The sequence below is a fragment of the Erwinia sp. 2186 genome (assembly GCF_057812255.1).
This window is the reverse complement of record NZ_CM173824.1, coordinates 746,412-803,366: the sequence shown is the minus strand read 5'-3', so window position 1 is coordinate 803,366 and position 56,955 is coordinate 746,412. Positions and strand designations below refer to the sequence as shown.

Below are 56,955 nucleotides of genomic sequence, written 5' to 3'. Positions count from 1 at the left end.
CGGCTATGTGGTGAGCTGCCGTTTTCATCAGTCTGCTGGCGTGGCCGGCATGCTGTTTGCCCTGCAATCTCCAACCTTAAACCAGCCACAGCTTTCACAACATATCGTCGATTTTATTGCCGATATGGCCGAGGTTATCGACACAATCACTGACGATCAGCTACGGGAGAAATCCACCATGATGAGTGATGCCCTGCCCGCCAGCGCGCCGCAATCGCATACCCAGGTGCTCGATAGCTGGCAGCAACAGCAACTGCATTTACCGCCGCTGACGGCAGATATTTTCTCCGCCCTGTCAGTGGAAAAAATTCAACAGTATTACCGCGTGTTCGCCACCGAAAATCACCGCTGGTTCTGGCTCAATAACAGTCCCTTCCCGTCAGCCCCTGAATCCGCATCAGGGGCTGCTTAAAGTTAACTCACTTTGTACCGATAACCCTTTTACCAGGCTTATCTTCCCTACAGAGTGCGCGCTATGCTTAAAAATATTAAAGTCGTCACCAGCATCATCATTATGTTGATTGTATTCAGTGCGTTACTGCTGCTCTCCAGCGGGCTCTCCTTTAACGCCATTCATCAGGACAAAGATAACTTCGTCCGCGCCAGCGTGCTGACCGAGCAACAGGGGCAGCTGAGCGATGCCTGGCAGACGCTGATTAAAACGCGCGTCACCATTAACCGTGCCGCCATCCGCATCCTGAAAAAACAGACCGATCCGGCCGCACTGGCGGGGATCACCAAGCTGCTGGCGACCGCCGGTACCACGCTGGACGATGCGGCGTTTCATTTTGCCAACTATCAGAAAGCGCCACAGCAAAGCGGCCAGAATGCTCAGTTAGCCACCACAATGGCCAATAATTACCAGCAGATGTACGACACGATGAAAATGTCGATTCAGTATCTGGGTGCCAATAATTATGAAGCCTACGGCAATCTGGATGCGCAGAAAGCCCAGGACGATTTGGAAAACAGTTACGAGAGCTGGCGTACGCAGAACCGCCAGCTGCTGGCGGTGGGCATGACCGAAAACCAGCAGGGCTTCAGCCATATGATGTGGACGCTGGCGACCGTGGTGGTGGTGTTGCTGCTGCTGGTTGTGGCGGTCTGGGTGGTAATTAAACGCGTACTGCTGTCGCCGCTGAAGCAGGTGCTGGCGCATATCCAGCGCATCGCGGCGGGCGATCTGTCTGAAACCCTGGTGGTAGAAGGCCGCAGCGAAATGGGGATGCTGGCGAGTAATCTGACGGCGATGCAGCAGTCACTGATTGTCACCGTCGGTCATGTGCGCGACAGCTCCAACGCCATCTTCACCGGGGCCAGCGAAATCTCGCTCGGCAACAACGACCTCTCTTCCCGTACCGAGCAGCAGGCGGCGTCACTGGAAGAAACCGCGGCCAGCATGGAGCAGTTAACCGCCACGGTGAAACAGAATGCCGAAAACGCCCGCCAGGCGTCGCAGCTGGCGAAAAGCGCCTCTGAAACCGCCGGAAAAGGCGGCAAGGTGGTCGATGGCGTGGTGAAAACCATGAGCGAAATTGCCGGAAGCTCGAAGAAGATTGCCGATATCACCAGCGTGATCGACGGTATCGCCTTCCAGACCAATATTCTGGCGCTGAACGCCGCGGTGGAAGCGGCCCGTGCAGGTGAACAGGGTCGCGGTTTTGCGGTGGTGGCCGGCGAAGTGCGTAACCTTGCCCAGCGCAGCGCCCAGGCGGCGAAAGAGATCAAAACGTTGATCGAAGATTCGGTTAACCGCGTCAATGCCGGCTCTTTGCAGGTCGAAACGGCCGGCGAAACCATGCACGATATCGTCAACGCGGTGGTTCGCGTCACCGATATTATGGGTGAAATTGCCTCGGCGTCCGATGAACAGAGTCGCGGTATCGATCAGATTGGTCTGGCGGTCACCGAGATGGATCGGGTAACCCAGCAGAACGCCTCGCTGGTGCAGGAATCCGCGGCGGCATCTGCCTCGCTGGAAGAACAGGCCAGCCGTCTGTCTCAGGCGGTTGCGGTGTTCAAAATTGGTCAGCAAACGCTGTTGCCCGCCGTCAGCCAGCCGGTGAAAGCGATAGCGACCCTGCCCCGTAAGGCGCTGACCGTCAGCACCGATCAGGGTAACTGGGAAACCTTTTAAGCTGTGACAGTCCGGCCTCACTCCGGGGCCGGTTATTTTGCCGGGCGTTGCGTGCCGCCGATAACCGGCAGCACCTCGCGCATCAGCGCCAGAAACTGCCGCAGCTTGGCGGGATAAAAGCGCGCATACGGGTAAACCAGATACACCGGTAACGGCACCGCGTGCCAGTCCGGACAGAGATGGCGCAGGCGGCCTTGTTCAATATCCTCTTTCACCGCCCAGGATGAGGCAATCCCCACCCCCATTCCCGCCAGCACCGAATTGCGCAAGGCATATAAACTGTCGGTCAGCAGCTGCGGACGGATATCTATGCGCTGCGTATTGCCCTGTTCATTATTCAGCACCACTTCCTGACGGTAAAAGGTACTTAACGCCACCCAGGGTAATTCGGCCAGCGCCGCCGGCTGGTCAATATCGCTGGCATTGTCGAGGAGCGCCGGTGCGGCCACCACAATGCGTGGCACCTCCGCCACTAACAGCGCCACCACCGACGGATCGGTCAGCGCGCCAACGTGTACCGCGCAGTCGATTCCTTCGGCGATAAAGTCCGGGCGACGATCGCTGAGCATCCATTCGATGGTCATTTTCGGATAGCGCTGCAGATAGTCCTGCAGCGGCGCAATCATCTGGTCCTGACCAAAGGCATGCGGCACCAGCACCCGCAGCACGCCTTTCGGCTCTTCCGCCGCGCCGCGCAGATCGTCCTCTATCGCCTGCCAGCGCTCGACCAGTTCCTGCGCATGAGCAAAACAGCGTTCGCCGTCATCGGTCAGCTTCATCACATGGGTGGTGCGCTGCAACAGCTTGACGCCGAGCAGGCGTTCAAGAGATTGCAGACGACGGCTGATGGTCGGCTGGGTGGTGCTCAGACGCAGCGCAGCCGCAGACAAACTGCCTGATTCAACGATGCGCACAAAGGTGTGCATTAACTCTATACGGTCAATGCCTGACAGATGGGATTCTTTCATACGTTAAACGTATAACAGTTTTACCGATCGGGCGACTACCCTTTGATCACCGATCCGGTAAAAATGTGATCATCATCGCACAACAGAGCTAACACCATGTCCATGACACAGACTGCCGACACCCACGAAAAAGGCATCACCGGCCGCACGGTCCTGATGCTCGCCACCGGCGCGGGCTTTTCCGTCGCCTCTATTTATTACAGCCAGCCGATGCTTGGCATCCTGGTTAACGAACTGCATGCGGGCGTCAGTACCGTCGGGCTGGTGCCGACGCTGACCCAGATTGGCTATGCGTTGGGCATTTTGCTGCTGGCACCGCTGGGCGATCGCCACGATCGCCGTCAGATCATTATTCTGAAAGGCGTGCTGCTCACGGCGGCGTTGCTGCTTAGCGCCTTCAGTGGCGGTATCAGCATGTTGCTGGTTGCCAGCCTGGCGGTGGGCATCGCGGCGACGATGGCGCAGGATATCGTTCCGGCCGCCGCCACGCTTTCGCCTGCGGCACAGCGTGGCAAAACGGTCGGCACGGTGATGACCGGCCTGCTGCTGGGCATTTTGCTATCCAGGGTGTTGAGCGGTTTCGTCGCGGAGTACTTCGGCTGGCGCAGCATGTTTGGCGCGGCGGCGGTGATGGTGGTGGCAATTACGCTGGTGATCTGGCGCAGCCTGCCTGCCATTCCGGCCAGCACTACCATGAGCTATCCGGCGCTGTTGGCCTCAATGCGTCATCTGTGGACCGAATACAAACCGCTGCGCAGAGCCACGCTGGCACAGGCGCTGTTGTCCGTCGGCTTCAGCGCCTTCTGGTCGACGCTGGCGGTGATGTTGCATGACGTCTATCAGCTGGGCAGTGCCACTGCCGGCATGTTCGGTCTGGCCGGTGCCGCCGGTGCACTGGCCGCGCCGTTAGCCGGTTCACTGGCCGATCGCCGTGGCCCGGAGCTGGTCACCCGCATCGGCACCGGGCTCGCCACCGTCTCGTTCGCGCTGATGTTTTTGCTGCCGCTGTTGCCTGCGCCTTATCAGCTGGCGCTGATCGTGATCTCGGCCATCGGCTTCGACTTTGGCGTGCAGTCCACGCTGGTGTCTCACCAGTCGATTATCTTCAGTCTTGAACCGGCAGCACGCAGCCGACTGAATGCGCTGATGTTTACCGGGGTGTTTATCGGCATGGCGGCAGGTTCGGCATTAGGCAGTGTGATTCTGGAACATGCGGGCTGGCAGGGCGTGGTCGCGCTGTTAACCCTGGCCGGATTTGGCAGCATGGTGGTGCGCTGGATGAGTAAAGGCTTACATCAAAAGGCGGACTGAGGGCAAATTCAGGACGAGTCTTTCTCGCAGGCATCGTCTGCGGGTAGACATGAAGCGGTCAGTCAGAAAACGCTGGCCGTTATTTCTTTCGGTAACGCGTGGGCCAGATTTGCTCAGGCCGGGCATCAAGAGCGGCGGCAATCAGCAGCTCGCCTTTGGGCCAGGGACGGCGCAAGGCATTGGAGAGGGTTGAAGAGGCCAGTCCGGATTCCCGGGATAAAGCCGACAAATTCGTGCCTCTTTTCTTTAACGCCGCAATAATGTCTGCGGGATGCCAATCATCTTTGTTCATTGCCTTCCCCAACCTGCAGATAAAAGTCTCACTTGTAGACGATGAGTCACAATCATATCACGTTATTTTCCTAATGTGACTAATAGTCCGTGGACTAATAGACTGCAAAGCGCAATGCTGAGCGCATGGAAAAGCTAAACACCACCAAAGTTCTTTTTGGAAAAAGAGTTAAACAACTCAGACTGCAGGCAGGCTTGTCGCAAGAAGCATTCGCACATAAATGCGGGCTGGATCGCACCTATGTGTCTGGAATTGAGCGAGGTTTACGCAACCCGACGCTGGAAGTGATTGCCATTCTGGCCAAAGGTTTGGGAATTGAACTTAAAAATCTGATTGAGTTTTAATCGCAGAAGCTAAATATTTTTATTTTTTTATACTGAGCTATTTCATCCGGTTGCAAGTGAGCGCCAAAATAAAACCTTTCTGACACGTTAAAAAAAACCTTTTTCAGTTTTTACTCACGAAAATAATTAATTTTTTCGGATTTTACCCGTCACCTTTTTTTAAAAAAACTGAGCGGCACGCTGGCCGCTCGTTCTGTCAGCACTAAAATCCGTAACGAATGGCATCCTTACTTTGCTGCATTAATCCGTCTATCTTCAATGAATACAACTCCACACCTGCCCCGTCTCCCGCCTGTGAACATTCCCGACGTTTCGCGTTGTAGGCTTTCATCAGCTGTGCCTGAGCAAAACCGGGTTTACCGTAACAGGTCACGCTTTGCTCCCAGCAGGCAATCGCGCGGTCGCTGTCCTGCTGTTCCTGGAAACGTTTCCCCAGCTCGTTAAGCGCAGTGGCGCACTCTTTGGCCGGAAGCCCTTGTTGCATGATGTCATCTATTGCCTGGTCCATAACGCCTCCGTTAATGGAAGAAGTTGAGAATGTGGCCGAAGATCAGCCCGACGCTGATCACGTCTGAGTCACTGAAGGTGACGTTGGCCATACCGTATTGCCCCAGCAGCGGCAGCAGCAGCGCCGGCAGTAAGGTGATAAACAGCCCGTGGAAAACGCCACCGATGATCGCCCCGCGACGTCCGCCCACCGCATTAGCAAAGATCCCGGCAGTCCCGCCGGCAAAGAAGTTGGTTAACATGCCCGGCAGGATCATCGCCAGACCGACCCACGGGAACAGCAGCATGCCGATCACCGAGCCGATGGTGGTGGAGATAAAGCCGATAATTACCGCGTTTGGCGCATACGGGAACAGTACCGGACAGTCGAGAGCCGGAACGGCATTCGGTACGATGCGCAGCGCGATGCCGCGAAACGCCGGAACAATTTCGGCCAGCAGTAAACGCACCCCGGACAGCAGCACATACACCCCAACCACAAACTGAATCGCCTGCAGGAAGGAATAGACCAGATAGTTAACGCCATTGGATGAGGCGGCGACCACTTCCGGACCGGCAACGATCGCCGGGATCAGGTAGATCGGGATCATCACCACCATCATCGACAGGTAGGTATCCTGCAGGAACGAGAGTGCCTGCGGCAGCTCCAGATCCTCGGTACTTTTGCTGACGTCGCCGGTCACTTTGGCCACGCCAGCCTGCACGATATAGCCGACAGTACAGAAATGGCCGAGCGCGAAATCATCGCCGCCGGTGATCTTGCGGACAATCGGCTGAGCCAGCGCCGGCATAAACACCGCCATCATTCCGGCAATCACCCCGCCCAACACGATCAGCTCGACGCCACGCAGTCCACCCATATAACCAATTACCGAACAGACGGTCGCCATCCACAGCGACGCCTGCCCGGTCAGAAAGATATATTTGTAGCGGGTGAAACGGGCAATGGCGATATTGACGATAAAGGCGATCACCATAATCAATGCGGTCTCACTGCCCAGCGTTTGCTGAGCGATACCGGCAATCGAACCGACGTCGGTGACCACACCGCGCATATGGAAGCCTTTCTGGAATATCTCACCTAGGAAGGTTAAGGTGCCGACAATAATATTGGCACCCGCCAGAATGACCAAAAAGCCTAAGAGGGTTTTTAAGGTGCCAGTAATCACCTGGCCCGGACTTTTCTTCAACGAGATCAGACCGATCATGGCGATCAATGAGATCAGTATTGACGCTTGTCCCAGCACATCATGGACAATAAAGTTAAGGAAAGACATGGTAGTCCCCTGTTTCTGTCACAGTAAACGGATAAGTTTAAAAATGGATCAGAGCATGTAGCCTTTTTCTTTTAGTATCGGCTCAAGCTTGGTTTTAATTTCATTCTTATCGACCAGACGCTTCAGATAAATAACGGTCGCGTTAATGGTGTAATGCTGAAACTGTGAACGGAAGTTCTCACCGGTCATAATAATGTCGGCGCGGGAGGAGGTGGCGCTGGAGATATCGCAATGCGAGAGATCGGCTTCAATGCCCAGATCCTTTAAGGCCGCTTCAATACTCATTTCGCACGCAAAGCTGCTGCCCAGCCCTGCGCCACACACTGCAAGAATAGATAACTTTTTCATCAGGTATTCCTTAGTTGATCATCTGTAAGTTTCTTGCCGCTACCACTAAATGCGGATCGGGTTGTCTTTTACCTGCTGCGATCGCCTGCAGCCTGATACATGTTGTTTGTCCCCGTGCCATGCCAATCACCAGCCCGCTTTCACCTTGCTGGATAAGCTGCAAGGCCTGCTGACCGGAAGCGGAGGCCAGTAACCGGTCGGCGGTCACAGGCGTCGCCGCGCGCTGACAATATCCCGGCAGGGTGTAACGCACCGGCACGTCGAGCGTCGCTTCAAGCTGCTGCCCTAACGCCACCGCACCGCCCTGGCTTCCTGCCATTACCCTTCCGCTGCCTGCCACGCCTTCGGCACACACCACGATGCCGTAGCCAAAAGGCGCGCTGAGACAGTGCCGTAAGCGCTGCTGCAACCAGTGCATATCCGGCGGGATCTCCGGGATTAACACCGCATGTGCCGCGCCGGCCAATGCGCCGCTGAGCGCCAGATGCCCACAGCCTGCACCGAACGCTTCCAGCAGATAAATCCGCCCCGGCATGTTGTGCGCCGTACCGTGCAGCTGGTCCAGCGCCTGCGCCATCACCCCCACCGCGCTGCTAAAGCCCAGCGTGTCATCCAGACCGGGGATGTCATTGTCTACCGTCATCGGGATCAGCAGGACTGGCTGCCCCTCTTCCTGCAAACACCTTGCCGCCTGCAGCGAGCCGCCGCCGCCGAACACCAGCAGCAGATCGACGTCAAGTTCCCGTAACCGCCTGCGGATGCTGGCCCTTCCCGCCGGCTGCCAGGCAAGCTGACTGCGGGCGCTGCGTAAAACGTTACGGTTGCTGGCGACCGCCAGCCTGACCTCGGTTTCATTCAGCATAAAAGGCGCGTGATGAAGAATGCCGTCATAGCCACCATGAAACGCCAGCACAGATTCAGCGTGCTGAACCAGCGGCAAAATAGCCGAATTAATCCCTACGGCATCTCCGCCGCTGGCAATCAGTGCAATTTTTCGCTTCATGATCGGGCTCTTTTAAAACTGGCTGAGAATATCCAGTACGGCGTGTTTACTTCGGGCATTCTTTAATTTATCCAGCACGTCGTCCTCGCAAAAAAGCCGGGACAGGCTGGCAATCATTTCAATATGTGAATGACTGTCGATGGCCGCCAGGGCAAATACCACATAAACAGGATCGTTATCAGGGCTATTAAAACTGACGCCTTCGGAAATAATGATTAGCGACAGTGCTGTTTTAATCACGCCCTCTTCCGGTCTGGCATGGGGCATTGCGATGCCTTCTCCTAACACATAATAGGGCCCTATTTCCCGATGCATATCATAGATGGCGTTCAGGTAGCGCGGCTCGACGGAGCCGTTGTCGACCATCGGCTGCACGGCCAGCTTCACCGCGTGTTGCCAATCATTAACATGGGTGAACAGTGAAAGATTACTTTCGTTAATCCAGTCAGTCAGCATAGTGTTCCTTATTTAGAAAATAAGCGTTAATTCAATATACTTTCCAGCCAGGGGTTAAAACGTGATCCAGTCACCTATTTTAAAATTAAATAAAAATAATTTAGCCTAAAAAGAGATTGAAAAATAAAGCAATAAGATCACGCTGGTAATTTAATAAAAACCAGTGACGTTTCATTTAAAATAAATGATATTGAGATCGTTCCTGCCATTAATTCCGGCGGAAAGTTATCAGATATAATTAACTGTGGTTAAAACCTCTCTGGTCCAGGCAATAATATTTTCATTGTTGATAACCTTGGTCTGGTCGGCAATATAAACCGGACTTAACTGCATCGGCCCGGCGCGTTCAGCCAGCGCAATCAGTTCAGGAATATATTCGGCACCGGGATGACCGGGTAAACGATCGCCCAACCGGGCCGCATAACGCTGCGCCGCCAGTTCGCCGGGAAGCTGACACCAGATTTCGGCCAGGGATCTGACGTTCGCCTGCTGTAAGTAATTCACCAGACTCTCTTTGGGTTGGAAGCCAAACCACGCATCAACAATAAAGGTGCAGCCTTGTGGCGCTGCGGCAATCACAGACCAAATGGCCTGATAGCTGGCAATGCCCAGCCGACGATTAAGCGGACGATCCAGCTGGTCGAACTGCTGCATAAACGGTTCTTTAATGCCGTCCACCGACAATACGGGCCAGCCGGTTGCCTGCGATAAAGCCCGCGCGATGCTGCTTTTTCCCGAAGCGGGGATGCCGTTAACCATCACGACGCGTTTACCGGCGTTGACCGGGTCGGCGTGGCTGGCGGTTGCCCTTCCATCAGACATGATTGACCTGCTCCTCGCTTTTCACTTCCGCCGTGGTGGCGGTAAAATATTTCCCGATAACCGCCTGAATCTCCCGCAGTCTTGGCACCGCTAAGGTTTCCAGCTTTTCACGGGTGACCGTGCGGTCCAGCGAGATGCAATCTTTCCATAATGCACGGCCTGCAATCACACCGGAAGCCCCATTACTCATGGCATCGGCCACCTGCCCGAGGAAGGTTGCGTGGTCAACACCGGCGGAGAGCACGGCCCACGGCACATCGCCGGAAATTTCAGTGATGGCGGCACAGGCGGCAGGCGATCCCGGATAGGGAATTTTCAGCACTTTCGCACCGCAATCCAGCGACAGTTTGGTGCCTTCATAGATAAGCGCAGGAACCTTGCTTTTATAGTCCGCATCGCTCTCGCCTTCTAACTGATAGGTAAGGAACTCGACCACCAGCAGCAGATCTTCTTTGCTGAAGTCTTCGATACAGTGGCGGAGAATAGTGAGGTTATGGTCGTTGGCCTCCGGACGATCGGCACGCAGGTAGACCATGATTTTGCCACCGTTGCCGCCCAGCTCACGCACGCGGCGGGCGTTGATGCCTTCCACCAGACGTGAATTGCGGTAGCCTTCGGCGGTGGTATCCCAGCCTGAGGCATCCAGCCCAATCAGCAGCGCGGTGTCGCGGGCAATGATGCCGTCATCCACCAAATCGGGGACCGCACAGACCGGATCCACCAGCACACAGGAGGCCTGGCTGGCCAGATACTGGGTGATATCCGCCTTGATGCGACCGAGCTGCTGTTCGGAAATGGCTTTCTGCTGATCCGGGTCGGATGAGAGCAGGCTGCGCATTGCGCCACGTTGATCGCAGGCAATGACCAGCATTGCGCCGTTGCTGCCGCAAATCTGTTGATAACCACGCAGTTCTGACGTTGACATATGTGACATTATTTTTGTCTCCTGGACAGTTTTTCAGTTTTAGAACACGGTTACAGCCTCATTTTTCAGTGTGCGACTTCATACCCGATCCCCCTGGAGCATCAGTGCTGATGCGGCGTCCTGTCAGGGTTTTTGCCGGGTATACGCATTGCAATTTGTGGGGTGTTGCGCAATAATCCTTCAATCGATGAACTGAGTGTAATACATTGCAGAAAGGAATTTCAAGCTGAAAGAACCTCTTTTACAAGACGCCGCGACAACGCGGGCGATGATGCATATGGTGGCAAAGTTGCACTATCAGTCAGACATGGCTCAGGTGGACATTGCTAAAAAACTGGGCGTATCGACCGCCACCATCTCGCGGCTGCTGAACAAAGCCCGCGCGGCGGGGATCGTGCGGATCGAGGTGGTGGAACTGACGTCGCCTGAAGAGATCACCGCCGATCTTATCCAGCGGCTGGGGCTGAAAAGCGCCGCTGTGGTGGAGCCACCGCCGACCAATATCCTCGGCTCGCTGGCCACGCCGCTGGCGGGCTTGCTGCAGCAGGCCGATCTGGCGGCCGGTTCGGTGATCGGCATTGGCTGGGGTCGTGCGGTGCGGGAAGTGACCATGGGCGGCCTGCCGAAAATTCCTGGCGTGATGACGGTAGCGATGAACGGCGGGATGCAGCAGGCGGCGGCGCATTTTCAGATCAATGAATTTGTCCGTCAGGCGGCGGAACAGATGGGCGGCGTGCCGCATTTCCTGCATGCGCCCTACCTGACCTCGCCGATGTTGCGTGAGGCATTTCTGGCTGATGCCGGCGTGCAGCAAATTATTTCACTGTGGGATAACCTCGACGTGGCGATTGTCGGCGTCGGCTTAACCCATCATCTGCCGGCCCCGTCAGAAACCACCACCGCCACCGCCAACGAGCAGGCGCTCAGCCAGGCGGCGGGCGACGTGCTGCGGCATTACGTGACCGAAAGCGGTGAGATCCTGCACTGGGAAGGCGAAGAGCGGATGATCGCCGCCTCCACCGCCCAGCTGCGCAATACCACGCTGAGTATTGGCGTGGCGGCCACGCCGGAAAAAGCGGCTGGCATCATTGGCGCGGTGCGCTCCGGGATGATCAACGCGCTGGTGACCGATGTCACCACCGCCCAGGCAATCCTCGACCGCTTAATGGTGGAGTGATAATAATTCCCCCTGATTTATTCGGGGGCGTTATTTTTAGCAGCACGTTATGCGTTTTTCAGAATTATCTTTCCGCGCAAATAACAATAAGAATGGTTATCAAAACCATTTGGAAAATTGAATAATTGGTATTAATGCGCGAATAGTTATCACTTAACTATCATAATGTTACGAACACCAAATAATAAGATAAAATCCGCAACTAACGGTTTTTATTTAGGCAACATGCGTGCATAATTGCGCCCAATGACACTTCTAATAATATCCCATCATCGCTAATGGAGCCTTTATGCTGACTGCCGACATGACCGCCAAACTGAACGATCAATTAAACCTGGAGTTCTACTCTGCCAATCTGTACCTGCAGATGAGCGCCTGGTGTGCTGACAAAGGGTTTGAAGGGGCTGCGGCCTTTATGCGTGAACACTCCGTTGAAGAGATGCAGCATATGCAGCGTCTGTTTAACTACCTGAGCGACACCGGCGCGATGCCGGTACTGGGCAGCATTGCGGCTCCGCCGGTGACCTTTAACTCGCTGAACGAAGTGCTGGAGCAGGCTTACGAGCACGAGAAGCTGATCACCGGCAAAATCAACGAGCTGGCGCACGCGTCAATGACCACTCAGGACTACTCGACCTTTAACTTCCTGCAGTGGTACGTTTCCGAGCAGCACGAAGAAGAGAAGCTGTTCAAATCCGTACTGGATAAACTGGCGCTGGTTGGCACCGGTGGACAGGGCATGTTCTTCGTTGATAAAGATCTGATGAAAATGAGCACCACCAGCAACCCACAGGCTTAAGCCGGGTCAGTCCGGGCGCGATAGCCCAAGTTAAAAAAAACGCCTGACAGCATTTGTCAGGCGTTTTGCTTTTCAGCGGCAGGTTATTGCTGCGGCTGCTGCTGCTTGTCCGGATCCTTGCGCTCCACGGTCGACACCGTTTTACGCAGCGCCTTCACCTGCTCGGGTTTCACCGCCGGCGCATTATTCCCCCAACTGCTGCGAACAAAGGTCGACAGATCCGCCACCTGGCGATCGTCCAGACGCCAGCCGAAGTCCGGCATGGTTAATCCGGTCACCGCCTGGTGCGTTACCGCCGCTTTGCCCCCGCGCAGGACAATGCTTATCAGTGACGACGGATCGTCGCTTAAGATCGCCGGGTTGTGTGCCAGCGCCGGGAAGGTTTTACTGTAGCCTTTACCGTCGGTGCGGTGACAGGCGGCGCAGTTATCCATATACACCTGCGCTCCCGGTTTGCTCATATCCCCTGTTACCAGCGCTGCCTGGGTACGGCTGTCGGGTTCGGGTGCCACGGCTTTTGGATTCGACGATTTCAGGCTTTTCAGGTACACCGCCATCGCATTCAGATCCCGATCGCTCAAGTGCTGCGTGCTGTGCTCAATCACGTCGGTCATCGATCCGAACGCGGCGCTGTTTGCCGTCCAGCCGGTTTGCAGGAAGCTGACGATATCCTGCTGCGACCAGCTGCCAATGCCGGCGTGCACGTTGCCGGTCAGGTCCGGCGCGTGCCAGCCTTCCAGCGTGCCGCCGGTCAGGTAAGCCGAATCCTTCTGGTCCAATGCTTTTTCCTGGAAACCGATGCCGCGCGGCGTATGGCAGGTGCCGCAGTGCTCCAGCCCCTGAACCAGATAAGCGCCGCGGTTCCATTCTGCAGTCTGACTGCTGTCCGGCTGATAACGACTGTCGTCCTGGAACGCCCAGTTCCACACCGTTAACGGCCAGCGCATGCTTAACGGCCAGGGAATATCGCTGTCGCGGTCGGCCTGATGCACGGCCGGCACTTCGTTCATAAAGTAGTCGTACAGCGCGTGCATATCCTCATCAGTGATCTTCGCGAATGCGGTGTAAGGCATCGCCGGATACAACCGGTGTCCGTCTTTCGCCACGCCGCCACGCACCGCGTTGGCAAAGTCGTCATAACTGTAATCGCCGATGCCGGTTTGCTTATCCGGGGTGATGTTGGTGGAATAAATTGCGCCTACCGGGGTGACCATCTTCAGCCCACCGGCAAAATTCGCGCCGCCCGCCGAGGTGTGGCACGCCGCGCAGTCACCGGCCTGTGCCAGATAATGCCCTTTGCTCACCGGCGCGTCTGTCGCCGATGCTGACGCGGAAGCCAGACCGGCAAACAGCAAAGACGCTAACCATCCAGAATGCTTGATCATCTTTTTTCTTCCCTGTTAAGCCTGAACCAGCGGTCCGGGATTGGCCAGATACTGCGTACGAATGGCATTGGCCGCAAACAGCGCGGTTGCCCCCACGATCCCGGTCGGGTTATAGGCCAGGTTCTGCGGGAAGCAGCAGGCGCCCAGCACAAACACGTTCGGCACATCCCAGCTTTGCAGGTACTTATTCACCACGCTGTTTCTCGGGTTATCGCCCATGATCGCGCCACCGGTGGTGTGCGTGGACTGGTACGGACGCACGTCGTAATGTGCGTTCATGCCCATAAAACTGACCTCGTAATGATCGGGTGCCATCGCCTTAACGATGCCTTCGGCTTTGTCCTTGATAAAGTTGGTCATCTTCAGTTCGTTCTGTTGCCAGTCGAAGGTCATCCGCAGCAGCGGCTGGCCATGAACATCGCGATAGGTCGGGTCAAGGTCGAGATAACACTGCTTGTACGGCATCACCGAACCGGACGATCCGACGCCCATCGCGTGCAGATAGTTATCCTTAATCGACTGCTTCCAGCCCGATCCCCAACGCGGCGCGTTTTTCGGCGTGCTCATTTGCTGAATAGGACGGCCGCCGGTGGTGGTGGCCGAGATGGTCGCGCCGCCAATGAATCCCAGGCTGCTGTGGTCGAAATTCTCGGCGTTGAAGTCGTCCATAAACACGCTGGTTGCGCCGGTTGCGGCAAACGGATTGAAGATTTTTTCTTTGTTGTAGAACAGCTTGATGCCGCCGTTCATCTGGTAGGCGTAGTTCTTGCCGACCACCCCTTCGCCGGTGATCGGGTCGTAAGGCTTGCCGATTTTCGACAGCAGCAGCAGACGCACGTTATTCAGCTGGAAAGTGCTCAGCACCACAATCGATGCAGGCTGCTCCACTTCCTGGCCCTGCGCATCGATATAGGTCACGCCGGTGGCTTTTTTGCCGCTGGAGTCGGTGTTCACCCGGATCACCTGCGCCTGAGTGCGCAGCTCAAAGTTCTTGTGCTGATAGAGCGCCGGCAGCACGGTGGTTTGTGGCGAGGCTTTGGAGTAGTTAAAGCAGCCGAAACGTTCACAGAAACCGCAGTAATTACAGACGCCCAGCTGCACGCCGTACGGGTTGGTATAGGATTCAGTGCAGATAGCGGCAGGCAGCGTAAACGGGTGATAGCCCAGTCCCTCCGCGGCCTGCGAAAACAGCTGGCCGCCGTACTGACGCTTTTGCGCTTTGGTCGGATACGGATTCTGACGCGGCGCTTCAAAAGGATTGCCGGTTTCCTGCTTCTGGCCGTTGAGGTTGCCCGCATCGCCAGACGCGCCGCAAATCTTCTCAAACTTGTCGAAATAGGGCTCCATTTCCGCGTAGGTAAACGGGTAATCCTGCACCGTCATATCCTGCGGAATAAACGAGGCGCCGTAACGTTCAATCACCGTGCTGCGCATTTTCAGGTCGGCTTCCAGCGGACGCCATAACATCCCGTTCCAGTGCACGCCTGCCCCGCCGACGCCATCGCCCGGCAGGAAAGAACCGAAGCGGCGATACGGCATGGCGGTATCCGCCGTGGCATGACGCACCGTCACCGTTTCGCGCGCGGCATTCTGGAACAGCTTCAGGCGAATGCCGTAGGTCAGCTCATCGGTATTGCGCGGGTAAGCAAAATCAGGGTAGGTATCGCGTTGTTCGCCACGTTCAAGAGCGAGAATATTCAGCCCGCTGTTGGCCAGTTCCATCGCCATCAGGGATCCGGTCCAGCCGAAGCCGACGATCACCATATCCACGGGATCTTTTTTGATTGCTGCCATGTGTTAAACGCTCCGTTTGCCTGAAATACTCACCGGTCCCAGCGGGTAAGGCTGGTTGGGATGATCCATTTGATCCTGGTAATCGGCGCGCGCACCGGGGAAACCAATCATTTTCCAGGAGGCCAGCGTTTGATTGCCGCCGTGCATCGGATCGGCAAGATAACCTTCCTTGGTGTTTTCCAGCAGTTGCTCAAAGAACAGCTTGCCCGGCACGTTCTCAAAGGTCAGCTTGCCGCCGTCCAAATCGTGCAGCACCGCTTCCTGCTGCAGGTTATCGAGGTCGGCAAACGCCTTTTGAAACTGCTGCTGACAGTGCTGATTAATGGCCTTGATCCCCTGGCGATAGGTTTCGCGCGGGACCAGGCTGGACTGGTAACCGAGTTCTGGCACAGCGTTGGCAAACGGCGGATGCATGTACCACAGGTGACCGTGACCGTAAGGCAGTTCCATCTGTTTATCGATATAGACGGGAACCCCTTCGCTGACGGCACCGGGGCCGTTGCTGTCGGTCGGGATAAGGCGATCGCAGGCGGCCAGAATAAAGCGCCATTCATCGTTGTTGAAATAGTTGGGAACGTAATGGGCGGAGACGCCCTCAGATTTGGCTTCAGCGGCGGGCGCGGCGAGGGCAACGACACTGCTTCCTCCGGCCGCTGCCAGTGGGATCAGCGACAGGGTTCTCTGCAGGAAACGCCTTCGGGAAGGCACCTGCGCTTCTGTTTTTTTTTCCATGACGACATTTCCAATGCAAGCGCGCCGGGGTGCTACCCGACACAATAGTTACTTGTGTAATAGTTTTAGTGCTAATTGTTTAGCGTTTATAAAATAGCCGTTAAAGATATTGTGTAAAAGTGAACAGGAAGTTAAATATGTTAATAAGTGTTTCTGGTATGGTAGATTTAAGACCATCTGAAAGCTGAATAACCGTGTCAACAAAATGAAAAATAAGGATATTTACAAAAAGTGCGGTTTATGCGTTTAGAGCATAACAGTGGCACTGAGTTTGGCTTAAGTTCAGTGCCTGTTTAGCAGAATGGCAGGTGTGGAGGAAATATCGCGGGGCTTACTGCTCTTCAAGCGGGAATTTGACGCCCTGGCAGTGCATCCTGAACAGCCTGGCGAGGTGCGCGCCCATCGGGGTGAGCGTGGTGTCCTTGCGTTGGATTAGATAGAAGGTCGCTTTGGGCAGCGGCTCCTTAATCTTTAATGCCACCAGATGATTGCCGAGGATCGGATCGGAAATCACATCCAGCGAGAGGATGCTGACAAAGTCACTTTGCGCCACCAGGCTGGTGCAGGCCATAAAGGTTTCGCAGGTGACGCTGATCGCCGGGGCCATGCCCATATCGGTAAACAGCTCGTGCAGCAAGCGGTAGTAACTGCCCTTCGGCGTCGGCATCGTCCAGTCGCAATGTTGCAACTCCGCCAGCGAGGTGGCGTGTTCAAGCGGATGCCCTTTGCGTACCACCACCCGATATTCCCGCTCCATCAGACGCTCATAGCTCAGCTCGTTATCCAGATGGCTCTGATAATAGGTATTGATGGTGAAATCCAGCTCGCCCTGACGCAGTTCGGGGATCATCGACACCAGCTGACCTTCCACGATCCTGACCTTCACCTTCGGGTACTGGCGATGAAACTGAGTTATCACCTGCGGCATAATGGTGCGGGCAATACTTCCGCCCACGCCAATATTGACCGAGCCGCCGGCATGGCCCAGCCGCTGTTGGATATCCTCCTGCGCCACCCGTAACTCTTCGAGGATCAGGCTGGCATGCTGAAAGAAATTATCGCCGACATCGGTCAACTCAACCCCTTGCCTGCGGCGAATAAACAGCCGTGCACCAAGGACTTCCTCCAGCTCCTGAATCGATTTTGTTAACGCCGGCTGGGACAAATTTGATGCACGGGCGGCGGCACGGATACTGCCCGCCCGGGTGACATCGACAAAGGCACGGAGCTGATGAAGCTTAATGGAAGCAGGCATAAAACCTCGTCAAGGGTGATAACCGGTGTTTATCAGTGCAAAGATATTGGCATCTTCTTCCCCCTGCTGCCAATGTGTACAGTCAAAAAAAAGACACATTCTCCACCCGGCCCTTCTGTTGGCCATTTGGTACCCCCGGCAACATCGTTTTTGACTGACCCGGCGCGGCTTTTTTGCGCCAGTATCCAGATACCTGTTTACCCGTCCCTGATAAATTTCGGGCCCGTTTTGCTGCCTGCAAAATTTATCCTGTCATTCTGAGGAAGAGAAAATGGAACAAGCTGTTGCTGATTTCGTCCGTGAAATCGCCCCCACCCTGCAAACCCGACGACGCGACCTGCACAAATATGCCGAATCCGGCTGGTTAGAATTCCGTACCGCCACCCTGGTGGCCGAAGAGCTGCACCGGCTGGGATACCCGCTCAAGCTGGGCAGAGAGGTGATCGATGCTGACGCCCGCATGGGCCTGCCGTCCGCCGAGGTGCTGGCGCAGCAGGAACAGCGGGCGCTAAGCCAGGGCGCACTGCCGCAATGGCTGTCACATTTTTCCGGCGGCTTTTGTGGCATCGTCGCCACCTTAGAAACCGGCCGCCCAGGTCCGGTGATGGCTTTTCGGGTGGATATGGATGCGCTGGACGTGATTGAGCTGCAGGCGGAAGAACACCGCCCGTTCGCCGACGGGTTTGCCTCCTGCAACGAGGGCATGATGCATGCCTGCGGCCACGATGGTCACACCTCGATAGGCCTGGGGCTGGCTCAGGTGCTGAAGCAGTTTGAGTCCCAGCTGTGCGGCACCATCAAGCTGATTTTCCAGCCGGCCGAAGAAGGCACGCGCGGCGCGAAATCGATGGTTGCGGCCGGCGTGGTGGATGACGTCGATTTCTTTACCGCCATCCATATCGGCACCGGCGTCCCGGCCGGTGAGCTGGTCTGCGGCAGTGATAATTTTATGGCCACCACCAAGCTGGATGTCACCTTCCGTGGCGTCGCCTCCCACGCGGGTGCGCGGCCGGAAGAAGGGAACAATGCCCTGCTGGCGGCGGCTCAGGCCACGCTGGCGCTGCATACCTTGCCGCAGCACAGCGGCGGCAGTTCGCGCATCAACGTCGGCGTGCTGCAGGGCGGCACCGGGCGCAACGTGGTGGCTGATCGCGCCTTCATGAAGGTGGAAACCCGTGGCGCAACCAACGAGATTAACGACTTTATCTACCAGAAAACCCTGCAGGCACTGGCGGGCGCGGCAGCGATGTATGGCGTGCAGCACGAGGTGACGCTGATGGGTGCGGCCCGCAGCAGCAAGCCGACCCAGCCGTGGGTCAACTATATTCGCCAGCAGGCCAGCCGTATTCCTGAACTGACCTCGCTGGTCGATCAGCGCGGGCAGGCCGCCGGATCCGAAGACGCGACCTATATGATGGAGCGCGTGAAGGAATTGGGCGGACAGGCCTCCTACATCATCTTCGGTACCGAACTGAGCGCCGGGCACCATAACGAGAAGTTTGATTTTAACGAGCAGGTGATGGCCACGGCGGTGAAAACCCTCGCCGCGCTGGCGCTCAATATTCAGGACTTCAGGGAGGAGGCGTAATGTCTGACGAATTCAGCGCCTTTGTCGCGCACTATATCGACAGCAACCAGTCCCGCTTCACCGCCCTGAGCGATGCCATCTGGGATCATCCCGAAACCCGCTTCACCGAAACCTTCTCCGCGGATCTGCTGGCGACGGCGCTGGAAGAGGAAGGCTTTGCCGTCGAGCGCGGCGTGGGCAATATCGACACCGCGTTTATCGCCAGCTTTGGCAGCGGCAAGCCGGTGATTGCGCTGCTGGGCGAGTACGATGCGCTGGCCGGATTAAGCCAGCAGTCAGGCTGCGCTACGCCCGATCCGCTGGTCGAAAATGGCAACGGCCACGGCTGCGGTCACAACCTGCTGGGCACCGCCGCGCTGGCCGGTGCCTTTGCGGTCAAAGCCTGGATGATCCAGCAAGGCTTACCGGGCACCGTGCGCTTCTACGGTTGTCCGGGTGAAGAAGGCGGTTCCGGCAAAACCTTTATGGTGCGCGAAGGCCTGTTTGATGACGTCGATGCCGCGCTGACCTGGCACCCGGAAGGCTTCAGCGGCATGTTCAATACCAGCACGCTGGCCAATATCCAGGCCGCCTTCCACTTCAAAGGGGTCGCCGCCCACGCAGCTAACTCCCCTCACCTCGGTCGCAGCGCGCTGGATGCGGTGACGCTGATGAACACCGGCGCGAACTTCCTGCGCGAGCACATCATTCAGGAAGCCCGACTGCACTATGCGGTGACCAATACCGGCGGCAGTTCCCCCAATGTGGTGCAGGCCGATGCCGAAGTGCTCTATTTGATCCGCGCGCCCGAGCTCGATCAGGCCGAAAACATCTATCAGCGGGTGATCAATATCGCCAGGGGCGCGGCGCTGATGACCGACACCACCCTGACCCTGCGCTTTGATAAAGCCTGCTCGAACTATGTGCCCAACCGGGCGCTGGAAAGGGTGATGTACGGTTACCTGTGCGAGTACGGCATTCCTGATTACAGCGCCAGCGAGCGGCAGTTCGCGCACGAGATCCGCCAGACGCTGAGCAAAGAGGATTTGCAGAACGCTAAGCTGAACATCGCCCGTACCGGCGGCGCGGCAGGCAAGGCCTGGGTGGCGGCGCTGGGTGACAAGCAGCTGATGGACGAGGTGGCGCCCTACTGTGAATCCGACGAGGTGATGTACGGCTCAACCGATGTCGGTGACGTCAGCTGGATTGCGCCAACCGCGCAGTGCTTCACCCCCTGTTTTGCGCTGGGTACGCCGCTGCACACCTGGCAGCTGGTGGCGCAAGGCCGCACGCCGATTGCCCATAAAGGCATGTGTCTTGCAGGTAAAACCCTGGCCGCCACCGCGATTGCGTTGCTCAGCGATAGCGCGCTGCTGGAAAACGCACAACAGGAGTTCCGCCAGGCGCGCGAACAACAGCCTTATCACTGTCCGATCCCGGCGGGTGTGAAACCCTCACCCCTGGCTTAGTTCCACCGTCCGACCCTGAGGCTGGGCTCGATCCCAGCCCAAAAATTATAAGCATAAGCAAACACAACCAAGACCGAGGGTAAAGCATGAGTGAAGCAACCAGCCCGGGGAAAAGCCCAGGCAAGATTTTTTACTGGATTGAGCGGGTCGGCAATAAGATCCCGAATCCCTTCCTGCTGTTCGTTTACCTGATCGTGGTGCTGATGGTGTCGACCGCAGCGATCTCCTGGCTGGGCGTGTCGGTGAAGAACCCGGCCAACGGCGAGATCATCCACGTTAAGAACCTGCTGAGCGTTGCGGGGATCCAGTGGATCCTGCCGAACATCATCAAAAACTTCAGCGGCTTTGCACCACTGGGATCGATTCTGGCGCTGATGATCGGTGCCGGGCTGGCGGAAAAAGTCGGCCTGTTGCAGGCGCTGATGCATAAGATGGCGTCGTTTGTCAGCGCCCGGTATGCCAGCTATATGGTGCTGTTTATCGCCTTCTTCAGCCATATCTCTTCCGATGCCGCGCTGGTGGTAATGCCGCCGCTGGGCGCACTGATGTTTATCGCGGTGGGTCGTCATCCGGTGGCTGGCCTGCTGGCCGCCATTGCCGGTGTGGCCTCCGGCTTTACCGCCAATCTGCTGATTGTCACCACCGACGTGTTGCTCTCCGGCATCAGTACCGAAGCGGCCAAAGCCGTCAGTGATACGGTGCACGTCAGCGTGGTCGATAACTGGTTCTTTATGGCCTCATCGGTGGTGGTGCTGACCTTTGCCGGCGGTCTGCTGACCGATAAGTTTGTTGAACCGCGCCTGCCGGCATGGAAAGGCAACAGCAATGAGCAGTTGGCCACGCTGACGCCGAGTCAGAATCGCGGGCTGATGATGAGCGGCATCGCCGGGCTGATTTTTGTTGCGCTGGTGGCGCTGCTGGTGGTGCCGGAAGGCTCGCCGCTGCGTCAGCCGGGCACCGGCTCAATCATCCCGTCGCCGTTTATTCAGGGTATCGTGCCGCTGATCATTCTGTTCTTTTTTGTGGTGGCAATTACCTACGGTGTGGTGACCAAACAGATCCAGCGCCCGGACGATATTCCGCAGCAGCTGATTGAACCGATGAAGAGCATGGCGGGCTTTATCGTGATGGTGTTCCCGCTGTCGCAGTTCGTGGCGTTCTTTAACTGGAGCAACATGGGCAAATTTATGGCGGTGGGGCTGACCGATATTCTGGAGTCCGCCGGGATGACCGGTGCGCCGGCCTTTATCGGGCTGATGTTCCTTTCGGCGTTCCTGTGCATGTTTATCGCCAGCGGTTCGGCGATCTGGTCAATTCTGGCGCCGATCTTTGTGCCGATGTTTATGCTGCTGGGCTTCCATCCGGCGTTCGCCCAGATGATTTTCCGCATTGCCGACTCGTCGGTGCTGCCGCTGGCCCCGATGTCGCCGTTCCTGCCGCTGTTCCTCGGCTTCCTGCAGCGCTACCGCAAAGACGCGCAGCTGGGCACTTACTACATGCTGATCATGCCCTATGCGCTGGTGTTCTTTAGCGTGTGGTTCCTGCTGCTGCTGGCGTGGTACGCGCTGGGCCTGCCGATCGGGCCGGGCGTCTGGCCGGGCATGCCGACCCAGGGCTAGTTTCCTGGCGGCGTAAGGTAAAAAGGGGCAACCACGGTTGCCCCTTCTGCTTTCTGGCTGACGGCTAGCGGTGCGCGGCAGCCACCGCATCCTGCAGGTTCAGGCGCTGCCAGAAGTTCTGCTCTGGCGTGTTGCCGGAAAGCGGATAGCCGCCGGCAAGCGCGGTAGACACCATCAGCTGACGACGCTGGGCATCGGTCAGATCGGGCAAGGGCCCTTTCAGCAGCACTTCCGCCCCTTCTGGCACCACCACCGGCGAGGCCTTCACTTTCTGCTGTGGCAGGTTGTAGGTCATGGTGAAGCGGTAGAAGGTTTTCATCTCAGGCGCGATATAGGGATCGGCTTCGCCAGCCGGTTTAGCACAGACCTCCAGTGAGGTGCCGCACTCCTTCTCCAGCGCGTGACGCAGCTGATCGCGTGCCTCAATAAACAGGCCGCGATACTTCGCATCATTGAGATAATGGGCCACGTTACGCTGCGCCACCATCCGCGATCCGATCAGGTCGATCGGGTAATGCACGCCCAGCACCATGCGCGAATAGCCGTAGCGGGCCGCACGATCCACCAGCGGCACAAACCGCTCTGGCAGCATTTCGCCCAGCAATAAGGCATCGGTATAGGCGGTATTGGTGTGGCCGCTCGGATAGGATCCTTCGGTGGCGCTGTAAGGTTTGTTGTCCTTCACCACCGCCGTGTCCGGCACAAAGTGAATGCTGTTGCCGTCGATCAGGAACGGACGCGGATTGTTGAACTGTTTTTTAGCGCTGCCGGTGCCCACTTCAGTGGCTTTGATCAACGCGGCGGCTTTGCCGATCTCGCCTTTGTTGTAAGCGTTCAGGAAAGCCTGACCCAGTTTCGGTCCCAGCGCATCCGCCAGGAAGAACAGATGATCCTGGCCTTCGGCGTCGATCAATGCCTGCGTGCGCTGGCCCTGGCTGGCATTCAGGTTAACGTTCTCCACGGTTTTCAGACTGGCGGCAATGGTGCTTTTCGGCAATGCCGGGAACGCGGTTAGCAGCTGGATACCCGCCTGCTGATTGGCTTTCTTCTGGAAGTCGTAGCCACTCTCTTTCAGCCACTTTTTATCCGCCAGCTGTTTGCTCTGTTTGGTGTCGTCCAGCTGGTCACGCGTCAAGGTAGCAGCATCCCCTTTCAGCGCGGCGATCAGCGACTGCTGGATTGCCGCATCAAAGGCGACAAACTGCGGGCTGTCGCTGGCGGGTGTGGTGGTGTCGGCGATGGCGCGGATGTGTTCGAAGGTCAGTGTTGCCGGTTTCGCCTGGGCCAACTGGCTGAGCACCAGTGCGCCTGCCAGCAGAGAGTAACGATAGCGCATTGCCGTTCCTTATGAAATTGAAGGTGTTAACTGCCTGGAGAGCAGACTAGAAGACAATTATGACAGAAATGTTGCAAGGCATATTCTGTTACCATTTGCGCCCGTTGCGGGGGGGAAACGCGGGCGAAACCGGACGCCGCCCGCTGCGGTGATGACTAGCTTACGATCGGTTTTTTGGTTTTATCCAGCGCCTGCATAAAGCGGTCATCCAGATGCAAATGCTGTTTCACCAGTTCCGGCGGCGTTGAGGCCAGCCACTGATTGAGGGAAATATCGGCGTAGTAGCTGCTTTTAAACAGCTCAAGGAAACGCAGCGGCTTATCGCCGGTGTTTTCGATGTAATGCCCCATGGCAAAAGGCACGTAGCCGACGTCGCCCGCGCGGAAGTCAAAGGTGCGCGCCTGGCCGGACGAGGCAAATACCCCCATCCGGCCTTCGCCTTCCAGATAGTATTGCCACTCGTCATTGTTCGGATGCCAGTGCAGCTCACGCATCGCGCCGGGTTGCAGCTCCACCAGCGCAGCGGCGATGGTTTTCGACACTTTAAAGGTGGAGGAGTCGGTGATGCGCACCGTGCCGCCTTTCAATGTAATCGGATCCTGCGCCAGCATCCTGTGACTGAAAGCAATGCTGGAGCGGGTTGCGCCGCCGATCGCATCGGCATTCAGTGCGCCGGGCACCTTGCCGGCAAAGATATATTCATCGGAGGGCGAAGGCAGCTTGCTAAAGGTTTCCGCCGGGACGCCAAAGTTCTTCGCCAGGATCTCCGGCGGAACATGCTTAAACCAGTCGCTCAGCAGGAAGGTACTGTCTTCATCAAAACCGCCGTTGTCGAACGCCAGCAGAAACTCGCAGCCGTCCGGCCCGAGCCCCTGGATCGAGTGCGGCACGCCAGGCGGGAAGTACCACAGATCGCCGACGTTCACGTCATCAACAAACCAGTTGCCGTCGGTATCCAGCGCGGTGATGCGCGCTGAACCATATAGCATATAGGACCACTCCCCCTCTTTATGCCAGTGCAGCTCGCGAATGCCGCCGCTGTTCAGGCGCATATCCACGCCGGCAATGGTGGTGGAAATCCCCAGTTCACGCTGCGTGACCTGGCGGGTCCAGCCGCCGGTGCCCTTGCGGACGTGCGAGTCGCTAAAGGAGAAGCGCAGGTTGGGCAGGGTTCCGCTGTCGGTCGGCGGAGGATTAACGATATCGGGATTTTCACCCATGCGGATCGGATCGTTCGGGCCAGGATCGCTCCCGCCGGTTTTACCGGTGAAGGGTTGCGCCACCGGTTGATCGTGAGCGTGCACCTTTCCAGCCGCTAACGCGACGGTGCCACCAGCAGCAAATGCCATAAAACTGCGACGAGTAATGGGGTTCATGATGAGCTTCCTTGTGTAGGGTCTTATTAGCCGATGACCTTTTTAGCCCCAGCGAAAGATAAGACTAACCACAGTAATGCCCTGCGCCACTCACCCACGGCGGAATACCCTTACCAAATGTAAGCCACCGTTATGCAGAATTTTTTATCGTTAGTTCAACCGCACTTAAACCAAATTAGCCCTTCTATCGCCAGGCAATATTCCCTGCTTTGGAATGACGTTTTCGCAGAAGCATGCGTTTGATTCGCGCGCTATCCATGCAAAATATTTATCAATAAGTTAATGGAATGTGAAATAAATGTTTACAGTGAACCGCGCCGTTCGGCCTCGCGATTCAGGACTGATGCACGGCGATATAGCGATCGAAGCGGGTGGATTTCAGTTGCATCAAGTCCACCACCACCAGGCCATCAATGCAGTTGTTGAAGTCCGGGTCGCTGCCAAAATCGATAAACTGCACGCCGCCCGGTTCGCACAGCTCGGAGTACTGCTTATACAACGGCGGAATGCTGGTGCCGAGGTTGTTCAGCATCCGCTTCAGGGTTTTCAGATCCTGCTGATAATCCTCGCCGCTGAACTGCGCCAGCACGTCGGGCAGCGAAGCCGGATAGGGTCGGCGTGACGTGGCCAGCGGCAGCGCGGGCGCAAAATAGAGGCGATAGAAGGCGACCAAAAGATCGCGCGCGGGCAGCGGCAGCCCGCCAGAGATGGACACCGGACCAAACAGGTAGCGATATTGCGGGTATTTCGCCAGGTAAGCGCCGATGCCCAGCCAGAGATAATCCAGCCCGCGTTTACCCCAGTACGCCGGTTGGATAAAGCTGCGGCCCAGCTCGATGCCCTGCATCAGCACGTCGTTCATCCGGTGATCGTAATGGAACAGGCTGTGGCTGTAGATCCCTTCCAGCCCTTTCTGCGTCAGCTGTTCGGCGGTGGGCAGAAAACGGTAGGCGCCAACAATATCCAGCGCCTCGTCGTCCCACAAAATCAGATGGTAATAGTCGTCATCGTAGTCATCGAGATCGCGTCGTTTGCCGCTGCCTTCACCCACCGCACGGAAGGCGATTTCCCGCAGCCTGCCCAGCTCGCGCAGGATCGGCACATAGTCTTCGCCGTTACGCCGCCACAGATAAATCATTTTGCCATCCGCCGTCTGGCCCAGCACTTCACAGCCTGACAGCGCGCGCTTCAGCACCGCACGATCTTCTGCGCGGGCAATGGCCGGTTCGGTCTGGAACAGACCGGATTTCCCCTGCGCGGTGCGGTACAGATGACGACGGAAGCGCTTTGCCAGCTCTTTGGCCGGCGTGTGGCCGTCATGCCAGTGGGCATAAGGAATGCGCGCGCCGATGGTCAGCTTGAGCCGTGCGCCGCGGTTTTTGAACATCTCGCGCACCAGCAACAGCATCGACAGCGGCTGGTAGATCATCGAGGTGAGATAGAACAGCGAGGTATTGCGCCCGCTGACGTGGATCGGCACGACTGGCGCGCGGAAACGGGCGGCCAGCCGGACAAAGCCGTGGTTCCATTTGCCGTCCTTTACTCCTTTGCTGCCAAAACGCGAGACTTCGCCTGCCGGGAAGAAGATCAGCACGCCCTGATTTTCCAGCTGCTCCTGCATCTGCGCCAGCTGCTGGCGGTTGGTGCGGTTGCCCATATTGTCGACCGGCAGCATCAGGCTGCTCAGCGACTCCAGGCAGTTCAGCAGCCGGTTGGTGACAATTTTTACATCGCGGCGCACCTGCGAAACCGCGTGTAACAGGGCCAGGCCATCCAGCGTGCCCAGCGGATGGTTGGCGACAATCACTACCGGCCCCTGACTCGGGATCTGCTCCAAATCGCGCTCGCTCAGTTCGCAGCGGATATCGAAGTAATCGAGTACCTGTTCCGCCATATCCAGCCCTTTAAGGTGGCGGTATTTCTGATTGAACTGCTGAAACTCTTTTTCACGCAGCAGGATCCTGAGCAGGGATTTTTGCCAGCCGGGGGTATTTCGCTGTGGGCAGAGGTCGTCTAATACGGATTCAATAATAAACACAGGCATCTCTCCAGGCGGTTTACCGCGACAGTAAAGAGCCTGAATGACGCTTTCATGGCGAATAAATGACGACATAAAGAAGCCTGCAGCGGCGGTCGGTATTCATCGCTGGCCGCACGCCGCCAGCATTGCCATTAAGCGCATAACTTCATACGTTTTCACTATTTCCGCGCGATTTTCAGCCACGGCATACTGAACGCTCTGTTTCAGGAGAGAGTTATGGCTGATTACCTGCATGCGTCACAGCGCCGCGCCATTAAACGGCGTGAAGCCCACTGGTTGTGGCAAAGCGAACTGCCCACCTGGGCGGTGATCGTCACCGTGTATGCCGGCTGGTTTGGCGTGGTGGCGAACTGGCAGGCGTTAACGCCGTGGATCGGCACGCCGCTGCTGGTGCTGCTGACCACCTGGTATATGTCGCTGCAACATGAATGTATTCACGGCCATCCCACCCGGTGGCCGCGGGTGAATCAGCTGCTGGCGCAACTGCCGCTGGCCGTCTGGTATCCGTACCGGCTGTATCGCGATTCGCACCTGAAACATCACCGCAATGAGTTCCTGACGCTGCCGGAAGAGGATCCCGAAACCTACTATTACAGTGCGGCGCACTGGCAACGCTATCCGCGCCTGTTTCCGCTGCTGGCGGCGGTGCGCAACACCTTAAGCGGCCGGGTGGTGCTGGGCCCGCTGTTGGATATCGTGGGCACCGCGCAGGATGCCGTGCGCAAAATACTCGCCGGTGACTGGCGCGAACTGCTGATGTGGCTAAACCACGGGCTGCTGCTGGCCGGCGTTTTTTACTGGCTGGAACGGCACGGTATTGCAACCGGCTACTACCTGTTCGCCGTGAGCTATTTCAGCCTGAGCCTGACCAAAATCCGCTCCTTTTACGAGCACCGGGCGGAAGAGAATCCACAGGCGCGTTCGGTGCTCAACGAGGCGGGGCCGTTCTGGCGACTGCTGTTTTTGAATCTGAACTATCATTTGGTACATCACGATCTGCCGGGCCTGCCGTGGTATGGCCTGCGCGAGGTTTATCTGGCCGATAAAGCGGCGTACCGGCAGCGCAGCGAAGGTTTTGTGGTCGACGGTTACCGCGCGTGGCTGCCCGCGTTAATTACCCCGATCGCGGTGACTGTCCACCCGTTTGCCGATGGAGCAAAAAGCACAGATGATTGCCTCACTGCCGATGTACCCCTTCACGCCCCAGCATGTGGAAGCCTTCTGGCAGACGCTGAGGAACACTCTGCCGTCGCTCACGACGCCCACCGCCCTGAGCTGGCCGGATCCCTTGTTGCCTCACTGGCAACGTGACGATCTGCTGCTGAGCCAGACCTGCGGCTATCCGCTGGTCACCCTGCTGCCGGACGTTCAGGTGGTCGGGGCATTTTGCTACTCGGCGGCCAGTTGCGATGGCCCGAATTACACCAGCTGGCTGGTGGTGCGGGAAGAGGAATCGGGTCAGGCGCTGGCTGATTTTGCCGGCCGCAGGCTGGCCTTTAACAGCGAAGATTCCCAGTCGGGCTACCACAGCGTGATGAAAATGACCGGCGGCCCGGCGATTTTTTCTGCCACCGTTGCCTCCGGCGGCCATCGACGGTCCGTGGCGTTAGTTCGCAGTGGGCACGCCGATATTGCCGCCATCGACTGTATCAGCTGGGCACTGCTTCAGCGGGATTTCCCGGAAGAGCTGCGTGGGTTAAAGATTATTGACCAAACGGCGAGCGTACCAGGCTTACCGGTAATCACTTCCGCCCGCACATCCGCTGAAACCCTCGCCGCGCTGCGCGAGGGACTGACTCAGGTGGTGACCGATGCTGCCAACCGCCCGATGCTGGACGCCTTGTTAATTAAGGATTTTACCCCCCTTCCCCGATCCGCCTGGCAGGTTCTCCTCGCGTAATTATTCAGAACTGGATGATAAACGGGCTTAGCGCTTGCCGTTCACAATGTCACCAGGTTACACTACAACAAATCATAACTTATTATTTTTATTGATTATTTTACTTACCAGCAAACGTAAATCTTTGGCACTAATGGAAATCTGGCGACGATCGTCCCGCCGATGCCTTACTGATAAAGTTAAAAATTTCGCGGCAGTCAAAATCATCAGTACGGCCTATCGCAATGAATAACCTGACCTCCCTGTTGCTGTCCGCATGCCTGCTATTGAGCGGCTGCGCCTCGCTGTCCAGCAACAGCATCGATACCTCCCCGGAAGCCAGCCTGCTGGCAAGCTGCCATGTGCCGGTAAAACAACAGATCGATGCGCTGGCCAAACCATTGATCGACGCGCACCGCACGCCCGGCGTGGTGGTTGCGCTGTTGCATGACGGCAAACGCCAGGTGTTCAGCTACGGCTTTACCGATACCGACCGGCAGATCCCGCTGACCGGCGATACGCTGTTTGCGGTGGGCTCCGTGACCAAAGGCTTCACCGCAGAGAGTGCGGCGCTGCTGGTGCAACAGGGCAAACTGCGCTGGGACAGCACGCTGCGGGAGATGCTAGGCAATGAGGTGGCGCTCAGCCCGGATGCCAGCAGGATCACCCTGATGGAACTGGCGACCCACACTTCCGGCCTGCCGCGCCAGATGACCACGCTGCATATGCTCGGCAAGCTGACCGACTATCTGTTTACCGGCAATCCTTTCTATGACGACCTGGATCAGGGCGAGTTTGTTAGTTACCTGCGCGATTTTTCCGCGCCGGCCCACCGTTCGGTGATCTACTCCAACCTCGGCTATTCGATTCTGGATTACGTGATCACCCGACACAGCGGCCAGTCGCCGCAGCAGATCGCCAGCCAGCAGATTATCGCGCCACTGGGCCTGCGCCATACCGGCTATCAGCCTGAGCAATTGCCGGGCTATATGCTTCGCGCCCGCGGACATGCGGGCGATCAGCCTAAATTTGTTCGTCGGGGGCAAGTGGTGCCGGAGTGGCATTTTGCCGGCAATATGGTGGGAGCCGCCTCGCTGTGGTCCAGCGCCAACGACCTGTTGACCTATCTGAATGCGCATATGAACGGCAGCGGCAATCCGGCGCTGGACGCGGCATTTGATGATGCCACCACCATTCGCTTTAAAGAGCCGAAGTATGACTCTTCCGCGTTAGCCTGGCTGAGCAATAATATCGACGGTCAAAGCATTCTGTATCAGTCCGGCTTTATCGGCGGCTATGCCAGCTATATCGGTATGGACATCAAACACCGCACCGCCATCGTGGTGCTACAGAACAGCTTTAACTGGGATAATGATATCGGCCACCGCATGCTGCTGCGGTTGGCCGATGGTGACGATCGTCCTGGCGCCTGCCCGTCCTATTCATCCAGCTCTAAAGGCGGTAACTGAGCGAAGACGCTGAGCAGACCGGCGCTCCACAGCTGGCGGATTTGTGAGTAGTAGGGATGCTTTTCGGTCAGGTGATACTGTTGCGCGATGCTGTAACTGTCGGTGGGATAAATCATCACGTCCAGCGGCAGTCCGACCGAGATGTTACTGGCCAGCGTGGAGTCCATCGAGATCAGCGCGCACTGCATCGCCTGGTCCAGCGGCGTATCAAAGCGCAGCACGCGGTCGATAATCGGTTTGCCGTACTTACTTTCACCGATCTGGAAATAGGGCGTGTCGGTGCTCGACTCGATGAAATTGCCCTGCGGGTAGATCTGGAACAGCCGCGGCTCTTCGCCTTTGATCTGGCCGCCCAACATCAGCGTGCCGCCAAACTCTTCCCCGTCCCGTTTGATCACTTCACGCAGCGTATCGCCCACCAGCAGCGCCACATCGTACATGTTGCTGCAGCTCATCAGGTTGGGCTTCTTCGCGTCTTCGCACCCGCGCCTTAACAGGCTGAGGGCACTTTGCGTGGTGGCCAGGTTGCCGGCACTTTGCAGGACCAGCGTGCGCTCATCGTCCTGTTGGAAAACATGAAGCTTACGGAAGGACGAAATATGATCGACCCCCGCATTGGTTCGGGAGTCCGAAACAAAAATCATCCCTGACGATAAACGCATTGCCACACAGTAAGTCATAGTTTGCCCGAGTTATTAATTACTGCTGCGAATTCACCAGTTGCACCGCAGCCACCGCTAACATGTCTTCGCTCCCGCCGCCCAGCCTCATGCCCCGTACCGGGCAGGCATCCATATAATCTACGCCCACCGCCAGCTTGAGATGCTGGCGCGTGCTGCGGGTATTATTGGTGATATCAAAGCTGTGCCAGCTGCCGTCCACCCAGGCCTCAACCCAGGCGTGCGTAGCCACATGTTCAACGGTGTCAGTATAAAGGTATCCGCTTACATAGCGAGCGGGGATATGCAGGCTGCGACAGCAGGCCAGAAACACGTGGCTGTGATCCTGGCAAACCCCGGTGCCCGCGGCAAATACTTTCGCGGCGTTATCAGTAACCATTGTGCTACCCGGCTGATAAGGCATTTTCAGTAATAACTCGTCCATCAACCGGTCCAGGCTGGCCATTGGTGCTTCCGGACGGAAATAGCGCAGGGCAAAGTCGCGGATTGCCGCATCAGGCTGAGTTAACGGCGTCACGCGCAGGAACACTAACGGCGACAGACAGCTGTCCGGATCCGGTGCCATGTCGCCATCATCGAGGATTTCCACCATGCCGCGCGCTTCAATCTCAATCGACTGGTGCGGCGTATCCAGCGTCAGCACGTGCAGCACGTTGCCGTAGGTATCGGTAGTACAGATCGCCTGCTCGGGCAGGATCAATTCCCAGGAAATAATGTTCTGATGGACCGAATTCTGCGGCGTCAGGCGCAGATACTGGGTGCTTTGCTTCACCAGACTCTGATAACTGAAAAGGGTCTTATGGGCGATATCCAGTTTCATTTTGCCTCCAGGTAAGTCTGTTGAATGCTCACGGCAATGTTGCCAAGGTCGCCAAGGAAATCCTGCAGCCAGCTGTGGATCCCCTCTTTTATCAGCGAGTCATACGAGGTGAAGCGCAGCTCTGCATCCAGCACCGTCACCAGCAGACGCGGGCGATTTTCACCGCTGCCACCGATCAAGTTTAGCTGGTTGGAAATTTCATCAATGCAGGATCGTAAGGATCGCGGGCTCTCTTCCCGCAGGATCAGCATCTCATTGACGCTGGCACTGGCCAGCTCCTGTTTGTAGATGGTGTGGTAAGCCTCGCGCGCCGATACCGAGCGCAGCAGGGTATCCAGCCGGTAATATTCGCGCACCGAGTCGTCATCCTGCTCGGTCAGATAGTGGGTCACGTCCAGCAATCTGGCGGTGCAGTCCGCCCGCTCCAGCAGCGTGCCGAGCCGGATAAAGCTCATCGCATCGCCGCGCATCAGCGTGCCAAACATCGCGCCACGAAACAGGTGCGAACGCTCTTTTACCCAGTCGAAAAAGGCATCCGCGCCGATGCTGCTGACGCCTTTGCGCCGCAGCTTGCGCATCTCAATCCAGCTGGAGTTGATGCTTTCCCACACTTCGGAAGAGAGGCTGCCGCGCACCGCGTGCGCGTTGTTCCATGCCGATTCCCAGCAGCAAAAAATACTGCCCGGATTGCGTTCATCGAGCACAAAGAAATTGAACAGCTGCGGCATCGCCAGCTTGTCATTCAGCGTCCAGAACAGCTCGCTGGTGCTGGTCAGGTTAAGCGGTACGTGCAGCTCATCGTCGTGGCTGCTGCGCACCGGCATCAGCGACAGACGGTTGGTCACGTCCAGCACGCGGGCAATGTTTTCAGCACGCTCTAAATAGCGCGCCATCCAGAACAATCCACTGGCTGTGCGACTCAGCATTGGTCATCCTCCAGCACCCAGGTATCCTTGGTCCCACCGCCCTGCGATGAGTTCACCACCAGCGAACCTTCGGTCAGCGCCACCCGCGTTAGCCCGCCCGGCACCAGCCGGATTTCAGCCCCGCTGAGGGCAAACGGCCGCAGGTCGATATGCCGGGGCGCCAGCCCTTGCTCGACAAACGTCGGGCAGGTTGAGAGCGCCAGGGTGTTCTGCGCAATGTAGTTTTGTGGCCGGGCAATCAGCAGCGAACGGAACTCTTCCAGCTGTTTCTGAGTGGCCACCGGACCAATCAACATGCCGTAGCCGCCCGCGCCATGCACCTCTTTCACCACCAGCTTTGGCAGGTTAGCCAGCACCCACGAAAGCTCGTCCGGACGACGGCACTGCCAGGTCGGCACGTTATTGAGGATCGGATCTTCGGAGAGATAAAACTTAATCATATCCGGCACATACGGATAGATGGATTTGTCGTCCGCCACGCCGGTGCCGATGGCATTCGCCAGCACCACATTGCCGGCGCGATAGACCGACAGCAGCCCCGGCACGCCGAGCATGGAGTCGGCGCGGAAGGCCAGCGGATCGAGGTAGGCATCATCCACGCGGCGATAAATCACGTCGATTTTGCACGGGCCCGCCGTGGTGCGCATCATCACTGCCCCGTCCTTCACAAACAGGTCGGCACTTTCGACCAGCTCCACGCCCATCTGCTGGGCAAGGAAACTGTGCTCAAAGTAGGCACTGTTGAAACGACCGGGCGTCAGCACTACCACCACCGGATCGTTCACCGGGGAGCTTTCGCGCAGGGTTTGCAGCAGATGCGACGGATAGCGTTCGACCGGCGCAATCCGCTGTTGGGCGAACAGTTCCGGGTAGAGCCGCATCATCATTTTGCGGTTTTCCAGCATGTAGGAGACGCCGGACGGCGTGCGCAGATTGTCTTCCAGCACGTAGTATTCACCGTCGCTGTTACGCACCATATCGACGCCGCAGATATGGGCGTAGATATCGCGATGCAGATTCAATCCCTGCATGCAGGGTTGATACTGGTCGTTAACCAACACCTGCTCCGCCGGGATGATGCCGGCTTTCAGGATGTGCTGCTCGTGGTAGATATCATGGAGGAAGGCATTCAGCGCCTGAACGCGCTGGCGGATGCCTTTGTCCAGCATCGCCCATTCACTGGCCGGAATAATGCGCGGCACGCTGTCGAACGGGATCAAGCGCTCAGCGCCGCCATCCTGACCATAAACATTGAAGGTAATGCCGACGCGGTGAAACAAAAGTTCGGCCTCTTCCCGCTTGCGTGCGATCGCCTCATGGTCGGCTTTTTGCAGCCAGTGCCAGTAGTCGCGATAGTGCTGGCGGTGCTGACCGCTGCCCAGCAGCATTTCATCATAAAAGGTTGATGCTAATTCATAGCCTTGATTCATGATTTCCCTTCCACTGTCGGTGAACCCGTTACTTATCTGCACAAAGCGTGCCAGTACCCAGGGTGACAGAGCGGAGCCTGATGCCGTGCGAGGGCACCATCAACGCCTGGCCTGGCCGGTGCGCCGGGAAGTATCCCTGGAAAGGAGGTCATAAAGGAAACGCACCATAACGGTGCGTTTAATCAGCGGCGATCAGTTTTGTTCCAGCGGGTGCCAGATTTCGGTGACGGCCCCTTCACCGCCGGTGATCGGGTCATGCTGCGGCATCGGAACCCGCTTAATTTCTACTATAGACTGGTTCAGAAGATTCAGCTCATCGCGGCGGGTATCTGGCTGCATCCCACGCGGGTAGGCGCCGACCGCAAAGAAGTCATCGCTGGCGGCCAGCTGCTGATGGCCAACGCCCGCCGGGATCAGCACCGCGTCACCGGCATAGACGGTAACCGCCCGGCCGGTTTCACCGCCAAACAGAATTTGCGCCCAACCGGCAGCAATCCCCAGCAGTTCATGGGTGTTGGGATGGTAATGGGTGTAAGGGAAAACCGGGTAGCGCCAGCGCGGCAGCCACTGGTGGCGGGCAAACAGGTCTTCGAAAAAGCGGGCAATGTCTTCTTCTTCATCCGGCGCAACCTGCGGATAGATGATCAATGGCAGCGGATTGTTCGGTACACCGCTGGCGGGCTGGAACGTCATATATTGCGGATTGGATGACGCGCCGGCAGAGAAAGTACCGGCAGCGAAGGACATCATGGTGAGTAGGCTCCCAGATTGCGGCAACATACGGCGTCTCCTGTTTCTGGACTTGATTAGTTGTTAATTAATTGTGGCAAATAATCCACAAGATGCAATGTTTGCGCGACGGCGCAGATCACATAACTTATTAATTTACGGGAACTTAACTCAAATCAGCGCAGCGGCAGATCCTTCAAGAGAAAGAAACGGAAATCGGGCTCAAAAAGGCGCGGTGCGATCGCGTTTACAACGGTAGGCAAACTGTTATAGCCATATTAATGAAAACTGTGTCTGCCCTGGCTTTACGCAGTGTGTTTTACTGTGAACAGTCACGAATGAGGTGAGAAAAATGCACGACGTAAAACAGATACTGCAACGCGAGATCGACACGCTGAATCAACAGGAACAGCGCGATAACCGGCCACGCCTGAGCATGACCTTCCTGAAAAACCATCCTGGCTTATGGATATCAATGTATGTCTGTTACGCATTGACCGTAGCGCTGTGTTTCACCACCGAATTCCTCGGCTGGCCGGCGTTCTGGGGCGCGACGTTTTTTGTGCTGTTGATGAGCGGCTTGATGATGCTGGATGTGAATCCGCGCTACCGTTTTGAAGATATCGATACGCTGGATCTGCGCGTTTGCTATAACGGCGAGTGGTACTACATTCGTACCCTGTCCGATCAAGCGATTCAGGAAATCCTCTCCAGCAGCCAGGTTTCTGACAAGGTGAAACAGGGCATTGAAAAGCTGCTGTCGCTGAAAGGCGAAGTCGATTTCTACGACGTATATCATCTGACCTGGGGCCAGCAGCGCGCCTCAACTATCTGATGGCAATGGGGCCAGGCAAACTGGCCCATTAATCGCATCCATCAGCTCCTGCCCCGACGTCCGTCCGCCCTGCCTTTACAGCATTTCCGCAATCAGTCCCCCGAGAATCGCTACCGCCGCCTCCTGCGCATCGCCCCACGCCCATGACGCGTTAAAGCGGAAATAATTCGCGTATTGTTCGCCTGACGAGAACATTTTTCCGGGTCCAATACTGATGTTGTTGTTCAGCGCGCGGTAATAAAGTTCGGTGGTGTTCACCTGGCGCGGCAACTCCACCCACAAGAAATAGCCGCCCTGGGAATCGTTGATCCTCGCCTCTACCGGCAGATGACGCTTCAGCGACTGTCGCGCCTGATTCTTGCGCTGCTCCAGCAACATCCGCAGTTTGCGCAGATGGCTGTCATAGCTGCGGGTCAACAGGTAGTTGGCCAGCGCCAGCTGCATCGGCGTGCTGGTCGACAGCGTGCTCATCAGCTGTAAGCGCTGGATGCGCTGCGCATGCTGACCGGCAACCACCCAGCCGACGCGAAAGCCGGCCACCAGATTCTTGGAGAAGGACGAGCAGTGCAGCACGCTTTGCTCCAGCTCAAAGGCTTTAGCGGGCAGCGGCTTTTCATGACCAAAATAGAGTTCGTTGTAAACGTCATCCTCAATCAGCGTCACCTTATGGGCAGAGAGGATCTCCACCAGCCGCTGCTTTTTCGCTTTGGTCAGCGTATGGCCCACCGGGTTCTGCTGGTTGGTCATCATCCAGCAGGCCTTGATCGGCCAGCGCTCCAGCGCCCTTTCCAGCTCGTCTAAATCCATCCCATGCTGTGGATCGGTGGCGATCGCCACGGCCTTCAGCTTCAGCCGTTCAATCACCTGCAGCGCGCCGTAAAAACACGGGTTTTCGATCGCTACCCAGTCGCCGGGTTCGGTGACCGCCTGCATACTCAGGTTCAGCGCTTCCATCGCACCGTTGGTAATAACGATTTCATCCGGGGAGACCTGAATGCCCTGCAAGGCGTAACGCTGCGCCAGGGTTTTGCGTAAGGCTTCATTGCCCGGCGGCAGGTTATTCAGCGCGTCGGCGGGCTTCATGGTGTGGGAAACCGAGGCCAGCGAGCGCATCAGCTGCCGCTGCGGGAACAGTTCAGGATCGGGGAAGGCAGAGCCAAACGGCAGAATGCGCGGGTCGCGGCAGGCTTGCAGCACATCAAAGATAAAGGCATTGATATCGACAGACTCCGCCAGCTGCACCTTCTGGTGGCTGGCAGGCTGGCTGAGGAAGTCCGCGCGCGGGGCAACGTAGTAGCCGGACTGCGGGCGGGACTGGATCCACCCCTGGCTCTCCAGCACCTGATAGGCGTGCATCACCGTCATCAGGCTCATGCCGCTTAACGCGACCTGCTCTCGCAGCGAGGGCAGTTTTTCTCCCGGCAGCCAGACTTCCGACGAAATCTGCTGCTGGAGTTGGTCGATGAGCTGCTGGTATTTAGCCAAAACTGTTACATGCCCGAACAAGGAATTTGGCAACTATTATAGGTTGCCGCGGGCAGATTAAACAGTGTCGATGAGTGGCGTGATGCCAATCAGCTCTTTTTTCAGGGTCGGCAACACATCCACTTCAGTGTCACCGACGAAGTGCTTTAGCCCGGCAACCTGATCCGGTGGGATCGGTCGGCCCAGCAGATAGCCCTGCAGAGAGTTACAGCCGAGGCTGGTAAGAAACGCCTGCTGTTCTTCGGTTTCCACCCCTTCGGCCACCACTTTCAGGTTCAGGGTCTGCGCCAGCGCCACAATGGCGGTGACGATGGTGGCATCCTCGCTCTGCGCCTGTAACTCATTGACGAAGGCGCGGTCAATTTTCAGCTCGCTGGCCGGTAAACGCTTCAGGTACAGCAGGCTGGAGTAGCCGGTACCAAAGTCGTCAATCGAGGCTTTGACGCCCAGATCGGTTAGCTGTGTCAGGATGCGGATACTTTCATCCGGATCGCGCATCGCGGTGGTTTCCGTCACTTCCAGCGTCAGCAGCTCGGCCGGAATATGATGAACCTTCAGCGCGGTGAGCACGGTTTCCACCAGCCCGGGCTGTTCAAACTGCAACGCGGACAGGTTGACGGCCACCGACCAGTGCGGATTGCCCTGCAAATGCCAGATACGCAGTTGGCGACAGGCTTCGTTGATCACCCAGTTGCCGATACTGACAATCAGCCCGGTTTTTTCCGCCAGCGGCAGGAATACGTCCGGGGACATCAGGCCGCGCTCCGGGTGCTGCCAGCGGATTAACGCTTCAAATCCGAGGATCGGTCCCTGCGGAGCACAGAACTTCGGCTGATAGAACAGACGGAGTTCTTCACGCTCCTGCGCCAGCCACAAATCGTTAATCAGCTGCAGTTGGCTCTGCGCAATCATGTTCATCGACGGCTGGAAGAAGGTGTAGCCGTTACGGCCGTTATTTTTGGTGTGATACATGGCGGCATCGGCATTGAACATCAGCTCGCGCTCGTCACTTCCATCGCCAGGGAACACGGCAATGCCGATGCTCAGCGACACCATCAGTTCATAACGGGAAATTTCAAACGGCTGGTCGATGGCTTTGACCAGCATATCGGCCGTGGTGGCCGCATCATTGGGATCGTTGATCTCCACCAGCAGCACAAACTCATCGCCGCCCAGACGGGCCAGCGTGTGGTGGCCCTTCAGCAGATGGTTCATTCGGTCGGTGACGGCAACCAGCAGGTTGTCACCGATATGGTGGCCGAAGGCATCATTAACCGCCTTAAAGCCATCAAGATCCATAAACATCAGCGCAAAAGAGGTGTTTTCCCGCACCGCTTTATTCATCGCCTGGTCCAGACGATCTTCCAGCAGAATACGGTTAGGTAAGCGGGTCAGGTTATCGTGTAGCGCCAGCTGAGCCAGCTCGCGGTTGGCATCGGCCAGCGAAGACGCCAGCACCGAGGTTCGCGCCTGCAGGCGGGCATCCAGCGTCGACACCACCAGGGTGATCCCCAGAATGGAGAGCGTCACCACCACCACCAGCACCGCCAGCCAGTTGCTGTTAACGCCCATTTCAGTGGCGTGGCTGTGCATCGGGAAGCTGGCGGCCGCCATGCCGGTGTAGTGCATCCCGGCGATCGCAAAGCCCATTACCGTTGCCGCACCCGCGCGCATCAGCGCCAGTCGACCGCCGCCCTGACGCAGCTTAAACGCCAGCCACAGCGCCGCAGTGGACGCGGCCAGCGCAATCACCACCGACAGCATGATCCAGTTCCAGTTCCAGATGATGCCCGGCTCGAACATCAAGGCCGCCATGCCGGTGTAGTGCATCGCCACCACGCCGCTGGCTAACACCAGCGCGCCTACCATCAGGCGATGCAGCGGCAGTTCGCCGTAGCAAACAATCCACAGCGCGAAGATAGAGGCCGCCACCGCAATCAGCATCGACACCACGGTCAGCGTGGGATCGTAACTCATCACCATTGCCATGTTCATCGCCAGCATGCCGATAAAGTGCATCGACCAGATGCCGACGCCCATCGCAAAGCCGCCGCCAAACAGCCAGACCTGCGCTGTTCTGCCTGTAGTGGTCGCCACTCTGCCCGCCATATCCAGTGCGGTATAGGAAGCCAGAAAAGCCACGAAGATGGAAACGATGACCAGAAGCTGGTCGTAGGAGCTCATAAGCATAGGGAAATCTCTGATGCTGATGCCGTTTTACGGGCGCCGGGTAGTTAAACAAAATTGCTGAAAAAAACTGCCTTTGAGATCAGTGTATCGGCTAAAGATCAGGCAACTTTATGCCTGTGACAATAAAGAACGGAAGCTTAATAAAATAAGCACAGCGCAATGATAGATATCCCTATAATTTATCTCGTTTATTAATTGCCAATAGCGATCCTACGAACATAGCAGAGGCACTTTTTTTTGCGAAGTTATAAATAGGAAAAGTCCCGTTTATTTTCACAGCCCAGATCGGGTAAGGGTTTGGCGCAGAAATGATTTCTACCGGTAAATTGATAAGCTTTATTTTAAGGTTTCGCTTCGCTACAAGGTCCAGGCTGATCTATAGTAAAGAAAAACAAGACAAAGCTGTTAATTCAAACGCCTGAAGCACAGCCCTCAGGTGTTTATTGTGACAGCGATCAAGTAATTTTATTGCAGAATTTAGCGTCACTTATATTAATTTCACATCAGGCGAAAAAGCACGTTCATCTGTCTAATCAGTAAGGAATGGTTATGAAAATGAAGCTTTTTCTGCTGGGCTGTGGCCTTAGCCTTGGCGTGGCCTCTTCTGGCTTTGCCGCCACCACAACGGGAACCATTAACGCAAGGCTGGTCCTGACCACCGGCTGCCTGGTTAACGGTCAGTCCGCCACCACCGGCGTTAACTTCGGTACCTTAGACTTTGGTAGCAGCGCTGCCACCTTCGATACCCTGAACGCCACCTTAGTCGGCTCGCTGGGTAACGGCATCTTTGTCCGTTGCACCACCGGTCAAACCTACAACGTTCAGCTCACCAGCAGTAATGCGGCCCCCGCTACCGTGTTCGGTGCGGTGACGGCACAGCCACGCTATCTGGTACTCGGCAGTGACGCCACACAGGGAATTGCTTACACCCTGTATGGCACCACCTCCTACACCACGCCAATTGCTAACAGCACAAACCTGACTAATACCGGCACCACCGATCCGGTCAACGGCGACAACTACCCGATTTACGGTCGTATCACCGGCGGTGGATTCAATGCGGCCATTCCGGCAGGCACCTACACCGATACCATCAACGTAGCCGTCAATTACTGAGTCTGAAGACAGGGAAAACAACGTGCTGGAGTGGGTGATGCGACGAGGCGGGAGGCTTTATCCGCTGTGCCTGATGCTGCTGTTAATCAGCCATCAGAGCTGGTCGCTACCCACTCAGACTTTTCAGGTGACCGCTTCGGTGGTCAACGGCTGCGTGGTGTCGGGGACCAATCCGGGCGTGTTTGGCACGCTCGATTTTGGCACCCAACCGGGTGTCGGCAGCAGCAGCGTCAGCGCCGCGTTTGTGCAAAGCACCACCATCACGCTGGCCTGCACGCCCGGCACCACGCTGAATATGAGCATTGATGGCGGCAGCAACTACGGCTCCAGCCGTAATCTGAAGGTGGCAAATAACACCAATTTGGTGGCCTATTCGCTGTATACCAATGCCAGCCACAGTGCGGCAAGCGCTATCCCGGTGAATCAGAACGTGGCGCTGACCTATAGCAATGCAAATAACATTACCCTGCCGATTTATGGCCTGCTGCAGCTGAGCGGCGTCAACCGGGCAGGGACTTACAGCGACACGCTGACCGTGACGCTGAGTTGGTAAAACAGGGATTTCAGAAGGATTGAATAATGAAGACGCTACGACTTTTTGGCCTGCTGATCAGCCTGATGGGCAGTGCTCTGGTGGCGCCAGCCTGGGCTGGTAACTCGGTGTTGATCTGGCCTATCGATCCTAAAATCCCCAGCGGTGATAAAGCCACCGAGCTGTGGCTGGAGAACCGGGGAGAAGCCACCACCTTAATGCAGGTCAGGGTGTTTACCTGGCAGCAGATTAACGGGCAGGAACAGTATCAGACGCAGCAAACCGTGGTCGCCAGCCCGCCGCTGGTGAGGATTGAACCGGGGAAAAAACAGCTGGTGCGGTTGATCAATCAGACGCCGCCACCGGCAGGCAAGGAGGTCGCGTACCGGGTATTGCTGGATGAGATCCCCACCCCGCAAACGCCGGGTAAAGACCAGGCCGGGCTGAACTTCCAGATGCGTTACTCGGTGCCGCTGTTCACCTACGGTGAAGGCCTTTCCTCCGACTCGGCTAAGCCCGATCTCAGCTGGCAGACGGTCAGTCAGGATGGCCATTCCGCCATCAGGATCACCAATAACGGCTCTGGCCACGCCAGACTGAGCAAAGTCTCGCTCGGCAGCCGCATTCTGTCCAACAGCCTGTTTGGCTATGTGCTGGCAGGATCCAGCAATACCTTCCCGTTGAATTTCCCGGCTTCCAACAGTTCGGAACTGAGCGCGCAGCTGGAAAATAACAAAAGCTGGCGTAGTACCGGTTCCTCACAGTAACGCATGAGCAGGCGATGCGTTGCGTCACTGGGACGCTGCTCCCTGGCCGTCACCGGCATCATCAGTTGCCTGTTCCCTGTAACCGGCAGCGCGGAGACCTTTTCCTCACTGCCGCCGCCGCCGCAACAAACTGCGCCAGGTCAGCAGAACAATCAGTACATGCTGGGACTGGTGGTGAACGATCAGGACAGCGGTCAGGTGGTGCCGGTTGAGTTTAAGGATGACCACTATTTATTGCGCGCGGGCGATCTGCAGCGCGCCGGGATCCCCACCTCGAAGATAAATGCCTCGATTGTCGATGTCTCGACGCTCCCCGAGGTCAAAGCCGAATACGATCGACCGCGTCAGCGCATCCTGCTGACCGTGCCGCCGGCCTGGCTGCCGAAGCAAACCATCGCCAGCGCCGAAACCAACGGCCCGCGCTATCCGGGACGCACCACCGCAGGCGCCCTGTTCAATTACGATCTGTATACAAGCCACACCTCGGCCAGCGGCACCCGACTTTCTGCCTGGAACGAATTCCGCATGTTCAGCGACAGCGGGCAGTTTTCTACCAATGGCGTCTATCAGGAACAGCTTTCCGGTACGCCGGGCAGCCAGGACGAGGGCTTCCTGCGCTACGACACCTGGTGGAGTAATCAGGATGAGAACCACTCGCTCAGCTGGCGGGTGGGCGATCTGATCACCGACTCGCTGGCGTGGACCAGCAGCGTCAGGCTGGGCGGTATCCAGATCGCCAGGGACTTTTCCGTGCGCCCGGATTTGGTCACCTATCCGCTGCCGTCGTTTTCCGGTCAGGCTGCGGTGCCGTCAACCGTTGACCTGTTTGTGAACGGTTATAAAAACAGCAGCAACAACGTCCAGCCTGGCCCGTGGTCACTGACCAATATGCCGTTCGTTAACGGCGCGGGGAACGCGGTGGTGGTGACCACCGATGCGGTGGGCCGGCGCGTGACCACCACCCTGCCGTTTTATGTGTCGAGTAACCTGCTGAAACCCGGCCTGTCGGACTTTTCATTTTCTGCCGGTGCGCTGCGTGAAAATTACGGTCTGAAGAATTTTGATTACGGAGCCGGTGCGGTCAGCGGCTCGTATCGTTATGGCCTGAACGACTGGCTGACGCTGGAAAGCCACGCCGAAGGTGCCGATGCGCTGGCGGTGGGCGGCGCGGGCGGCCAGATGAGAGTTGGCTCGCTGGGCGTGGTCAATGCAGCGCTGACGCAAAGCCAGATGGAAGGCGACACCGGCACGCAGTACAGCTGGGGTTATCAGTACAACAACAGCCGCTTCAGCGTCGGCACGCAGCATATCGTGCGCTCGTCGGGCTTCGGCAATCTGGCCCTGTACGGCGATCGTAACGGTAACATCGGCGGCTCGGAATACACCCTCAGCCGCCGCAGCGCCCAGTACAGTGCCAGCCTGTCGCTGAACCAGTATGGCAGCGTCGGCGCCGCCTTTATTGATATCACCAGCGGCACCGGCGACCGCACCCAGCTGTGGAACCTGTCGTGGAGTAAGAACCTGTGGGGCAACAGCAGCCTGTACGTCTCGGCCAGCCGCGACCAGCAGGAAGGCGAATGGTCCGGTGCCATTTCACTGGTGATCCCGTTCAGCGATCTGGGCACGGTCAGCGTAAGTCAGGAGCGCGATCAGCAAGGCGGATCTTCACAACGCATTACCGCCTCGCGCGCGATGCCGACCGAAGGCGGATTTGCCTGGGATGCCTCGTATGCCAATCAGAGCAGCGACAGCGATTACCGCCAGGCGAGCCTGAGCTGGCGTAACGCCAATATCGAAACCTCCGCCGGCTTCTATGGCGACAAGGACTACAGCACAGAATGGGCGGATTTAACCGGCTCGGTGGTGTTGATGGATGGCAGCCTGTTTGCCGCCAATCAGGTCAACGACGCCTTCGTGCTGGTGAAAACCGACTACCCGAACATCAATGTCCGTTATGAAAACCAACTGATGGGTAAAACCAATGACAACGGCTATCTGCTGGTGCCGGGCATCAGCTCCTATTATCCGGCGAAGTACGACATCGATACGCTCGATCTGCCGGCGGACATGACCACCTCCAGCGTGGAACAGCGCTTTGCCGTTAAGCGGGACAGTGGCTATCTGCTGCACTTCCCGATTGAACCGCTGCGTGCCGCCAGTGTGATCCTGCACGATCAAAACGGCCAGCCGCTGCCGGTGTCCACGCAGATCCTCCGCGAAGGTCAGGCAACCGAATACGTTGGCTGGGATGGTCTGGTGTGGATGGAAAACCTGAAAACTGAAAATGTTTTCCGCGCAGAAACGCCGGATGGTCGCCACTGCGCGTCAACGCTCACTGTGGCGGGCGGCCGCCCGAAATCGCTTGAAACTTACGGGCCGCTGACCTGCTCGCTCACATCCGATCCCTCTTCAGGAACGTCACCATGAAAAAGCTGCTTTCCGGCCTGTTATTCCTGCTGCTGCTGGCCTGCGCGATCCCCGGCTGGGCCGCCTGTACGTTGCCCTCTTCCACCGCCAGTTTCGGCACCGTCAGTTCGTTTGCGGTCAATACCACTGCCAGCAACATAACGGCCAACGTCAACGTCAACTGCGGCTCGGGCAGCGTGCTGTCACTGCTTTCCACCGACTATATAAGGCTGCAGCTCGCCAGCGCCACCTACACCAGCGGCACGCGGGCAACGTTAAAAACCGTCAGCACCGGCACCGACAATATCCCGCTTCGCACCTGCACCGACGCCGCCTGCGCCACCGAAATCGCGGTCGGTGGCGTCACCACCACCTACAGTCAGGCGCAGCTGCTGAACCTGCTTGGTCTGGGCGGCGGGCAGAACTTCAGTATTCCGCTCTACCTGCGCACGGTACCGGGGCAAACGGTGGCCGCAGGCACCTATACCGTCAACCTGAATATCCTGGTCAACTACAACATTTGTACCGGCATTGGCGCGTTGGGACTCTGTCTGCTGGGCAATCAACAGACGGGATCGGGAACCATACCCATTACTACCACGCTGATTGTCACCAATGACTGCACCACGATCACCGCACCCGATATCAGCTTCGGCAGCGCGCCGCTGGTCAGCAGTTTCAATACCATTTCTCAGTCGATTAATGTGATTTGTACCAAAGGCAGCACCTATACGGTGGGGATGAGCAACGGCAGCCATGCGGTGGGCACCCAACGCTATATGACCAGCGGCAGCAACCAGCTGGCCTACGAGATTTATCAAAATGCCACCACCACGCGCTGGGGGCCAACCGGTAGCGACCGGGTGTCGAGTACCGCCTCCAGTGCCCTTAGCACCGATGGCCTGACCCGCACCTTCAACTACACCGCGAAGGTGCTGACCACCCAGGCCACGCCGGTGGCGGGCAGTTACAGCGACAGTGTGGTGATCGACCTGTCGTTCTGAGTCGATGACCACCGCCGTCAGCGGCTTCTGACGGCGGCTTTTCTGCCTGAATAATGGCTGGCACTGCATGTGTTAATAATTTGTTACGAAGAGTCTGCCCAGCGCCCGGCTAACGGTGACCGTCATCACATTAAATCCGCGGCTGGCACGATAAAACGGAAGAAAACCCAAAAGGATGCTGTATGACTGCCGTGACTTCTCCCCCAAATCCCGCCCGCAAGCCTCAGGGTAATGCCAGAACCATCTTCAATGTGACCAGCGGAAATTTCCTGGAAATGTTCGATTTCATGGTGTTTGGTTATTACGCCACGGCTATCGCCAAAACCTTTTTCCCGGGTGACGATCCCTTTGCCTCGCTGATGCTGACGTTGATGACCTTCGGTGCAGGTTTCCTGATGCGGCCATTGGGCGCCATCGTGCTGGGGTCGTATATTGACCATCATGGCCGCCGCAAAGGGCTGCTGATGACGCTGGGCTTGATGGCCATCGGCACGCTGACCATTGCGGTGGTGCCGGGTTACAACACGCTGGGTGCCGCCGCGCCGATCCTGATCCTGTTAGGACGCCTGTTGCAGGGCTTCTCTGCCGGGGTTGAGCTGGGCGGCGTTTCGGTTTATCTGGCCGAGATCGCGCCGAAGAACCGTAAGGGCTTCTTCGTTAGCTGGCAGTCGGGTAGCCAGCAGATCGCGGTGATTTTTGCGGCGCTGTTAGGCCTGGGCCTGAACCATCTGCTGGAAAAAGATCAGGTCACCGAATGGGGCTGGCGTATCCCGTTTTTGATCGGCTGTATGATTGTGCCGTTCCTGTTCTGGATCCGGAGCAAGCTGGAAGAGACCGAAGCGTTCAGCCAGCGTAAAACGCACCCGTCGATGAAGCAAATCATCCGCTCGGTCGCCAGCAACTGGGCGCTGGTGCTGGCGGGCATGCTGATGGTGGTCACCACCACGGTGATGTTCTATATGATCACTGCGTTTACCCCCACCTTCGGCAAAACCGTGCTGATGATGAGCGACAAACAGAGCTTCTTCGTCACCCTGTGCGTGGGCGTGTCTAACCTGATTTGGCTGCCGATCATGGGTGCCGTGTCCGACCATTATGGCCGCCGTCCGCTGCTGATTTTCTTTACGCTGCTGATGATTGCCACCGCGTGGCCGGTGCTGCACTGGCTGGTCGGTTCCCCGAGCCTTTCCCACCTGCTGGAAGCGGAACTGTGGCTCTCGTTCCTCTACGCCAGCTATAACGGTGCGATGGTGGTGTATCTGGCAGAAGTGATGCCGGCGGAAGTGCGCGCGACCGGCTTCTCACTGGCTTACAGCCTGGCAACCGCCCTGTTCGGCGGCTTCACCCCGGCCATCTCCAGCTACCTGATCCACGTCACCGGCGATAAGGCGATGCCTGGCGTCTGGCTGACCTTTGCCGCCGTGTGCGGATTGATTGGGACAATGATTATCAAGCGCCTGATCCGTCAGTACCAGACCCGACACAGCGGCGCCCCGGCGGTGCAGCTGTAATAAAAAAGGGCCGACATCTGCATGTCGGCCCTTTTTTTAACGCCCGTCGGTTACTTCCCGGCGGTTTCCATTCCCATCAGACCAATCTTCAGATATCCCGCCTGACGCAGTTTATCCATCACGCCCATCAGCGTTTCATAATCCACAGACTTATCTGCCTGGAAGAAAATGGTGGTCTCTTTATTGCCTTCGGTCTGGCTGTTCAGCGCATTCAACAGCGTTTCCGGCGTCACCGCATTGTTGCCAATGAACAGCTGCTTGTCGGCTTTGATTGACAGGTAAACCGGCTTCTCAGGACGCGGCTGCGGCGCACTGGTGGAAGCAGGAAGGTTAACGCGGACGTCAACGGTTGCCAGCGGCGCGGCGACCATAAAGATAATCAGCAGCACCAGCATCACGTCGATAAACGGCGTGACGTTGATTTCATGCATTTCGCCGTTGCTTTCGAGATCTTCATTCAATCGCATTGCCATGGTGCTTATCCTACCCGCAGTTTCTGAGCGGGCGCACGCTGTACGCTGCCGCTGGCGGCCAGGTCCAGATCGCGGCTTTGCAGCAGCATCACCTGGGCGGCAACATCGCCCATTGACGCTTTGTAGTTGCCGATCAGGCGGGCAAAGACGTTGTAGATCACCACGGCGGGGATGGCCGCAACCAGGCCGATAGCGGTGGCCAGCAGGGCTTCCGCAATCCCCGGTGCAACCACTGCCAGGTTAGTGGTCTGGGTCTGGGCAATGCCGATAAAGCTGTTCATGATGCCCCACACCGTACCAAACAGACCGACGAACGGTGCGATGGCGCCGATGGTGGCGAGGAAACCGTTGCCGCGGCCCGCGTGACGGCTAAAGAACGCCACGCGGCGCTCCAGGCGGAAAGAGGTACGCTCTTTGATGCCGTTGTCGTCGTCGGAGCCTGCGGAAAGTTCCAGCTCGTTTTCCGCTTCTTTCAGAAACTGCGTGGTCAGGCTGCCCGCTTTAAAGCTGGCGCTGATCTGCGCGGCTTCCTGCAGAGAGCGTGCACCTGCCAGCGCGTTCTGTTCGTTTTTCAGGCGGCGTTTCGCGGCGCTGAGTTCAAAACTTTTACTGAAGAAGATCGCCCAGGTCACGACAGATGCCAGCAGTAAGCCGATCATCACCACTTTTACTACGATGTCCGCATGCTGGTACATGCCCCAGACGGAAAGATCCGTCTGCATCAAATCATTCGTCACGCTGTGTCTCCAACGTCATTCAACGGGTAAAAAAAACCAGTGCGGATCATACCAAATCAGTGCTGAATTGATAGTGGTTATCATTACTATTTACTTTTGGGGTAACATTTTTTACACACTTTCCTGATTTAGCGCATATCCAGCCGACTTTTGCTGAATCTTTCTCACAGTGCCCTACGCTTAATTTCGCCCAGCCGCCTGCCGTGTTAACGTTAAGGCAGACCAGACATCCGCAAACAGAGCATTCCGATGACCAGTAAAAAAATTGAAACGGCGCTGATTGCCGCCGGACGCAGTAAACGTTTTACCCAGGGCTCAGTGAATAGCGTGATCCAGCGGGCCTCCTCGCTGGTGTTTGATAGCGTGGCTGAGAAAAAACGCTGTACCGCCGGCCGTGCCGATGGCGAGTTATTTTACGGCCGTCGCGGCACGCTGACCCACTTTTCCCTGCAGGACGCGATGACCGAACTGGAAGGCGGCGCGGGCTGTGCGCTCTATCCTTGCGGCGCGGCTGCGGTTGCCAACGCCATTCTGGCCTTTGTTTCTGCTGGCGATAACGTGCTGATGGCGGGGTCGGTCTATGAACCGACGCAGGACTTCTGCACCAAAATTCTCAGCAAAATGAATGTCTCCACCACCTGGTTCGATCACTGCATCGGTGCGGAAATTGCCGAACGGGTGCAACCAAATACCAAGGTGGTGTTTCTCGAATCTCCGGCCTCGATCACCATGGAAGTGCAGGATGTCCCGGCGATTGTCGCCGCCGTGCGCAGCAAAGCGCCGGATGCGGTGATCATGATCGACAATACCTGGGCCGCCGGCATTCTGTTCCGCGCGCTGGATTTTGGCGTCGATATTTCCATTCAGGCCGGCACCAAGTATCTGATTGGTCACTCTGACGCGATGATCGGCACCGCAGTTGCCAATGAACGTTGCTGGGCACAGCTGCGTGAAAACTCCTATCTGATGGGCCAGATGGTCGATGCCGATACCGCCTATATGGCCAGCCGGGGATTAAGAACGCTGGCCGTGCGCCTGCGTCAGCATGAAGAAAGCGCCATAAAGGTCGCCCACTGGCTGGCAGATCGGGCCGAAGTTTCCGTGGTCAATCATCCTGCTCTGCCACAATGTAAGGGACATGAATTCTGGCAGCGCGACTTTACCGGCAGCAGCGGCCTGTTCTCATTTGTGCTGAAAGCGCGTTTGACCGACCCGCAGCTGGCTGAGTATCTCGATCGCTTCGAACACTTCAGCATGGCCTATTCCTGGGGCGGCTACGAGTCGCTGATCCTCGCTAATCAGCCGGAAGAGCTGGCGGAAATCCGGCCGGCCGGCGGCGTGGATTTCACTGGCACGCTGGTGCGCCTGCATATTGGCCTGGAGAACGTTGACGACCTGATTGAAGACCTGGCTGCCGGATTTGCTCGTCTTTCCGCCTGTCCTGCCTGATAAAGCTAAACGGACGATTAACGGTGCGACATCCGCGCCCTTGATCAAAGTGTGGTGAGGGGATTAGCGCTACAATGGCAGCTTAACGCAGTAAACAGGAATTAAGATGGGTGTATTGCATGAGATTGTTCAGGCGCTGTGGCATCAGGATTTTGCTGCGCTGGCCAATCCGGACGTCATTTGGGTAGTTTATTGCATTATGTTCGCTACCCTGTTTCTTGAAAATGGCCTGTTGCCCGCCTCGTTTCTGCCGGGCGACAGCCTGCTGTTACTGGCAGGCGCGATGATTGCCAAAGGGGTGATGGACTTTGTGCCTACGGTGGCGATCCTGACGCTGGCCGCCAGCCTCGGCTGCTGGCTAAGCTATTTACAGGGACGCTGGCTGGGCAATACGCGGCTGGTGAAAAGCTGGCTGATGCATCTGCCGGTGCAGTATCACCAGCGGGCGTGGAATCTGTTTCATCGCCACGGTTTGACGGCTTTGATCGTTGGCCGTTTTCTGGGCTTTGTCCGCACCATTCTGCCGACCATGGCGGGGATTTCCGGCCTGAAAAACGGCCGCTTCCAGCTGTTTAACTGGCTGAGTGGTTTTCTCTGGGTGGCCATTTTGGTGTCGCTGGGCTTTGCCATCACCCAGGTGCCGTTTATCAAAAGGCACGAAGATCAGGTGATGACCATTCTGATGGTGTTGCCGCTGGTGCTGCTTTGTGCCGGATTAATCGGCAGCGTGGTACTGCTGATCCGCCGTAAAAAATCGGCGTAAAAAAAGGCCGGTGCTCCGGCCTTTCTCTTATCCCGCCTGACGCATCCGCGTCGCTTCTTCGCCCGGCGTGACGCCAAAATAGCGCTTAAACTCGCGCGAAAACTGCGAAGCACTTTCATACCCTACCCGCATTGCCGCCGCGCTGGCCTTCAATCCTTCATGCAGCATCAGCATCCGCGCCTGATGCAGCCGGTAGCTCTTCAGATACTGCAACGGCGAGGTGCTGGTCACCGCTTTAAAGTTATGGTGAAACGCCGAGACGCTCATATTCACTTCTGCGGCCAGCAGGTCAACGCTGAGGTTATCGGTGTAATGGTGTTCGATGCGGCGCAATGCGCGGGCAATCTGGCTGAACTGGGTGTGGCGGCTGACCAGCGCCATCAGCGCCCCGCCGCACGGGCCAAGCAGCACATGATAGAGAATTTCCCTGACAATCTGCGGGCCCAGCACGCGGGCATCGCGCGGATTCGCCAGCACGTCCAGCAGCCGCTCGGCGGCACAGAGCATCTCTTCCGTCAGCGCGGAGGAGTGAATGCCCCGGGTTTGCGGTTCAGGATGGAAGCTGTCGTCATCGCCAATATCAATCAGCAAATCCTGCAGCTTGACCGGATCGACGTTCAGCAGGATCCCGGCCAGCGGCGCTTCCGGCGTGGCGAAAGTTTCACACTCGACCGACAGCGGCACGGTCAGCATCAGGTATTCCGTGGCATCGTAATGAAAAACATTATTGCCGAGGTAGCCGGTTTTCTGCCCCTGGAACAGGATCACAATCCCCGAAGAATAGAGCACCGGCGTCCGTCCGCTGGGCTTGTCGGCATAAATCAGGCGAACATCCGGCAACGAAGCCAGCGGCGAAGCGCCCGATGTCACCAGATGCACCACCTTCCTGGCAAGCTGAGTACAAAGCGTGTTGCGATCCATAGACGAGTTTTACTCTCAGAGAATTCCAAATAGCATCATGCCCAACGGCGCGGCTATTCTCAACTAGACTTAGAGTCACTCGCCGGCACAGAGGTGCCGGTTCATTCGCTGCAAAGGAGAAAACATGGCAGAGCAACCTGTAATTAAACTCCATGACGGCAACATGATGCCGCAGATTGGCCTTGGTGTCTGGCAGGCCAGCATTGAAGATACCCGCACCGCTGCAGTTAAGGCGTTGCAGGTCGGCTATCGCTCACTGGATACCGCCGCCATCTACAAAAACGAGGAAGGGATTGGGCAGGCGCTGCAAGAAACCGATATCCCGCGCGAAGATATCTTTGTCACCACCAAACTGTGGAATGACGATCAGCTGAACGCGCCGCAGGCGATGGAAACCAGCCTGAAAAAATTGCAGCTGGAGAGTGTCGATCTTTATCTGATGCACTGGCCGTGCCCGGCAAAAGACAACTACGTTGATGCCTGGAAAGCGATGATTGAGTTACAAAAACAGGGGCTGACGAAAAGTATCGGCGTCTGTAATTTCCAGGAAGCCCACCTGAAACGGCTGCTGGAAGAGACCGGCGTCAGCCCGGTGGTCAATCAGATTGAGTTGCATCCGATGCTGCAGCAGCGCACGCTGCACGCGTGGAATGCGATGCACCATATTCAGACCGAGTCCTGGAGTCCGTTAGCGCAAGGCGGTAAAGGCGTATTTGATCAGGAGATCATTAAAAACCTGGCGAAGAAATACGGCAAAACCCCGGCGCAGATCGTGATTCGCTGGCATCTGGATAGCGGCCTGGTGGTGATCCCGAAATCGGTCACGCCGTCGCGCATTGAAGAGAACTTTAAGGTGTTTGACTTCCGTCTGGAGAAACCTGAAATCAGCGAGATTGCCAAGCTGGATAAGGGTAACCGACTGGGACCAAACCCGGATGAGCTGAACTAACTGTGCAAACGGGGCGAATTAATCGCCCCGTTTTTTTTGCCTGCCTGCCCGACTCTCGCCACCTAAATCGTTGGCTGTATCAGCATCTGACCCGCCGAGCCGCGGTCGGCCATTTCCAGCGTCTGGCTGTAATAGACGAACGGAAAAGGTTCAGCTGAGGACTGCAGCAATGAGACAAATAACTCCACCGTGCCGTCGACCCAGACCGTATCTTTCCAGCCGCGATCTTCTGCCCAGGGCTGCGCGCCGTTGACGTTTTTAATCAGGAACTTCACGCCCTGAATATGGAATGACTGCGGCAGATCGGCATGGATAATCCAGCGCTCAAAGGTGCCCTGCTGCGCCTGCACGTCAATTCGCTCCATATCCCATAGCGCGCCATTGATGCCCGGCAATGAATCACCGAGGCTGAATTCACGCGTGCGGCTGACCGAACCTTCAATCACCTCATCGGCCAGCAAGCGCATTGGCAGGTTATCGGTGACCAGCGGTAACAGCCCGGTCGGACGCAGCGTCAGCACCAGCGTCGAGGTCAGAATGCTGGAGGGTTCGAACAGGCCGCGCAAGCGGTCAACGATACCGGCTGCGGTGCCCGCCGTGATCGACACTTCGTCGCCCTGGCTCATATCCACCAGCACTTCACGGCGTTCGCCCGGTGCCAGCGACAGCTGCTTGACCGCCACCGGCGCAGGCAGGAATCCCTGATCGCTGGAAATCACGTTGAACGGGCGGTTGTCGCTCATTAACAGCTGATAACAGCGGGAGTTGGAGGCGTTAAGCAGGCGCAAACGCACCCAGCCGCGCGAGACATCGACATACGGATTCTGCACGCCGTTGACCAGCAGCGTGTCGCCGACAAAGCCACCGCTGGACGGCGGGTCATACTGCGGTGAACCAAAGTTATCCAGGCGCTTATCCTGGATAATCAGCGGGAAATCATCGACGCCGTAATGATTGGGGATCGGCAGCGCTTTGCTGACCTCATCCTCAATCAGCCACAGACCGGCCAGCCCGTTATAAACGTGAGGTGCCATGCGGTTTGGCGTGTTGGCGTGATACCAGCAGGCGGTGGCTGCCTGGCGGATCGGCAATACCGGCGCCCAGTCCACGCCCGGTGACATCAGTCGTGGTGCGCCGCCCGCCAGTGCGCCCGGCACCTGCAGACCGCTGATGGTCATCGAGACGGGTTCATTCAGTCGGTTGCTGTAGATCAGCTTGACATCATCGCCGCTCCACACCCGCACCGTCGGCCCGAGATAGAGGCCGTTAACGCCCCACACCTGCGCCTTGTTGCCATCGCCGGTGAAGGACCAGTGGCTGCGTTGTAAGGTCAGGAAAATGGGCTGCCCGCGGCGCGATTCCACCAGCGGCGGGACCGGCAATGCGGTGCCCGGCCCGGCGGCGAACGCATTAACAGGCAACGAGCCCGCGCACAGCGCGATACCCGAAGCCTGAATAAACTGACGTCGACTGAAAGACATAAAAACTCCGTAAACCAAAACGCAGTCCTTATGCCGGACTGCTATCCATCTTTTATGATTCTGGTCTTTGCTGTGTGAGGGTAAGCCAGCCCGCAGGCTGGCTGAAATTATCTTTTATCGGCGGCTTCGCGCGCGGCCACTTCTGCATTCAACTCGTCAAGTTTCGCCATCATCAGTTCACGGCAGTGCGTCGCCAGCTTGCGCACCGACTGGTCGGCAAAAGCAGCCGTATCCACCGGTGGCAGCATTTCGATAATCACATGGCCGTTGTTCAGGCGGTTCAGCTTAATTTTATCGTGGGTGTTCGACACCACAATCGGGATGATCGGCACACCGGCGGCCATTGCCGCGTGGAATGCGCCGGTTTTAAACGGCAGCAGGCCACGGCCACGGCTGCGGGTGCCTTCCGGGAACATCCAGAACGAGATTTTTTTCTTCTTGAACTGATCGACCAGCTCGCCAATGGTGCCGTGCGCCTTGGAGCGGTTATCACGGTCAATCAGCAGGTTACCGGTCAGCCAGTACAGCAGGCCAAAAAAGGGCACCCACAACAGCGTTTTCTTGCCGACGGTCACCGTCGTCGGCTGCACAATCTTCGCCGCGGTGATCATATCGTAGTTATTTTGATGGTTGGCAATATAGATGGCGTTAGGGTAATTATCGGCGCCTTCTGGACGGCGGAGTTCGACTTTCAGGCCAAATACCGTCGAAAGTTTGCCAAAAAGATGGCCAAACGTGGCGACGTGACGCGGGTTTCTCGGGCTGAATAAGCACCAGATGCAGCCAAAGACACACACCAGGATTGAGTAAATCACCACGACAATAAAACGTAAAATTGAGAGCATCACATCCTCGTTATTGCTTTCAGACTCCCCTGAGTCGGCAGACGGTAACCTGACCTGTTACCGGGGCGAACGCCCTGCCTTCGGGGTACGGATAAAGTATATCCTGAAATCTTGAAATTGACTGCATTTCACTGGGTTAGCCAGGCTTTCGCCTGGCCAGCACGCAGTATACAGGGACCGTTACTCTTCGCTGTCAGCAACCGGTGCTCTGACCGGACCGTCAACTTCCACCCGATCGATACGCTGCAATCCACGTGGCAACAGCGTACCGCGACGCCCGCGCTCTGCGCGGAACTTCTGCAGATCGTCAGGCTTCAGCGTCAGCTTGCGTTTACCGACGTGCAGCGTCACCGAGGTTTGTGGTGTCAGCAGCAGCAGCCAGGCCAGATTATCTTCACCGGACGCCGCCTGCGCGGAAGGAATGGAGATAATTTTGTTGCCCTTGCCTTTCGACAGCTGCGGCAGATCGCCCACCGGGAACAGCAGCATCCGGCCCGCAGAGGTAATCGCTAACAGCAGATCGTCATCATGATGGATCGCCAGTGGCGTCATCACTTTGGCATTCTGCGGCAGCGTGAGCAGCGCTTTACCGGCGCGGTTACGGGAAACCAGATCGCTGAAGGTACAGACGAAGCCGTAGCCCGCGTTCGAGGCCATCAGCAGTTTCTGATCGTCGGCCTCCATCAGCACCTGCTCCATCACCGCGCCCGGCGGTGGCGTCAGCTTGCCGGTCAACGGCTCGCCCTGACCACGCGCCGACGGCAGCGTAATCGGATCCAGCGCATAGCTGCGGCCGGTGGAGTCGACAAACACCACCGGCTGATTGCTCTTGCCACGGGCGGCGGCGCGATAGCTGTCACCGGCTTTGTAGCTCAGGCCACCCGGATCGATATCATGCCCTTTGGCACTGCGCACCCAGCCCGACTGCGACAGCACAATGGTCACCGGCTCTGACGGCACCAGTTCGCTTTCGCTGATGGCTTTCGCTTCTTCACGCTCACGCAGCGGTGAACGGCGATCGTCGCCATACAGGTCGCTGTCTGCCTGCAACTCTTTCTTCAGCAGGGTATTCATTTTGCGCTCGGACGCCAGAATGCCCTGCAGCTGATCGCGCTCTTTCGCCAGCTCATCCTGCTCGCCGCGAATTTTCATCTCTTCCAGTTTGGCGAGATGACGTAATTTCAGTTCGAGGATCGCTTCAGCCTGCGTTTCGCTGATCTCAAAGCGCGACATCAGGACCGGCTTCGGCTCGTCCTCGGTACGAATGATGTGGATCACGTCATCGATATTGAGGAACGCTACCAGCAAACCTTCGAGGATATGCAGACGACGCAGCACTTTATCCAGACGGTGCTGCAAGCGGCGGCGCACGGTATCACGACGGTAGATCAGCCACTCGCTGAGGATCTCCAGCAGGTTTTTCACCGCCGGACGGTTGTTCAGGCCGATCATGTTCAGGTTGATGCGGTAGCTTTTTTCCAGATCGGTGGTGGCAAACAGGTGGTTCATCACCTGGTCCATATCCACCCGATTGGAGCGCGGCACAATCACCAGCCGCGTCGGGTTCTCGTGGTTGGATTCATCACGCAGATCTTCGACCATTGGCAGCTTTTTATTGCGCATCTGGGCAGCAATCTGCTCAAGCACGCGGGCACCGGAGACCTGATGCGGCAGCGCGGTGATCACCACGTCGCCATCTTCACGTTTCCACACCGCGCGCATGCGCACCGAGCCACGACCGCTCTGGTAAATTTTACGAATTTCGTTACGCGGCGTAATGATTTCGGCTTCGGTCGGATAGTCCGGCCCCTGCACGATATCCAGCAGCTCGTCGAGAGTGGTTTTTGGTGCGTCGATCAGCGCGATCGCCGCCTTCGCCACTTCGCGCAGGTTATGCGGAGGAATATCGGTTGCCATGCCCACCGCAATCCCGGTGGTGCCGTTCAGCAGGATATTCGGCAGCCGCGCAGGCAGCATTTTCGGCTCCTGCATGGTGCCGTCGAAGTTCGGGACATAGTCGACGGTGCCCTGTCCCAGCTCGCCCAGCAGCACTTCGGCATATTTCGACAGACGGGATTCGGTGTAACGCATCGCGGCGAAGGACTTCGGATCGTCCGGCGCACCCCAGTTTCCCTGACCATCCACCAGCGGATAGCGGTAAGAGAACGGCTGCGCCATCAGCACCATCGCTTCATAACAGGCGCTGTCGCCGTGCGGATGGTATTTACCCAGCACGTCACCCACGGTACGGGCCGACTTTTTGAACTTGGCGCTGTTGTTCAGCCCCAGCTCTGACATCGCATAGACAATGCGGCGCTGTACGGGCTTCAGCCCGTCGCCAATATAGGGCAGCGCACGGTCCATGATGACGTACATGGAATAGTTGAGGTAGGCCTCTTCCGTAAACTTATGCAGGGCACGACGCTCTGCACCATCCTGCGTCAGGTCACTCATTACTCTTGATTCCTCACATCGCGGCGCTGTTGGCGCGCCACATCGGGGTCGTTTGGCGTGGATAGTACCTTATCCAGGCGGGGTCTGTCACAGGGTACCGTGGGGGCAAAGCGGATTCAGGCGGGGAAAGATTGCCCCGCCATCAGGTTTATTTTTTAACGGCC

At 57.2% G+C, this 56,955-nt stretch carries 51 protein-coding genes and 1 pseudogene (2 of these 52 running past the window's edge); 22 read left to right on the top strand and 30 right to left on the bottom strand.

Annotated features, from left to right (window positions below; translation table 11 throughout):
• Together pqqF and ACXKZG_RS03705 are read left to right on the top strand one after the other, a co-directional pair.
• Nucleotides 1–412, top strand: the end of a protein-coding gene (gene pqqF / locus ACXKZG_RS03710; protein WP_488875718.1) for a pyrroloquinoline quinone biosynthesis protein PqqF. 2,243 nt of this gene lie to the left of the window's left edge; 412 of the gene's 2,655 nt are visible here — the last part of the coding sequence; the start codon falls outside the window, past its left edge; the stop codon is at nt 410–412.
• A 63-nt stretch (nt 413–475) separates the two neighbouring features.
• Nucleotides 476–2,137: a methyl-accepting chemotaxis protein gene (locus ACXKZG_RS03705; RefSeq protein ID WP_488875717.1), complete on the top strand. Its 1,662-nt coding sequence runs from the start codon at nt 476–478 to the stop codon at nt 2,135–2,137.
• A 32-nt stretch (nt 2,138–2,169) separates the two neighbouring features.
• On the opposite strand, the gene ACXKZG_RS03700 is transcribed toward ACXKZG_RS03705, so the two are convergent.
• Complete coding sequence (locus tag ACXKZG_RS03700; RefSeq protein WP_488875716.1) at nt 2,170–3,105, bottom strand: LysR family transcriptional regulator; 936 nt, start codon at nt 3,103–3,105, stop codon at nt 2,170–2,172.
• 96 nt (nt 3,106–3,201) lie between these two features.
• Between ACXKZG_RS03700 and ACXKZG_RS03695 the strand changes: the two genes are divergently transcribed.
• On the top strand, nt 3,202–4,416 hold the full coding sequence (locus ACXKZG_RS03695) for an MFS transporter (protein ID WP_151036571.1): 1,215 nt from the start codon (nt 3,202–3,204) through the stop codon (nt 4,414–4,416).
• A 79-nt stretch (nt 4,417–4,495) separates the two neighbouring features.
• Here ACXKZG_RS03695 and ACXKZG_RS03690 read toward each other — a convergent pair whose 3' ends face one another.
• Nucleotides 4,496–4,708 (bottom strand): helix-turn-helix domain-containing protein, encoded by a 213-nt coding sequence (locus ACXKZG_RS03690; protein ID WP_013203796.1) that lies wholly within the window; start codon nt 4,706–4,708, stop codon nt 4,496–4,498.
• Between the two features lie 125 nt (nt 4,709–4,833).
• On the opposite strand from ACXKZG_RS03690, the gene ACXKZG_RS03685 reads away from it, so the two are divergent.
• A complete protein-coding gene (locus tag ACXKZG_RS03685) occupies nt 4,834–5,052 on the top strand; it encodes a helix-turn-helix domain-containing protein (RefSeq protein ID WP_013203797.1) in 219 nt (72 codons plus the stop codon).
• A gap of 202 nt (nt 5,053–5,254) precedes the next feature.
• Here the strand turns inward: ACXKZG_RS03685 and ACXKZG_RS03680 are convergent, their stop codons facing one another.
• From ACXKZG_RS03680 to ACXKZG_RS03650, 7 genes and pseudogenes are all read right to left on the bottom strand, one after another.
• Nucleotides 5,255–5,560, bottom strand: a complete 306-nt coding sequence (locus ACXKZG_RS03680) for a hypothetical protein (RefSeq protein ID WP_013203798.1) — start codon at nt 5,558–5,560, stop codon at nt 5,255–5,257.
• Nucleotides 5,561–5,591: 31 nt separating this feature from the next.
• A pseudogene (locus ACXKZG_RS03675) lies at nt 5,592–6,836 on the bottom strand (PTS sugar transporter subunit IIC); the annotation flags it as partial.
• A 48-nt stretch (nt 6,837–6,884) separates the two neighbouring features.
• Nucleotides 6,885–7,184 (bottom strand): PTS sugar transporter subunit IIB, encoded by a 300-nt coding sequence (locus ACXKZG_RS03670; RefSeq protein ID WP_013203800.1) that lies wholly within the window; start codon nt 7,182–7,184, stop codon nt 6,885–6,887.
• A gap of 10 nt (nt 7,185–7,194) precedes the next feature.
• Nucleotides 7,195–8,187: a 6-phosphofructokinase gene (locus ACXKZG_RS03665; protein WP_488875715.1), complete on the bottom strand. Its 993-nt coding sequence runs from the start codon at nt 8,185–8,187 to the stop codon at nt 7,195–7,197.
• A gap of 12 nt (nt 8,188–8,199) precedes the next feature.
• On the bottom strand, nt 8,200–8,643 hold the full coding sequence (locus ACXKZG_RS03660; RefSeq protein ID WP_013203802.1) for a PTS sugar transporter subunit IIA: 444 nt from the start codon (nt 8,641–8,643) through the stop codon (nt 8,200–8,202).
• 228 nt (nt 8,644–8,871) lie between these two features.
• Nucleotides 8,872–9,465, bottom strand: coding sequence for a P-loop nucleotide/nucleoside kinase family protein (locus ACXKZG_RS03655; protein ID WP_488875714.1), 594 nt, complete (start codon nt 9,463–9,465; stop codon nt 8,872–8,874).
• The gene (locus tag ACXKZG_RS03650) at nt 9,458–10,399 is read right to left on the bottom strand and encodes a tagatose-bisphosphate aldolase (RefSeq protein WP_488875713.1); all 942 of its coding nucleotides are present in this window, start codon (nt 10,397–10,399) and stop codon (nt 9,458–9,460) included. The genes ACXKZG_RS03655 and ACXKZG_RS03650 overlap by 8 nt, the downstream gene beginning before the upstream one ends.
• A gap of 268 nt (nt 10,400–10,667) precedes the next feature.
• On the opposite strand from ACXKZG_RS03650, the gene ACXKZG_RS03645 reads away from it, so the two are divergent.
• Both ACXKZG_RS03645 and ftnA read left to right on the top strand, forming a co-directional pair.
• Nucleotides 10,668–11,567: a sugar-binding transcriptional regulator gene (locus ACXKZG_RS03645; protein ID WP_013203805.1), complete on the top strand. Its 900-nt coding sequence runs from the start codon at nt 10,668–10,670 to the stop codon at nt 11,565–11,567.
• Nucleotides 11,568–11,856: 289 nt separating this feature from the next.
• Nucleotides 11,857–12,366 carry a non-heme ferritin gene (gene ftnA / locus ACXKZG_RS03640; RefSeq protein WP_013203806.1) on the top strand — a complete coding sequence of 170 codons (510 nt, stop codon included), beginning with the start codon at nt 11,857–11,859 and terminating at the stop codon, nt 12,364–12,366.
• An 83-nt stretch (nt 12,367–12,449) separates the two neighbouring features.
• Here the strand turns inward: ftnA and ACXKZG_RS03635 are convergent, their stop codons facing one another.
• The 4 genes from ACXKZG_RS03635 to ACXKZG_RS03620 all read right to left on the bottom strand — a co-directional run bounded on the left by ACXKZG_RS03635 (nt 12,450) and on the right by ACXKZG_RS03620 (nt 17,532).
• Entirely contained in the window at nt 12,450–13,751 is a 1,302-nt protein-coding gene (locus ACXKZG_RS03635) for a c-type cytochrome (protein ID WP_488875712.1), read from the bottom strand.
• Between the two features lie 15 nt (nt 13,752–13,766).
• Complete coding sequence (locus ACXKZG_RS03630) at nt 13,767–15,545, bottom strand: GMC family oxidoreductase (RefSeq protein ID WP_488875711.1); 1,779 nt, start codon at nt 15,543–15,545, stop codon at nt 13,767–13,769.
• 3 nt (nt 15,546–15,548) lie between these two features.
• The gene (locus ACXKZG_RS03625) at nt 15,549–16,277 is read right to left on the bottom strand and encodes a gluconate 2-dehydrogenase subunit 3 family protein (protein ID WP_346567136.1); all 729 of its coding nucleotides are present in this window, start codon (nt 16,275–16,277) and stop codon (nt 15,549–15,551) included.
• A 331-nt stretch (nt 16,278–16,608) separates the two neighbouring features.
• The gene (locus ACXKZG_RS03620; protein ID WP_488875710.1) at nt 16,609–17,532 is read right to left on the bottom strand and encodes a LysR family transcriptional regulator; all 924 of its coding nucleotides are present in this window, start codon (nt 17,530–17,532) and stop codon (nt 16,609–16,611) included.
• 271 nt (nt 17,533–17,803) lie between these two features.
• On the opposite strand from ACXKZG_RS03620, the gene ACXKZG_RS03615 reads away from it, so the two are divergent.
• From ACXKZG_RS03615 to abgT, 3 genes are all read left to right on the top strand, one after another.
• Nucleotides 17,804–19,120 carry a M20 family metallo-hydrolase gene (locus tag ACXKZG_RS03615; protein WP_455915768.1) on the top strand — a complete coding sequence of 439 codons (1,317 nt, stop codon included), beginning with the start codon at nt 17,804–17,806 and terminating at the stop codon, nt 19,118–19,120.
• On the top strand, nt 19,120–20,568 hold the full coding sequence (locus ACXKZG_RS03610; protein WP_488875709.1) for a M20 family metallopeptidase: 1,449 nt from the start codon (nt 19,120–19,122) through the stop codon (nt 20,566–20,568). The genes ACXKZG_RS03615 and ACXKZG_RS03610 overlap by 1 nt, the downstream gene beginning before the upstream one ends.
• An 86-nt stretch (nt 20,569–20,654) precedes the next feature.
• Nucleotides 20,655–22,187 carry a p-aminobenzoyl-glutamate transporter gene (gene abgT, locus ACXKZG_RS03605; RefSeq protein WP_488875708.1) on the top strand — a complete coding sequence of 511 codons (1,533 nt, stop codon included), beginning with the start codon at nt 20,655–20,657 and terminating at the stop codon, nt 22,185–22,187.
• 64 nt (nt 22,188–22,251) lie between these two features.
• On the opposite strand, the gene ACXKZG_RS03600 is transcribed toward abgT, so the two are convergent.
• The 3 genes from ACXKZG_RS03600 to olsF all read right to left on the bottom strand — a co-directional run bounded on the left by ACXKZG_RS03600 (nt 22,252) and on the right by olsF (nt 26,943).
• On the bottom strand, nt 22,252–23,523 hold the full coding sequence (locus ACXKZG_RS03600) for an acid phosphatase (RefSeq protein ID WP_488875707.1): 1,272 nt from the start codon (nt 23,521–23,523) through the stop codon (nt 22,252–22,254).
• A gap of 155 nt (nt 23,524–23,678) precedes the next feature.
• On the bottom strand, nt 23,679–24,899 hold the full coding sequence (locus ACXKZG_RS03595; RefSeq protein ID WP_105760206.1) for an oxalate decarboxylase family bicupin: 1,221 nt from the start codon (nt 24,897–24,899) through the stop codon (nt 23,679–23,681).
• 334 nt (nt 24,900–25,233) lie between these two features.
• Nucleotides 25,234–26,943, bottom strand: coding sequence for a bifunctional ornithine lipid synthase OlsF (olsF, locus tag ACXKZG_RS03590; RefSeq protein ID WP_488876219.1), 1,710 nt, complete (start codon nt 26,941–26,943; stop codon nt 25,234–25,236).
• A 213-nt stretch (nt 26,944–27,156) separates the two neighbouring features.
• Here olsF and ACXKZG_RS03585 point away from each other — a divergent pair, with 213 nt between their 5' ends.
• From ACXKZG_RS03585 to ACXKZG_RS03575, 3 genes are all read left to right on the top strand, one after another.
• Complete coding sequence (locus ACXKZG_RS03585; RefSeq protein ID WP_488875706.1) at nt 27,157–28,251, top strand: fatty acid desaturase; 1,095 nt, start codon at nt 27,157–27,159, stop codon at nt 28,249–28,251.
• Entirely contained in the window at nt 28,232–28,840 is a 609-nt protein-coding gene (locus ACXKZG_RS03580) for a phosphate/phosphite/phosphonate ABC transporter substrate-binding protein (protein ID WP_488875705.1), read from the top strand. The genes ACXKZG_RS03585 and ACXKZG_RS03580 overlap by 20 nt, the downstream gene beginning before the upstream one ends.
• A 224-nt stretch (nt 28,841–29,064) precedes the next feature.
• Nucleotides 29,065–30,288 carry a serine hydrolase domain-containing protein gene (locus tag ACXKZG_RS03575; protein ID WP_134822751.1) on the top strand — a complete coding sequence of 408 codons (1,224 nt, stop codon included), beginning with the start codon at nt 29,065–29,067 and terminating at the stop codon, nt 30,286–30,288.
• Here the strand turns inward: ACXKZG_RS03575 and ACXKZG_RS03570 are convergent.
• The 5 genes from ACXKZG_RS03570 to ACXKZG_RS03550 all read right to left on the bottom strand — a co-directional run bounded on the left by ACXKZG_RS03570 (nt 30,258) and on the right by ACXKZG_RS03550 (nt 34,924).
• Nucleotides 30,258–30,968: a proteasome-type protease gene (locus ACXKZG_RS03570; protein WP_013203824.1), complete on the bottom strand. Its 711-nt coding sequence runs from the start codon at nt 30,966–30,968 to the stop codon at nt 30,258–30,260. The two genes, ACXKZG_RS03575 and ACXKZG_RS03570, sit on opposite strands and share 31 nt — an antisense overlap.
• A gap of 19 nt (nt 30,969–30,987) precedes the next feature.
• Nucleotides 30,988–31,788, bottom strand: coding sequence for a transglutaminase family protein (locus ACXKZG_RS03565; RefSeq protein ID WP_053144775.1), 801 nt, complete (start codon nt 31,786–31,788; stop codon nt 30,988–30,990).
• Nucleotides 31,785–32,714 (bottom strand): alpha-E domain-containing protein, encoded by a 930-nt coding sequence (locus ACXKZG_RS03560; RefSeq protein ID WP_488875704.1) that lies wholly within the window; start codon nt 32,712–32,714, stop codon nt 31,785–31,787. Before ACXKZG_RS03560 ends, ACXKZG_RS03565 begins: the two co-directional genes overlap by 4 nt.
• Nucleotides 32,708–34,144 carry a circularly permuted type 2 ATP-grasp protein gene (locus tag ACXKZG_RS03555; RefSeq protein WP_013203827.1) on the bottom strand — a complete coding sequence of 479 codons (1,437 nt, stop codon included), beginning with the start codon at nt 34,142–34,144 and terminating at the stop codon, nt 32,708–32,710. Before ACXKZG_RS03555 ends, ACXKZG_RS03560 begins: the two co-directional genes overlap by 7 nt.
• A 192-nt stretch (nt 34,145–34,336) precedes the next feature.
• Nucleotides 34,337–34,924 (bottom strand): cupin domain-containing protein, encoded by a 588-nt coding sequence (locus ACXKZG_RS03550; RefSeq protein ID WP_105760215.1) that lies wholly within the window; start codon nt 34,922–34,924, stop codon nt 34,337–34,339.
• Nucleotides 34,925–35,225: 301 nt separating this feature from the next.
• On the opposite strand from ACXKZG_RS03550, the gene ACXKZG_RS03545 reads away from it, so the two are divergent.
• Nucleotides 35,226–35,708 carry a YlaC family protein gene (locus ACXKZG_RS03545; RefSeq protein WP_013203829.1) on the top strand — a complete coding sequence of 161 codons (483 nt, stop codon included), beginning with the start codon at nt 35,226–35,228 and terminating at the stop codon, nt 35,706–35,708.
• A 75-nt stretch (nt 35,709–35,783) separates the two neighbouring features.
• Here ACXKZG_RS03545 and ACXKZG_RS03540 read toward each other — a convergent pair whose 3' ends face one another.
• Nucleotides 35,784–37,193, bottom strand: a complete 1,410-nt coding sequence (locus ACXKZG_RS03540; RefSeq protein WP_488875703.1) for an aminotransferase-like domain-containing protein — start codon at nt 37,191–37,193, stop codon at nt 35,784–35,786.
• A 57-nt stretch (nt 37,194–37,250) separates the two neighbouring features.
• Nucleotides 37,251–39,383 (bottom strand): putative bifunctional diguanylate cyclase/phosphodiesterase, encoded by a 2,133-nt coding sequence (locus ACXKZG_RS03535; protein WP_346567152.1) that lies wholly within the window; start codon nt 39,381–39,383, stop codon nt 37,251–37,253.
• Nucleotides 39,384–39,932: 549 nt separating this feature from the next.
• Here ACXKZG_RS03535 and ACXKZG_RS03530 point away from each other — a divergent pair.
• From ACXKZG_RS03530 to ACXKZG_RS03505, 6 genes are all read left to right on the top strand, one after another.
• Entirely contained in the window at nt 39,933–40,499 is a 567-nt protein-coding gene (locus tag ACXKZG_RS03530; RefSeq protein ID WP_013203832.1) for a spore coat protein U domain-containing protein, read from the top strand.
• Between the two features lie 37 nt (nt 40,500–40,536).
• Nucleotides 40,537–41,052, top strand: a complete 516-nt coding sequence (locus ACXKZG_RS03525; RefSeq protein WP_346598956.1) for a Csu type fimbrial protein — start codon at nt 40,537–40,539, stop codon at nt 41,050–41,052.
• A 26-nt stretch (nt 41,053–41,078) separates the two neighbouring features.
• A complete protein-coding gene (locus ACXKZG_RS03520) occupies nt 41,079–41,798 on the top strand; it encodes a fimbrial biogenesis chaperone (protein ID WP_053144782.1) in 720 nt (239 codons plus the stop codon).
• 3 nt (nt 41,799–41,801) lie between these two features.
• Nucleotides 41,802–44,225, top strand: coding sequence for a fimbria/pilus outer membrane usher protein (locus ACXKZG_RS03515; RefSeq protein ID WP_488875702.1), 2,424 nt, complete (start codon nt 41,802–41,804; stop codon nt 44,223–44,225).
• Nucleotides 44,222–45,208 carry a Csu type fimbrial protein gene (locus ACXKZG_RS03510; RefSeq protein ID WP_346567155.1) on the top strand — a complete coding sequence of 329 codons (987 nt, stop codon included), beginning with the start codon at nt 44,222–44,224 and terminating at the stop codon, nt 45,206–45,208. Before ACXKZG_RS03515 ends, ACXKZG_RS03510 begins: the two co-directional genes overlap by 4 nt.
• A gap of 182 nt (nt 45,209–45,390) precedes the next feature.
• Nucleotides 45,391–46,719, top strand: a complete 1,329-nt coding sequence (locus ACXKZG_RS03505) for an MFS transporter (protein ID WP_488875701.1) — start codon at nt 45,391–45,393, stop codon at nt 46,717–46,719.
• Nucleotides 46,720–46,769: 50 nt separating this feature from the next.
• Here ACXKZG_RS03505 and exbD read toward each other — a convergent pair whose 3' ends face one another.
• Both exbD and exbB read right to left on the bottom strand, forming a co-directional pair.
• Nucleotides 46,770–47,192 carry a TonB system transport protein ExbD gene (exbD, locus tag ACXKZG_RS03500; RefSeq protein WP_013203838.1) on the bottom strand — a complete coding sequence of 141 codons (423 nt, stop codon included), beginning with the start codon at nt 47,190–47,192 and terminating at the stop codon, nt 46,770–46,772.
• Nucleotides 47,193–47,197: 5 nt separating this feature from the next.
• Nucleotides 47,198–47,929, bottom strand: coding sequence for a tol-pal system-associated acyl-CoA thioesterase (gene exbB, locus ACXKZG_RS03495; RefSeq protein ID WP_134822758.1), 732 nt, complete (start codon nt 47,927–47,929; stop codon nt 47,198–47,200).
• Between the two features lie 249 nt (nt 47,930–48,178).
• Here exbB and metC point away from each other — a divergent pair, with 249 nt between their 5' ends.
• Both metC and ACXKZG_RS03485 read left to right on the top strand, forming a co-directional pair.
• On the top strand, nt 48,179–49,378 hold the full coding sequence (metC, locus tag ACXKZG_RS03490) for a cystathionine beta-lyase (protein WP_134822759.1): 1,200 nt from the start codon (nt 48,179–48,181) through the stop codon (nt 49,376–49,378).
• A 106-nt stretch (nt 49,379–49,484) separates the two neighbouring features.
• Nucleotides 49,485–50,141 carry a DedA family protein gene (locus ACXKZG_RS03485; RefSeq protein ID WP_013203841.1) on the top strand — a complete coding sequence of 219 codons (657 nt, stop codon included), beginning with the start codon at nt 49,485–49,487 and terminating at the stop codon, nt 50,139–50,141.
• A 27-nt stretch (nt 50,142–50,168) separates the two neighbouring features.
• Here the strand turns inward: ACXKZG_RS03485 and ACXKZG_RS03480 are convergent, their stop codons facing one another.
• A complete protein-coding gene (locus ACXKZG_RS03480) occupies nt 50,169–51,062 on the bottom strand; it encodes an AraC family transcriptional regulator (protein WP_013203842.1) in 894 nt (297 codons plus the stop codon).
• Nucleotides 51,063–51,186: 124 nt separating this feature from the next.
• Between ACXKZG_RS03480 and dkgA the strand changes: the two genes are divergently transcribed.
• Nucleotides 51,187–52,011, top strand: coding sequence for a 2,5-didehydrogluconate reductase DkgA (gene dkgA, locus ACXKZG_RS03475; protein ID WP_013203843.1), 825 nt, complete (start codon nt 51,187–51,189; stop codon nt 52,009–52,011).
• Between the two features lie 62 nt (nt 52,012–52,073).
• On the opposite strand, the gene ftsP is transcribed toward dkgA, so the two are convergent.
• The 4 genes from ftsP to ACXKZG_RS03455 form a co-directional block, all read right to left on the bottom strand.
• Complete coding sequence (gene ftsP / locus ACXKZG_RS03470; protein WP_488875700.1) at nt 52,074–53,492, bottom strand: cell division protein FtsP; 1,419 nt, start codon at nt 53,490–53,492, stop codon at nt 52,074–52,076.
• Between the two features lie 107 nt (nt 53,493–53,599).
• The gene (locus ACXKZG_RS03465; RefSeq protein ID WP_013203845.1) at nt 53,600–54,337 is read right to left on the bottom strand and encodes a 1-acylglycerol-3-phosphate O-acyltransferase; all 738 of its coding nucleotides are present in this window, start codon (nt 54,335–54,337) and stop codon (nt 53,600–53,602) included.
• A gap of 180 nt (nt 54,338–54,517) precedes the next feature.
• Nucleotides 54,518–56,791: a DNA topoisomerase IV subunit A gene (parC, locus tag ACXKZG_RS03460; RefSeq protein ID WP_488875699.1), complete on the bottom strand. Its 2,274-nt coding sequence runs from the start codon at nt 56,789–56,791 to the stop codon at nt 54,518–54,520.
• A gap of 148 nt (nt 56,792–56,939) precedes the next feature.
• On the bottom strand, nt 56,940–56,955 hold the final stretch of the coding sequence (locus tag ACXKZG_RS03455; protein WP_471720981.1) for a transporter substrate-binding domain-containing protein. Its footprint extends 755 nt past the window's final position; 16 of the gene's 771 nt are visible here — the last part of the coding sequence; its start codon lies beyond the right edge, outside the window; its stop codon occupies nt 56,940–56,942.

Excerpts from the sequence above, each read along its gene's own strand:
- ACXKZG_RS03705 (WP_488875717.1), top strand. The coding sequence starts at position 476 with ATGCTTAAAAATATTAAAGTCGTCACCAGCATCATCATTATGTTGATT.
- ACXKZG_RS03700 (WP_488875716.1), bottom strand. The coding sequence starts at position 3,105 with ATGAAAGAATCCCATCTGTCAGGCATTGACCGTATAGAGTTAATGCAC.
- ACXKZG_RS03695 (WP_151036571.1), top strand. The coding sequence starts at position 3,202 with ATGTCCATGACACAGACTGCCGACACCCACGAAAAAGGCATCACCGGC.
- ACXKZG_RS03690 (WP_013203796.1), bottom strand. The coding sequence starts at position 4,708 with ATGAACAAAGATGATTGGCATCCCGCAGACATTATTGCGGCGTTAAAG.
- ACXKZG_RS03685 (WP_013203797.1), top strand. The coding sequence starts at position 4,834 with ATGGAAAAGCTAAACACCACCAAAGTTCTTTTTGGAAAAAGAGTTAAA.
- ACXKZG_RS03680 (WP_013203798.1), bottom strand. The coding sequence starts at position 5,560 with ATGGACCAGGCAATAGATGACATCATGCAACAAGGGCTTCCGGCCAAA.
- ACXKZG_RS03670 (WP_013203800.1), bottom strand. The coding sequence starts at position 7,184 with ATGAAAAAGTTATCTATTCTTGCAGTGTGTGGCGCAGGGCTGGGCAGC.
- ACXKZG_RS03665 (WP_488875715.1), bottom strand. The coding sequence starts at position 8,187 with ATGAAGCGAAAAATTGCACTGATTGCCAGCGGCGGAGATGCCGTAGGG.
- ACXKZG_RS03660 (WP_013203802.1), bottom strand. The coding sequence starts at position 8,643 with ATGCTGACTGACTGGATTAACGAAAGTAATCTTTCACTGTTCACCCAT.
- ACXKZG_RS03655 (WP_488875714.1), bottom strand. The coding sequence starts at position 9,465 with ATGTCTGATGGAAGGGCAACCGCCAGCCACGCCGACCCGGTCAACGCC.
- ACXKZG_RS03650 (WP_488875713.1), bottom strand. The coding sequence starts at position 10,399 with ATGTCACATATGTCAACGTCAGAACTGCGTGGTTATCAACAGATTTGC.
- ACXKZG_RS03645 (WP_013203805.1), top strand. The coding sequence starts at position 10,668 with ATGGTGGCAAAGTTGCACTATCAGTCAGACATGGCTCAGGTGGACATT.
- ftnA (WP_013203806.1), top strand. The coding sequence starts at position 11,857 with ATGCTGACTGCCGACATGACCGCCAAACTGAACGATCAATTAAACCTG.
- ACXKZG_RS03635 (WP_488875712.1), bottom strand. The coding sequence starts at position 13,751 with ATGATCAAGCATTCTGGATGGTTAGCGTCTTTGCTGTTTGCCGGTCTG.
- ACXKZG_RS03630 (WP_488875711.1), bottom strand. The coding sequence starts at position 15,545 with ATGGCAGCAATCAAAAAAGATCCCGTGGATATGGTGATCGTCGGCTTC.
- ACXKZG_RS03625 (WP_346567136.1), bottom strand. The coding sequence starts at position 16,277 with ATGGAAAAAAAAACAGAAGCGCAGGTGCCTTCCCGAAGGCGTTTCCTG.
- ACXKZG_RS03620 (WP_488875710.1), bottom strand. The coding sequence starts at position 17,532 with ATGCCTGCTTCCATTAAGCTTCATCAGCTCCGTGCCTTTGTCGATGTC.
- ACXKZG_RS03615 (WP_455915768.1), top strand. The coding sequence starts at position 17,804 with ATGGAACAAGCTGTTGCTGATTTCGTCCGTGAAATCGCCCCCACCCTG.
- ACXKZG_RS03610 (WP_488875709.1), top strand. The coding sequence starts at position 19,120 with ATGTCTGACGAATTCAGCGCCTTTGTCGCGCACTATATCGACAGCAAC.
- abgT (WP_488875708.1), top strand. The coding sequence starts at position 20,655 with ATGAGTGAAGCAACCAGCCCGGGGAAAAGCCCAGGCAAGATTTTTTAC.
- ACXKZG_RS03600 (WP_488875707.1), bottom strand. The coding sequence starts at position 23,523 with ATGCGCTATCGTTACTCTCTGCTGGCAGGCGCACTGGTGCTCAGCCAG.
- ACXKZG_RS03595 (WP_105760206.1), bottom strand. The coding sequence starts at position 24,899 with ATGAACCCCATTACTCGTCGCAGTTTTATGGCATTTGCTGCTGGTGGC.
- olsF (WP_488876219.1), bottom strand. The coding sequence starts at position 26,943 with ATGCCTGTGTTTATTATTGAATCCGTATTAGACGACCTCTGCCCACAG.
- ACXKZG_RS03585 (WP_488875706.1), top strand. The coding sequence starts at position 27,157 with ATGGCTGATTACCTGCATGCGTCACAGCGCCGCGCCATTAAACGGCGT.
- ACXKZG_RS03575 (WP_134822751.1), top strand. The coding sequence starts at position 29,065 with ATGAATAACCTGACCTCCCTGTTGCTGTCCGCATGCCTGCTATTGAGC.
- ACXKZG_RS03570 (WP_013203824.1), bottom strand. The coding sequence starts at position 30,968 with ATGACTTACTGTGTGGCAATGCGTTTATCGTCAGGGATGATTTTTGTT.
- ACXKZG_RS03565 (WP_053144775.1), bottom strand. The coding sequence starts at position 31,788 with ATGAAACTGGATATCGCCCATAAGACCCTTTTCAGTTATCAGAGTCTG.
- ACXKZG_RS03560 (WP_488875704.1), bottom strand. The coding sequence starts at position 32,714 with ATGCTGAGTCGCACAGCCAGTGGATTGTTCTGGATGGCGCGCTATTTA.
- ACXKZG_RS03555 (WP_013203827.1), bottom strand. The coding sequence starts at position 34,144 with ATGAATCAAGGCTATGAATTAGCATCAACCTTTTATGATGAAATGCTG.
- ACXKZG_RS03550 (WP_105760215.1), bottom strand. The coding sequence starts at position 34,924 with ATGTTGCCGCAATCTGGGAGCCTACTCACCATGATGTCCTTCGCTGCC.
- ACXKZG_RS03545 (WP_013203829.1), top strand. The coding sequence starts at position 35,226 with ATGCACGACGTAAAACAGATACTGCAACGCGAGATCGACACGCTGAAT.
- ACXKZG_RS03535 (WP_346567152.1), bottom strand. The coding sequence starts at position 39,383 with ATGCTTATGAGCTCCTACGACCAGCTTCTGGTCATCGTTTCCATCTTC.
- ACXKZG_RS03530 (WP_013203832.1), top strand. The coding sequence starts at position 39,933 with ATGAAAATGAAGCTTTTTCTGCTGGGCTGTGGCCTTAGCCTTGGCGTG.
- ACXKZG_RS03525 (WP_346598956.1), top strand. The coding sequence starts at position 40,537 with ATGCGACGAGGCGGGAGGCTTTATCCGCTGTGCCTGATGCTGCTGTTA.
- ACXKZG_RS03520 (WP_053144782.1), top strand. The coding sequence starts at position 41,079 with ATGAAGACGCTACGACTTTTTGGCCTGCTGATCAGCCTGATGGGCAGT.
- ACXKZG_RS03515 (WP_488875702.1), top strand. The coding sequence starts at position 41,802 with ATGAGCAGGCGATGCGTTGCGTCACTGGGACGCTGCTCCCTGGCCGTC.
- ACXKZG_RS03510 (WP_346567155.1), top strand. The coding sequence starts at position 44,222 with ATGAAAAAGCTGCTTTCCGGCCTGTTATTCCTGCTGCTGCTGGCCTGC.
- ACXKZG_RS03505 (WP_488875701.1), top strand. The coding sequence starts at position 45,391 with ATGACTGCCGTGACTTCTCCCCCAAATCCCGCCCGCAAGCCTCAGGGT.
- exbD (WP_013203838.1), bottom strand. The coding sequence starts at position 47,192 with ATGGCAATGCGATTGAATGAAGATCTCGAAAGCAACGGCGAAATGCAT.
- metC (WP_134822759.1), top strand. The coding sequence starts at position 48,179 with ATGACCAGTAAAAAAATTGAAACGGCGCTGATTGCCGCCGGACGCAGT.
- ACXKZG_RS03485 (WP_013203841.1), top strand. The coding sequence starts at position 49,485 with ATGGGTGTATTGCATGAGATTGTTCAGGCGCTGTGGCATCAGGATTTT.
- ACXKZG_RS03480 (WP_013203842.1), bottom strand. The coding sequence starts at position 51,062 with ATGGATCGCAACACGCTTTGTACTCAGCTTGCCAGGAAGGTGGTGCAT.
- dkgA (WP_013203843.1), top strand. The coding sequence starts at position 51,187 with ATGGCAGAGCAACCTGTAATTAAACTCCATGACGGCAACATGATGCCG.
- ftsP (WP_488875700.1), bottom strand. The coding sequence starts at position 53,492 with ATGTCTTTCAGTCGACGTCAGTTTATTCAGGCTTCGGGTATCGCGCTG.
- ACXKZG_RS03465 (WP_013203845.1), bottom strand. The coding sequence starts at position 54,337 with ATGCTCTCAATTTTACGTTTTATTGTCGTGGTGATTTACTCAATCCTG.
- parC (WP_488875699.1), bottom strand. The coding sequence starts at position 56,791 with ATGAGTGACCTGACGCAGGATGGTGCAGAGCGTCGTGCCCTGCATAAG.